The sequence below is a fragment of the uncultured Microbacterium sp. genome (genome assembly GCF_947488465.1).
Classification (GTDB): Bacteria; Actinomycetota; Actinomycetes; order Actinomycetales; family Microbacteriaceae; genus Microbacterium.
In genome coordinates, this window is record NZ_CANKZA010000001.1 from 511295 (window position 1) to 567480 (window position 56186).

At 67.4% G+C, this 56186-nt stretch carries 54 protein-coding genes and 1 tRNA gene (2 of these 55 running past the window's edge); 34 read left to right on the forward strand and 21 right to left on the reverse strand.

Going from position 1 to position 56186, the window contains the following annotated elements; translation table 11 throughout:
* From Q0653_RS02505 to Q0653_RS02520, 4 genes are all read right to left on the reverse strand, one after another.
* Positions 1-547, reverse strand: partial view of an NADP-dependent oxidoreductase gene (locus Q0653_RS02505; protein WP_298742486.1) — the 5' portion only. The gene continues 362 nt to the left of window position 1, outside the view; the window shows 547 of its 909 coding nt (coding positions 1-547); it begins with the start codon at positions 545-547; the stop codon falls past the left edge of the window.
* 64 nt (positions 548-611) lie between these two features.
* On the reverse strand, positions 612-1037 hold the full coding sequence (locus Q0653_RS02510) for a cupin domain-containing protein (RefSeq protein ID WP_298742485.1): 426 nt from the start codon (positions 1035-1037) through the stop codon (positions 612-614).
* Positions 1038-1154: 117 nt separating this feature from the next.
* Complete coding sequence (locus Q0653_RS02515; protein WP_298942342.1) at positions 1155-3155, reverse strand: cation-translocating P-type ATPase; 2001 nt, start codon at positions 3153-3155, stop codon at positions 1155-1157.
* 88 nt (positions 3156-3243) lie between these two features.
* The gene (locus Q0653_RS02520; RefSeq protein WP_298742483.1) at positions 3244-3477 is read right to left on the reverse strand and encodes a heavy metal-associated domain-containing protein; all 234 of its coding nucleotides are present in this window, start codon (positions 3475-3477) and stop codon (positions 3244-3246) included.
* Positions 3478-3638: 161 nt separating this feature from the next.
* Here Q0653_RS02520 and Q0653_RS02525 point away from each other — a divergent pair, with 161 nt between their 5' ends.
* Positions 3639-4322, forward strand: a complete 684-nt coding sequence (locus tag Q0653_RS02525; RefSeq protein ID WP_298742482.1) for a Crp/Fnr family transcriptional regulator — start codon at positions 3639-3641, stop codon at positions 4320-4322.
* Positions 4323-4470: 148 nt separating this feature from the next.
* Here Q0653_RS02525 and Q0653_RS02530 read toward each other — a convergent pair whose 3' ends face one another.
* From Q0653_RS02530 to Q0653_RS02540, 3 genes are read right to left on the reverse strand one after another with little or no spacing between them, the layout of a single operon-like run.
* Positions 4471-4716, reverse strand: coding sequence for a ferredoxin (locus tag Q0653_RS02530; protein ID WP_298942343.1), 246 nt, complete (start codon positions 4714-4716; stop codon positions 4471-4473).
* A 35-nt stretch (positions 4717-4751) separates the two neighbouring features.
* Positions 4752-5180, reverse strand: coding sequence for a pyridoxamine 5'-phosphate oxidase family protein (locus Q0653_RS02535; RefSeq protein ID WP_298942344.1), 429 nt, complete (start codon positions 5178-5180; stop codon positions 4752-4754).
* Positions 5177-5545 (reverse strand): hypothetical protein, encoded by a 369-nt coding sequence (locus tag Q0653_RS02540; RefSeq protein WP_366521950.1) that lies wholly within the window; start codon positions 5543-5545, stop codon positions 5177-5179. Before Q0653_RS02540 ends, Q0653_RS02535 begins: the two co-directional genes overlap by 4 nt.
* Between Q0653_RS02540 and Q0653_RS02545 the strand changes: the two genes are divergently transcribed.
* Positions 5516-5887 (forward strand): DUF305 domain-containing protein, encoded by a 372-nt coding sequence (locus Q0653_RS02545; protein WP_315902478.1) that lies wholly within the window; start codon positions 5516-5518, stop codon positions 5885-5887. The genes Q0653_RS02540 and Q0653_RS02545 overlap by 30 nt on opposite strands.
* An 84-nt stretch (positions 5888-5971) precedes the next feature.
* Here the strand turns inward: Q0653_RS02545 and Q0653_RS02550 are convergent, their stop codons facing one another.
* Positions 5972-7186 carry an aminotransferase class I/II-fold pyridoxal phosphate-dependent enzyme gene (locus Q0653_RS02550; protein WP_261605488.1) on the reverse strand — a complete coding sequence of 405 codons (1215 nt, stop codon included), beginning with the start codon at positions 7184-7186 and terminating at the stop codon, positions 5972-5974.
* 105 nt (positions 7187-7291) lie between these two features.
* Here Q0653_RS02550 and Q0653_RS02555 point away from each other — a divergent pair, with 105 nt between their 5' ends.
* The 4 genes from Q0653_RS02555 to nagE all read left to right on the forward strand — a co-directional run bounded on the left by Q0653_RS02555 (position 7292) and on the right by nagE (position 13513).
* Complete coding sequence (locus tag Q0653_RS02555; RefSeq protein ID WP_298942345.1) at positions 7292-7684, forward strand: metalloregulator ArsR/SmtB family transcription factor; 393 nt, start codon at positions 7292-7294, stop codon at positions 7682-7684.
* Positions 7685-7686: 2 nt separating this feature from the next.
* The gene (locus Q0653_RS02560) at positions 7687-9345 is read left to right on the forward strand and encodes a SulP family inorganic anion transporter (RefSeq protein ID WP_298943105.1); all 1659 of its coding nucleotides are present in this window, start codon (positions 7687-7689) and stop codon (positions 9343-9345) included.
* Positions 9346-9459: 114 nt separating this feature from the next.
* Positions 9460-11352, forward strand: coding sequence for a heavy metal translocating P-type ATPase (locus tag Q0653_RS02565; protein WP_298942346.1), 1893 nt, complete (start codon positions 9460-9462; stop codon positions 11350-11352).
* A 154-nt stretch (positions 11353-11506) separates the two neighbouring features.
* Positions 11507-13513, forward strand: coding sequence for an N-acetylglucosamine-specific PTS transporter subunit IIBC (nagE, locus tag Q0653_RS02570; protein ID WP_298942347.1), 2007 nt, complete (start codon positions 11507-11509; stop codon positions 13511-13513).
* 63 nt (positions 13514-13576) lie between these two features.
* On the opposite strand, the gene Q0653_RS02575 is transcribed toward nagE, so the two are convergent.
* From Q0653_RS02575 to Q0653_RS02585, 3 genes are read right to left on the reverse strand one after another with little or no spacing between them, the layout of a single operon-like run.
* Complete coding sequence (locus tag Q0653_RS02575; RefSeq protein ID WP_261605484.1) at positions 13577-14287, reverse strand: SOS response-associated peptidase; 711 nt, start codon at positions 14285-14287, stop codon at positions 13577-13579.
* A 35-nt stretch (positions 14288-14322) separates the two neighbouring features.
* A complete protein-coding gene (locus Q0653_RS02580; RefSeq protein ID WP_298942348.1) occupies positions 14323-15351 on the reverse strand; it encodes a phosphatase domain-containing protein in 1029 nt (342 codons plus the stop codon).
* Between the two features lie 4 nt (positions 15352-15355).
* The gene (locus Q0653_RS02585) at positions 15356-16039 is read right to left on the reverse strand and encodes a DedA family protein (RefSeq protein WP_298942349.1); all 684 of its coding nucleotides are present in this window, start codon (positions 16037-16039) and stop codon (positions 15356-15358) included.
* A gap of 30 nt (positions 16040-16069) precedes the next feature.
* Between Q0653_RS02585 and pabB the strand changes: the two genes are divergently transcribed.
* From pabB to holA, 5 genes are all read left to right on the forward strand, one after another.
* Complete coding sequence (pabB, locus tag Q0653_RS02590; protein ID WP_298942351.1) at positions 16070-17365, forward strand: aminodeoxychorismate synthase component I; 1296 nt, start codon at positions 16070-16072, stop codon at positions 17363-17365.
* An 86-nt stretch (positions 17366-17451) separates the two neighbouring features.
* A complete protein-coding gene (leuS, locus tag Q0653_RS02595; protein WP_298942352.1) occupies positions 17452-20046 on the forward strand; it encodes a leucine--tRNA ligase in 2595 nt (864 codons plus the stop codon).
* Positions 20047-20218: 172 nt separating this feature from the next.
* On the forward strand, positions 20219-20728 hold the full coding sequence (locus tag Q0653_RS02600) for a ComEA family DNA-binding protein (RefSeq protein ID WP_298742494.1): 510 nt from the start codon (positions 20219-20221) through the stop codon (positions 20726-20728).
* The gene (locus Q0653_RS02605) at positions 20725-23061 is read left to right on the forward strand and encodes a ComEC/Rec2 family competence protein (RefSeq protein ID WP_298942354.1); all 2337 of its coding nucleotides are present in this window, start codon (positions 20725-20727) and stop codon (positions 23059-23061) included. The genes Q0653_RS02600 and Q0653_RS02605 overlap by 4 nt, the downstream gene beginning before the upstream one ends.
* A gap of 9 nt (positions 23062-23070) precedes the next feature.
* Positions 23071-24105, forward strand: coding sequence for a DNA polymerase III subunit delta (holA, locus tag Q0653_RS02610; RefSeq protein ID WP_298742471.1), 1035 nt, complete (start codon positions 23071-23073; stop codon positions 24103-24105).
* A 234-nt stretch (positions 24106-24339) separates the two neighbouring features.
* Here holA and Q0653_RS02615 read toward each other — a convergent pair whose 3' ends face one another.
* Entirely contained in the window at positions 24340-25116 is a 777-nt protein-coding gene (locus Q0653_RS02615; protein ID WP_298742470.1) for an exonuclease domain-containing protein, read from the reverse strand.
* Positions 25117-25182: 66 nt separating this feature from the next.
* Here Q0653_RS02615 and Q0653_RS02620 point away from each other — a divergent pair, with 66 nt between their 5' ends.
* Positions 25183-26082, forward strand: coding sequence for an alpha/beta hydrolase (locus Q0653_RS02620; protein ID WP_298942356.1), 900 nt, complete (start codon positions 25183-25185; stop codon positions 26080-26082).
* On the opposite strand, the gene Q0653_RS02625 is transcribed toward Q0653_RS02620, so the two are convergent.
* Positions 26042-26602 (reverse strand): CGNR zinc finger domain-containing protein, encoded by a 561-nt coding sequence (locus Q0653_RS02625; protein ID WP_298942357.1) that lies wholly within the window; start codon positions 26600-26602, stop codon positions 26042-26044. The genes Q0653_RS02620 and Q0653_RS02625 overlap by 41 nt on opposite strands.
* A gap of 150 nt (positions 26603-26752) precedes the next feature.
* On the opposite strand from Q0653_RS02625, the gene Q0653_RS02630 reads away from it, so the two are divergent.
* Complete coding sequence (locus Q0653_RS02630; RefSeq protein WP_298942358.1) at positions 26753-27745, forward strand: DMT family transporter; 993 nt, start codon at positions 26753-26755, stop codon at positions 27743-27745.
* Here the strand turns inward: Q0653_RS02630 and Q0653_RS02635 are convergent.
* A complete protein-coding gene (locus Q0653_RS02635) occupies positions 27663-28166 on the reverse strand; it encodes an Lrp/AsnC family transcriptional regulator (RefSeq protein ID WP_298942360.1) in 504 nt (167 codons plus the stop codon). The two genes, Q0653_RS02630 and Q0653_RS02635, sit on opposite strands and share 83 nt — an antisense overlap.
* A gap of 177 nt (positions 28167-28343) precedes the next feature.
* Here Q0653_RS02635 and Q0653_RS02640 point away from each other — a divergent pair, with 177 nt between their 5' ends.
* The 3 genes from Q0653_RS02640 to Q0653_RS02650 are packed head-to-tail and all read left to right on the forward strand — an operon-like array spanning position 28344 to position 31821.
* Complete coding sequence (locus tag Q0653_RS02640; RefSeq protein WP_298942362.1) at positions 28344-29471, forward strand: thiamine pyrophosphate-dependent enzyme; 1128 nt, start codon at positions 28344-28346, stop codon at positions 29469-29471.
* The gene (locus tag Q0653_RS02645) at positions 29468-30508 is read left to right on the forward strand and encodes an alpha-ketoacid dehydrogenase subunit beta (protein WP_298942364.1); all 1041 of its coding nucleotides are present in this window, start codon (positions 29468-29470) and stop codon (positions 30506-30508) included. Before Q0653_RS02640 ends, Q0653_RS02645 begins: the two co-directional genes overlap by 4 nt.
* Complete coding sequence (locus tag Q0653_RS02650) at positions 30505-31821, forward strand: dihydrolipoamide acetyltransferase family protein (RefSeq protein WP_298942365.1); 1317 nt, start codon at positions 30505-30507, stop codon at positions 31819-31821. The genes Q0653_RS02645 and Q0653_RS02650 overlap by 4 nt, the downstream gene beginning before the upstream one ends.
* Here the strand turns inward: Q0653_RS02650 and Q0653_RS02655 are convergent.
* Positions 31818-32429 (reverse strand): TetR/AcrR family transcriptional regulator, encoded by a 612-nt coding sequence (locus tag Q0653_RS02655; RefSeq protein WP_298942366.1) that lies wholly within the window; start codon positions 32427-32429, stop codon positions 31818-31820. The two genes, Q0653_RS02650 and Q0653_RS02655, sit on opposite strands and share 4 nt — an antisense overlap.
* Positions 32430-32544: 115 nt before the next feature.
* Between Q0653_RS02655 and Q0653_RS02660 the strand changes: the two genes are divergently transcribed.
* From Q0653_RS02660 to Q0653_RS02670, 3 genes are read left to right on the forward strand one after another with little or no spacing between them, the layout of a single operon-like run.
* On the forward strand, positions 32545-33726 hold the full coding sequence (locus Q0653_RS02660) for an acyl-CoA dehydrogenase family protein (protein WP_298942367.1): 1182 nt from the start codon (positions 32545-32547) through the stop codon (positions 33724-33726).
* Positions 33723-34202: a MaoC family dehydratase gene (locus Q0653_RS02665; RefSeq protein ID WP_298942369.1), complete on the forward strand. Its 480-nt coding sequence runs from the start codon at positions 33723-33725 to the stop codon at positions 34200-34202. Before Q0653_RS02660 ends, Q0653_RS02665 begins: the two co-directional genes overlap by 4 nt.
* The gene (locus tag Q0653_RS02670; protein ID WP_298942371.1) at positions 34199-35002 is read left to right on the forward strand and encodes a CoA ester lyase; all 804 of its coding nucleotides are present in this window, start codon (positions 34199-34201) and stop codon (positions 35000-35002) included. The genes Q0653_RS02665 and Q0653_RS02670 overlap by 4 nt, the downstream gene beginning before the upstream one ends.
* Positions 35003-35074: 72 nt before the next feature.
* Here the strand turns inward: Q0653_RS02670 and Q0653_RS02675 are convergent, their stop codons facing one another.
* On the reverse strand, positions 35075-35680 hold the full coding sequence (locus Q0653_RS02675; RefSeq protein WP_298942373.1) for a histidine phosphatase family protein: 606 nt from the start codon (positions 35678-35680) through the stop codon (positions 35075-35077).
* Between the two features lie 40 nt (positions 35681-35720).
* Positions 35721-36572, reverse strand: a complete 852-nt coding sequence (locus Q0653_RS02680; RefSeq protein WP_298942375.1) for a Sir2 family NAD-dependent protein deacetylase — start codon at positions 36570-36572, stop codon at positions 35721-35723.
* Positions 36573-36646: 74 nt separating this feature from the next.
* Here Q0653_RS02680 and Q0653_RS02685 point away from each other — a divergent pair, with 74 nt between their 5' ends.
* Entirely contained in the window at positions 36647-37441 is a 795-nt protein-coding gene (locus tag Q0653_RS02685; protein ID WP_298942377.1) for an RNA methyltransferase, read from the forward strand.
* Positions 37442-37447: 6 nt separating this feature from the next.
* Here the strand turns inward: Q0653_RS02685 and Q0653_RS02690 are convergent, their stop codons facing one another.
* Positions 37448-38332 (reverse strand): SGNH/GDSL hydrolase family protein, encoded by an 885-nt coding sequence (locus Q0653_RS02690; RefSeq protein ID WP_298942379.1) that lies wholly within the window; start codon positions 38330-38332, stop codon positions 37448-37450.
* A gap of 65 nt (positions 38333-38397) precedes the next feature.
* On the opposite strand from Q0653_RS02690, the gene Q0653_RS02695 reads away from it, so the two are divergent.
* The 3 genes from Q0653_RS02695 to Q0653_RS02705 all read left to right on the forward strand — a co-directional run bounded on the left by Q0653_RS02695 (position 38398) and on the right by Q0653_RS02705 (position 41564).
* Positions 38398-40236, forward strand: a complete 1839-nt coding sequence (locus Q0653_RS02695; RefSeq protein ID WP_298942381.1) for a DEAD/DEAH box helicase — start codon at positions 38398-38400, stop codon at positions 40234-40236.
* 81 nt (positions 40237-40317) lie between these two features.
* Positions 40318-41409 (forward strand): VIT1/CCC1 family protein, encoded by a 1092-nt coding sequence (locus Q0653_RS02700; RefSeq protein WP_298942383.1) that lies wholly within the window; start codon positions 40318-40320, stop codon positions 41407-41409.
* A 70-nt stretch (positions 41410-41479) separates the two neighbouring features.
* Positions 41480-41564: transfer RNA gene (locus Q0653_RS02705), tRNA-Leu, on the forward strand.
* Positions 41565-41711: 147 nt separating this feature from the next.
* Here Q0653_RS02705 and Q0653_RS02710 read toward each other — a convergent pair.
* On the reverse strand, positions 41712-42557 hold the full coding sequence (locus Q0653_RS02710) for a DUF559 domain-containing protein (RefSeq protein ID WP_298942385.1): 846 nt from the start codon (positions 42555-42557) through the stop codon (positions 41712-41714).
* Between the two features lie 286 nt (positions 42558-42843).
* On the opposite strand from Q0653_RS02710, the gene Q0653_RS02715 reads away from it, so the two are divergent.
* Together Q0653_RS02715 and Q0653_RS02720 are read left to right on the forward strand one after the other, a co-directional pair.
* Positions 42844-44136: a M20/M25/M40 family metallo-hydrolase gene (locus Q0653_RS02715; RefSeq protein WP_298942387.1), complete on the forward strand. Its 1293-nt coding sequence runs from the start codon at positions 42844-42846 to the stop codon at positions 44134-44136.
* Positions 44137-44155: 19 nt separating this feature from the next.
* The gene (locus Q0653_RS02720) at positions 44156-44989 is read left to right on the forward strand and encodes an undecaprenyl-diphosphate phosphatase (RefSeq protein WP_298942389.1); all 834 of its coding nucleotides are present in this window, start codon (positions 44156-44158) and stop codon (positions 44987-44989) included.
* Here Q0653_RS02720 and Q0653_RS02725 read toward each other — a convergent pair.
* Positions 44983-45849 (reverse strand): PAC2 family protein, encoded by an 867-nt coding sequence (locus tag Q0653_RS02725; RefSeq protein ID WP_298942391.1) that lies wholly within the window; start codon positions 45847-45849, stop codon positions 44983-44985. The two genes, Q0653_RS02720 and Q0653_RS02725, sit on opposite strands and share 7 nt — an antisense overlap.
* Positions 45850-45952: 103 nt before the next feature.
* Between Q0653_RS02725 and Q0653_RS02730 the strand changes: the two genes are divergently transcribed.
* From Q0653_RS02730 to lnt, 9 genes are all read left to right on the forward strand, one after another.
* A complete protein-coding gene (locus Q0653_RS02730) occupies positions 45953-46639 on the forward strand; it encodes an HAD family phosphatase (protein WP_298942393.1) in 687 nt (228 codons plus the stop codon).
* Complete coding sequence (locus tag Q0653_RS02735; RefSeq protein WP_298942395.1) at positions 46636-47652, forward strand: tRNA (adenine-N1)-methyltransferase; 1017 nt, start codon at positions 46636-46638, stop codon at positions 47650-47652. Before Q0653_RS02730 ends, Q0653_RS02735 begins: the two co-directional genes overlap by 4 nt.
* A gap of 4 nt (positions 47653-47656) precedes the next feature.
* On the forward strand, positions 47657-48604 hold the full coding sequence (locus tag Q0653_RS02740) for an FKBP-type peptidyl-prolyl cis-trans isomerase (RefSeq protein WP_298942397.1): 948 nt from the start codon (positions 47657-47659) through the stop codon (positions 48602-48604).
* Positions 48605-48648: 44 nt separating this feature from the next.
* The gene (locus Q0653_RS02745) at positions 48649-49650 is read left to right on the forward strand and encodes a WYL domain-containing protein (protein ID WP_298942399.1); all 1002 of its coding nucleotides are present in this window, start codon (positions 48649-48651) and stop codon (positions 49648-49650) included.
* On the forward strand, positions 49647-50606 hold the full coding sequence (locus tag Q0653_RS02750) for a WYL domain-containing protein (RefSeq protein WP_298742444.1): 960 nt from the start codon (positions 49647-49649) through the stop codon (positions 50604-50606). The genes Q0653_RS02745 and Q0653_RS02750 overlap by 4 nt, the downstream gene beginning before the upstream one ends.
* A gap of 69 nt (positions 50607-50675) precedes the next feature.
* On the forward strand, positions 50676-50939 hold the full coding sequence (locus tag Q0653_RS02755; RefSeq protein WP_298742443.1) for a twin-arginine translocase TatA/TatE family subunit: 264 nt from the start codon (positions 50676-50678) through the stop codon (positions 50937-50939).
* A 75-nt stretch (positions 50940-51014) separates the two neighbouring features.
* Positions 51015-51776, forward strand: coding sequence for a twin-arginine translocase subunit TatC (tatC, locus tag Q0653_RS02760; RefSeq protein WP_298942402.1), 762 nt, complete (start codon positions 51015-51017; stop codon positions 51774-51776).
* A complete protein-coding gene (locus Q0653_RS02765; RefSeq protein ID WP_298942403.1) occupies positions 51773-54241 on the forward strand; it encodes a DEAD/DEAH box helicase in 2469 nt (822 codons plus the stop codon). Before tatC ends, Q0653_RS02765 begins: the two co-directional genes overlap by 4 nt.
* Positions 54242-54267: 26 nt before the next feature.
* Entirely contained in the window at positions 54268-55851 is a 1584-nt protein-coding gene (gene lnt, locus Q0653_RS02770; RefSeq protein ID WP_298742440.1) for an apolipoprotein N-acyltransferase, read from the forward strand.
* Between the two features lie 2 nt (positions 55852-55853).
* On the opposite strand, the gene Q0653_RS02775 is transcribed toward lnt, so the two are convergent.
* Positions 55854-56186, reverse strand: partial view of an RNA polymerase-binding protein RbpA gene (locus Q0653_RS02775; protein WP_298742439.1) — the 3' portion only. It continues 39 nt past the right edge of the window; 333 of the gene's 372 nt are visible here — the last part of the coding sequence; the start codon falls outside the window, past its right edge; its stop codon occupies positions 55854-55856.

The window sequence follows — 56186 nt, forward strand, 5'->3', positions numbered from 1 at the left end:
ACTCGACCAGTTCCCGCTTGGCCACGTCGGCCACGCCGAGGACCGTGAACTCGTGTACCCGGCCGATCTGCGCGGCCATCAGCCCCACCCCGCCGCCAGCGCCCAACAAGAGCAGGGTCTGGCCTGGTTCCAGTTCGATTTGGTGGGTGGCGTCATAGGCGGTGGCTGCGGCCACCGGAATGGTGGCGGCGTCGATGAAGGAGATCTCCTCGGGCTTGGCCACAGTGGTGGAGGCGCTCAAGAGCGTGTGCTCGGCCAGTCCGCCCTGCCCGGGCGCCACCAGGCCGAGCACCTCATCGCCCACCGCGAAGCCTTCGGTCCCGCCGCCCACAGCGATGACCACGCCGGCGGCTTCACGGCCCATCGGCGCCGGCAACGACCAGGCACGACCCAGCCGGCCCTCGCGCATCTTCCAGTCGGCCGGATTCACACCGGCGGCCCGGACCTCGATGGCCAGTTCCCCGGGTCCAGGCTCCGGAATAGGCCGGTCGATCAGCTGCTGGGTTTCGGGTCCGCCGTAGTCGGTGAAGACGTAGACCTTGGACATGAATGCGATCTCCTTCTGATCTGAGCGGTGTGTCTTAGTGCCCTAGATAACGTGACGATGGGGGTCAGAGCCGAGGGGGTTCGTCCTCACCGGCGGCTTCGGCGGCGTCGGCTTCCTCCCGGGTCGCGAAGGCGGCGCCGGCAGCATGCTCCGGTGGGCTGTACATGGTGTAGAGCACCAGCGGCTCGTCGCCGGTGTTGCGGAAGTTGTGCCGGGCTCCGGCCGGTACCGCGCATTGGTCACCGGCATCGATGGGGTGGGTGTGGCCGTTGAGATCGGCTTCGCCGGTGCCGGAGACGAAGGTCAGGATCTGGTCGGTGTGCTCGTGGACCTCGTCGCCGATCTGGCCGCCGGGCGGGATGGTCATCACCACGATCTGGGCGTGTTCACCGGTCCACAGCACCTTCCGGAAGTCGGGGTTGTCCCGGGCCACGTCCGCGATGGTGAAATGCTCGACGTTGTCTCCCAGGGTGAAGTTCTTTCCGTTCATGATTGCTCTCCTCCAGTTGCGTTTTTCGTTTTCGGTGTTCGGGTCGTTGTTGTGAATTTGTCGGTGTGTCCCGCGCCGGGAGCGGTAGCGGCTGGGTACGCTTACGCGGGTTCGATGTCAGGCGTTGACCTGTTGCGCCGCTGTTCCGGTGGTCCTCTCGCTCTTCGGCATCGTGGTGGAGCCGCGGGCGTTGCGCAGTAGTCGCATCGCGTTGGCGATGACCACTAGTACGGAGGCTTCGTGGACGAGCATGCCGATCGACATGGTCACTCCGCCGGCGAAGACGCCGGCCAGCAGCAGCACCACGGTGATCAGGGCGATCGCGATGTTCTGCCGCATGACGGACACGGTCCGCTTGGCCAATCCGATAGCTTCCGGCAGCTTGAGCAGGTTGTCGCCCATCAGGGCGATGTCCGCGGTCTCCACGGCTACGGCCGAGCCGGCCGCCCCCATCGCCACGCCGATGTTCGCGGTGGCCAGGGCCGGGGCGTCGTTGACGCCGTCGCCGACCATGGCGATAGTGTGGCCCTCTTGCTGCAGCTGCGCGACCACGTCCAGCTTGTCCTCGGGAAGCAGGGAGGCGTGGATCTCGTCGATCCCGGTCGCCTTCCCGATGGCCTCGGCCACCAGCCGGGTGTCACCGGTGAGCATGACCACCTTCTCCACGCCGGCCCGGTGCAGGCGGGCGACCATCTCGGCTGCATTCTGGCGGACCTGATCGGCGACGGCGACGACGCCGATCACCTTGTCATCGACCGCCACGATCATCGGCGTCTTGCCCTCGGCGGCCAGCGATTCCGCCGCCTGGGCGGCGCTGCCGTCATCGACAACGCCGTACTGGAGTAGTAGCGGCGGGTTACCGATCAGCACCCGCCGACCGTCGACATCGGACACGATGCCCTTGCCGGGGACCGGGGTGACCGTGCCGGGGATGCCGTGCGGGCCTACTCCCTCGGCCTGGGCGGTGTCCAGGATGGGACGGGCCAGCGGGTGTTCGGAGCCGGCCTCAGCGGCGGCAGCCCAGCGCAGCACCTCGCTGCGCTCCAACGCCGAGTCCAGGACGACGACGTCGGTCAGCTGCGGGCGTCCCTCGGTCAGGGTGCCGGTCTTGTCCACGGCGACCGCGGAGATCTTCGCCGAGGTCTCCAGGAATTCGCCGCCCTTGATCAGGATGCCGTTGCGGGCGGCGCGGCCGATGCCGGCCACGATCGCGACCGGGATGGAGATCACCAGGGCGCCGGGACAGCCGATGACCAGCAGAGTCAGGGCCAGCACCACGTCGCCGGAGATCAGTCCGGCCGCCAGGGCCAGCACCATCACCGCGGGGGTGTACCAGCCGGAGAAGCGGTCGATGAACGCCTGGGTGCGGGCCTTGGCGTCCTGGGCCTCCTCGACCCGGTGAATGATCCGGGCTAGGGTGGTATCGGCACCGATGCCGGTGGCCAGCACCTGCAGGAAACCGCCGCGGGAGACGGTGCCGGCGAAGACCTGTCCGCCCTTGGATTTTTCCACCGGGATCGATTCGCCGGTGATCGAGGCCTCATCGATGGCGCCGGTGCCCGAGACGACTTGACCGTCGACGGGGACCTTCGCGCCGTTCTTGACCAGCACGATCTCGCCCATTCTCACCTGCGCGGCAGGGACCTCCTGTTGCTGACCGTCGCGCACGACGGTCGCGGAATCCGGGGCGACAGCGACCAGTTCGGCCAGTGCCGAGCGCGTCTTGTTCAAGGTGGCAGCTTCCAGGGCGTGGCCGATGGCGAACAGGAACGTCACCGCCGCGGCCTCCCAGAAGTTGCCGATGATGACAGCGCCGATGGCCGCGACCGACACCAGCAGGTCGATGCCGATGACCTTGGCGATCAGCGCGCGAACCGCCTTGAGTACGATCCCGTAGCCGGCGACGGCGGCCGCGGCGATCATGAAGACATCCCCGAGGGTGAAGGCCGCGCTGGCATGCGCGGCGTGGGTGCCGGCGTCCAGCCACCACTGCGGGCTGACGGCGAGGTTGGCGACACCTCCGCCCAGCCACTGGAGGGCGAACGAGATGATGATGAGCACGCCGGACACGACGGGAACGGACCAGTTCCCATAGACCCATTTCTGGAGCCTGTTCACTTTCGGGTACGACCTTTCTGCGTCTTGAGCCGGCGTACCGGCAGGATGAAGGGGGAAATGTGAGCGGGCCCTGTGGGGCCCGCTGGCGTTAGAAGGCCGTGGGCGTGGCCTTGTAGCCGGCCTTCACGACGGCGGCAACAAGGTCATCCACCGAAACGCGCTCGGCGTCGTGGTCGATCTCGACGCGGGCGGAGGCGAAGTGGACCTTCACGTTCTCGACACCCTTGAGGCGGCCGACCTGCTTCTCGATCTTGGCCACGCAGGAGGGGCAGGAAAAACCTTCCGCGCGGAGGATGGTGTGGGTTGTGGTCGCGGTGGTCATTGTGGAATCCTTCCGTCTTGGTGTTTCTTACTGACACCTTCACCGTAGGTTCGCTGTGCCGCGAACTCCTTGACGTAGATCAAGTTCGCGGGGCTCCTCCCCGAGCGCCGCTGGCCCGTCCGTTACGGTCGCGTCGGGTCGGCGTGGGATAAAGTGGTGTCATGCCCGAGGATGACTTGTGCGTCACCCGCGTCCCGATCTTCCAAGGCCTCACCCGTCAGGAACAGTTGCGTGTTGCGGACTTCGCCCGCCCGGTACTCGCCGAAAAGGGGGAGATCGTCTATGCGCCCGGACAGCCGGTCTCGCGCCTGCTGGTGATGCACAGTGGACAGCTCAAGGTCAGCCACGCGGCCGCCAATGGTCAGGAGCAGATCCTGCGAACGGTGACCGACGGTGACGTCGTGGGTGAACGTGCCTTCCTGACGGGCCACCGTCCGAACGATCTCGCCGTCGCGCTGGAAGAGAGCAGGATGTGCGTGTTCGACCATGCCGACCTTGCAGTCCTACTTCGTGACTACCCCGACATCAGTCAGCGGATGCTGCGGACGCTCTCCGACCGCCTCTCTTCCGTCGAGCGACTGCTGGCCGCCATCACCTCCAGCGATGTCAATGCCCGTGTCGCGGCCTACCTCCTGGACCTACCTGGCACCATGCGGGACGGAGCGGCCACGGTGAGACTTCCGATGGCGAAACAGGAAATCGCGGCGTACCTCGGCACGACGCCGGAGACCCTGAGTCGACGCCTTGCCGCGCTCTCTGCCGCCGGCCTTATCGAATTGCACGGGCGCCGGGAGGTCACGATTCTCGATATCGATGCGCTTGAACACGTAGCCACACCTCGATAGTCCGGTGCCGCTGCGGCGTGGCGGCCTCCTGGGCAGTATCCGGTGCAACTCGAACCCGCCCTTGACCTTCTTGCAGTGGCGTCACCTGTGTGGGCTGCTCCCTACGAGCTTCCCCCGGCACGGGCGCAAAGCGGGCGAAGAGGCCGACCTAAAGGCCGATATCTTGGTTTTGCGGTGGCAATGCCGCAACCAGGGGGTGGTCCCGGCCGGTGTTGCCGAGCTTGACGGCACCACCCGGTGAACCGAGTTCGTCGAAGAATTCGACATTGGCCTTGTAATACTCTGCCCATTGGTCCGGGACGTCGTCCTCGTAATAGATGGCCTCAACCGGGCATTCTTCGACGCAGGCCTTGTCCTTGACGTCCACACAGGGTTGGGCGATTACGTAGGTCATGGGTCACTCTCCATGGGGTTTGCTGGAAGGACGTGCTATTCCGGCGATGCACGTCTGACGTCCGATAGCGGCGTTCGCCATATGTCAGGGTCGGCCACGGCGAAACGGCGGCCGGTGATCAGGTCGGGGTGGATGCGAATGAACCGCTTCTTCTCACCGGCCTGCCACGGAAAGAGCGGAAGGTCCACGGTGTCCATCAGGTCGTGAACCTGGCTGATTGCGCCGGCGCGGCCCTTCGCCACGACACTCCATGCTTTGGAGGTGGGTGGGTCGTATCCGTCGACTTCCAGGGCGACCGGGGCGTCGGATAGCGCGCCGAAGACTTTCGTGCCCAGCTGCTCGTTGAGCACGTCGAGCATCTCCAGGAACGACATGTCCGGGGAAATGTCCTCGACTCCGTAGGAAACCATCCGTCCCTTGTCGTCGAGGTTCTGTTGGCGCCAAATACGCAAGGTGATGTTCATTTGTAGCTCCTTTGCTGCAACTCCACATACTCGAAGTTGAGTTCCTCTTTATGCAGGCACGGTGGAGCCCCGGCGCCGGTGAATTCCCATGCGGCGACATACGTGTACTCGTTGTCCTTGCGTTGAGCCTCGCCCTCCTCGGTTTGGCTTTCGGAACGGAAATGGGCACCGCAGGATTCGTCACGGTGCAGAGCGTCAATGCACATCAGTTCGGCGAGTTCGAAAAAATCGCCGACCCTGCCGGCGCGCTCCAGCGCCTGGTTCAGCTCTTCGCCGTGCCCGGTGACTTTCACGTCGTAGAACTGTTCCCTGAGCCCGCGGATCAGCGTGATGGCATGTTCAAGGCCTGGCGCGGTGCGCTCCATCCCGCAGAGGAGATCAAGGCTGCGCAGGGTCCGGAGATCGAGCTGATGGAGTCCTGGTTGGATGACTGGGGCACCCCGATGGCCGACATGGGCGACATGGATCACAGGGGCGACGGAATGATGTCCGACACCGACATGCAAGCCCTTGAGGAAGCCTCCGTCGTTGAGGCGTCGCGGTTGTTCCTCTCGCAGATGATCGTCCACCACGAGGGCGCGATCGAGATGGCGCAGCGCGAAGTCGATAACGGTCAGAACCCCGACGTGATCACGCTTGCGGAGGACATCATCGCGTCCCAGACCGCCGAGATCACCACGATGGAGGACATTCTCGCGACGCTCTGACCGTCAGGGGCGGCCGCACCCGACGGCCGACCCCTTTCCACACTCCGCTGACCCGCACCACCTCGAGCTGCTGCTGGGAGGCGGCTATTCTCGCGATCCGACGGTCGCCGTCAATGCCGCGTCGAGGTCCTTGATGAGGTCCTCCGGGTCTTCCAGCCCGATGGAGAAGCGGAGGTGCCCCCAGGTGCGGAACTCCTCTGGGTAGTACGCGACGCGCGGTCCGCCCGTGCCGACATGGACGATGAGCGACTCATCGTGACCGAGCGACACCGCGGAGGTGATGACCCGAAGGTTCGCGACGAACGTGTTCTGGGTCTCGGGGTCGCCTTTCACCGCGAACGCCATCATCGCGCCGAACCCGCGTCCCCCGAACTGGCGCAGCGCCACCTCGTGTTGCGGATGCGAGGGAAGGCCGGGGTATGAGACGAACGCGATGCGGGGGTCTTCGTCCAGGAAGCGTGCGATCAGCGCCGCGGATTCGAGATGGCGGGCCAGCCGGAGCGGCAGGGTGACGGAGCCGCGGGTGATCAGCCAAGCATTGAACGGAGAGATTACGCCGCCCACATCCACCATCGCGTCGGACTTGATGGGCTGGATCAAGTCCCGCGACCCGACCACGACGCCGCCCATGGCGTCACCGTGGCCGTTGATGTACTTCGTGAGCGAGTGCACCACCAGGTCGGCGCCGTCAGCCAGCGGCCGGTAGAGCGGAGGCGGCGTGAAGGTGGAATCCACCGACAGCAACGCGCCGGCCGCATGCGCGATCGCGCTGACGGCGGCAATGTCTGTCACCTTCGTCGTCGGGTTCGCGATCGCCTCGACGTGGATCAGTTTCGTGTTCCGCTGGACCGCCTTCTTCACCGCGGCGATGTCGCTCGTGTCGACGAACGTCGCTTCGATCCCATACTTTTCCGGCAGCAGTTCGGCGAACAGCCGCCACGTCGCCTCGTAAGTGACATCTCCCACCACCACGTGGTCGCCGGTTCTCAGGTACGTGAAGAAGATCGCGTGCAGTGCCGCGACTCCGGAGGCGAGCACGACAGCATCTTCGCCCCCCTCGAGGGCCGCGAGCTTCGTCTGCAGCGCGAGCTGATTGGCGCCCGTATTCCTCGTGTACAGCGGAACATCGGTCCCGGACCAGCTCACTGTCGACGGGTCATCCGGCAGCGCATAGGAGTTCGCCATCACGATCGGCCGGCGAATTGCACCCGAACCGGTGTCGACGTCGTTGCCTGCATGCACAGCCTGCGTCTGGAAACCGATCGTCAACGGGTCATGTTTGTCAGGGCGTTGGGGCATGCTCTCAGCCTAGAGCCGACGTGGGATCGTGCACGAAGACATGACATGATGACATCATCAAATCATTGATTCGTGTGCCACCGGAGTGCACGGCAGGAGTTGTGGATGCGAGGCGTTGTGGAAGGTCCGCTGGGTCGGGATCGCCCGCTGTACGAGGTCAAGGCCAATCTGTTCAAGGGGTTGGCGCATCCCGTGCGTGTCCGCATCTTGGAGATCCTGATCGCGTCCGATGAGGTCGCAGTGAGTGCTCTCATCGAAGATCTGACTATCGAGGCCTCGCACCTTTCGCAGCACCTTTCGGTTTTGCGTAAGCACCACTTGGTGGTTTCTGAGCGCAGGGGAAGTCAGGTGTTCTACCGTCCCGCCTTCCCCGAGGTCGCCGATCTGCTCCACGCGGCGCGCCGCTTGCTCGTCGACATCCTGACTCAGGCGCAGCAGCAGATGCACGACTCGCAAAACCTCCCGGCGCTCCCGGAACGATCGGTGGGTTCACGGTGACTGTGAGAGGCTATTTCGCCCCGCTTCTCCCCGGCGCTGCCGACTATCGCCGGCTAGCACGGACATGGCGCAGCGATCTGGTCGCCGGGATCACGGTGGGGATCGTCGCGCTTCCTCTGGCCCTCGCGTTCGGAGTGAGCTCCGGAGTGGGCGCTGAGGTCGGGCTGATCACCGCGATTATCGCCGGGATCGTAGCCGCCGTCTTCGGAGGCTCCAACGTGCAGGTCTCTGGCCCGACCGGGGCCATGGTCGTCATTCTTGGCCCGATCGTCGCCGTACAGGGACCCCAGGTCGTGCCTCTGCTCAGTCTGATGGCGGGCATCTTCGTTCTGATAGCGGGCGTTCTGAAGATCGGTCGCGTCGTCTCATACATTCCCTGGCCGGTGATCGAAGGGTTCACCCTCGGCATCGCCGTCATCATCTTCCTCCAGCAGGTCCCCGCCGCTTTCGGAGTCTCACCCGGCCCCAGCACGAACACCTTGGTCGCAGTCGTCGAGGCGCTTCCGACGGTGGCGTGGCCGATCGCCGCCACGGCGATCGCCACCACGGTCGCCGTGGCGGCGATCATGGTCTTCCTGCCCCGGCTGAATCGCCACATCCCTGCTTCCTTGATCGCGATCATCGTCGTGACGATTGTGGTGACGGTTGCGAACCTGCCCATTGATCGGATTGGCCAGTTGCCATCCGCGCTACCTGCTCCGACGTTCCCCGCCGTCACCCTTCCGCTGGTGGCCACCCTGGCCGGCCCGGCGCTCACGATTGCGGCTCTGGCTGCGATCGAGTCCCTCTTGTCCGCGCGTGTTGCCGCATCGATCTCGGACACCGGACCCTACGACGCGGACCGGGAACTCGTCGGGCAAGGGCTCGCATCCGTCGCATCAGGATTCTTCGGTGGCATGCCCGCCACCGGCGCAATCGCGCGTACCGCTGTGAACCTTCGCTCGGGTGCGCAAAGCAGGCTCGCTGCAATCATCCACTCGCTCGTGCTGATCGCCGTCGTCTACCTTGCGACATCGGCCGTATCGCTGATTCCGCTGGCCGCGCTCGCGGGAGTGCTCATGATCACCGCCATCCGGATGATCTCCCGCTCCACCGCGCGCAGCGTCATCACCGCCAGTAGATCCGACGCAGCCGTCTTTGTGGGCACTGCCGTGGTCACCGTGTCCTTCGACCTCATCATCGCCGTGGGCATCGGAATCGCTGCCGCGGCCTTCTTTGCCCTCCGCACCCTCGCCGCATCCGGCGGCGTTCACCGCGAGGAGATCAGGGAATCTCCCCAGCCGGGAGACGAGGAGATCGCGGTGTTCCGCCTCGACGGGGCGCTGTTCTTCGGGGCCGCCGACCGGATGGTCGAGGAAATCAACCTGATCAGCAGCGTCTCCGTCGTCATCCTCCGCCTCTCCCAACTGCAGGTCCTCGATGCCACCGGCGCCCGCGTCATCACCGAACTCGTCCAGTCCCTCGAACGGCGGAACATCACCGTTCTCATCAAAGGAATCCAGGAACGCCACCTCCACGTCGCGACCCGGGTAGGGGTGATCTCCGCGCTGCGACATCAGAATCATCTCTTCGTCGACCTCCCCGCCGCCATCGAGCACGCCCGCAGCCACGTTCGCCGCACCCGTGCGCAGCAATCCGGCGCACAAGGGCACCCAAGCTGAATGAGTGAGATGGAGATCTCATCAATCACCGAACCACCGGAAGGCTTCGTCGAGGTCTCTTCGGCGTGGGTGGCATGAATCACCTGGAGTCGCGATGCTGAAGGCGTGCAGTTGATGAGGACGATCAGGCGATACCCCGTGATCACGGCCTCGACGGCAGTCCTCACCACGGTGCTTGTCCTCGCGGCGATGGGCGCGACGTCGGCGCCTCGGTGGCTGGCAACCGGCTACGTCGGAGTGTTCATCGTGTGGACGCTCGTCGGAATGGTGCGGGATGTGCTCCGAGGGCATGTCGGGCTCGACATCCTCGCGGTGGTCGCGATGATCGCCACCCTCGCCGTGGGGGAGTACCTCGCCTCCTTGATCGTCGTTCTCATGCTCTCGGGCGGGGAAGCTCTTGAAGATTTCGCTGGTCGCCGGGCTCGACGTGATCTGACGGCGCTGCTGGATCGATCACCCAGGATTGCGCATGTCGTCCGTTCGGATTCCGCCGATTCCGACGAGGTGGAGGACCGAGCAGTGGACGATGTCGCGATCGGCGATGTCCTCCTCGTGCGGCCCTCGGAGATCGTGCCTGTTGACGGGCTCCTGCTCACTTCCAGCGGGACGTTCGATGAGTCCTCGCTCACCGGCGAAAGCATGCCGGTGAGTCGGGAAGCAGGAGGCGAGGTGCTGTCGGGGGCCATCAATGGAACACGCGCTGTGCGGATCCGAGCGACCCGCCTCAGCGCGGACAGCCAGTATCAGCAGATTGTGGCCCTCGTCCAGGGCGCCCAGGACTCCCGGGCTCCCGTCGTCCGGCTCGCTGACCGTTTCGCGATACCGTTCACCGCGATCGCCCTCGTCCTGGCCTGCACTGGCTGGGCGTTGTCGGGCGACCCGACCCGCTTCGCCGAGGTGCTCGTGCTCGCGACTCCCTGTCCGCTCCTCATCGCAGCGCCGGTCGCCTTCTTGGGCGGACTCTCGCGCGCGGCCAAGACCGGGGTGATCATGAAGAGCGGCGCGGTGATCGAGCAGCTGGCGGGCGTGCGCTCGGTCGCGTTCGACAAGACCGGAACGCTCACCGAGGGCAGACCAGATCTCGTCGAGGTCCGGCCTGCAGAGGGTTTCACCGCCGACGAGGTGCTGCTCCTCGCGGCATCCGCTGAACAGTATTCCTCCCACGTTCTCGCCGAGGGCATCAGGCGGGCCGCTCTGGACAGAGGGCTCCAACTCTTGGCGACGGACGACGCCAGCGAAGTCGCCACCAATGGCGTCGAGGCCGTCCTCAACGGACGCCGTGTCGTTGTCGGCAAACCGGCCTATATCGCTGCACTCGCGCCCGAAACACACCCGGCAATACTCGGCCCCGGCGAGGCCGCCGCGTACGTCGCGATCGACGGACGGTTCGCCGGCGTCCTCGTCCTTGCCGACGACCCCAGGGCCGAATCCTCCCGCGTCGTTGCATGGCTTCGCATGAATGGCGTCGAGCGGATCACGATGCTCACCGGGGACGCCCACCCCACGGCCACCTCGATCGCCCTCCAGGTGGGGATCGAGGAAGTGCACGCCGATTTGCTGCCACCGGAGAAGGTCTATCTCGCTGCACAGCTCCATCCGCGACCCGTGATGATGGTGGGAGACGGCGTCAACGATGCTCCCGTGCTGGCAGCTGCCGACATCGGGGTCGCGATGGGCGCGAAAGGCGCCACGGCCGCCGGAGACGCAGCAGATGTCGTCATTCTTGTCGACTCTCTCGCAAAGATCGTCGACGCAGTGTCGATCGGACGACACACGCTGCGCGTGGCGCTCACCGCAATTTGGATCGGCATCGGGCTGAGCATCGGGCTCATGATCGTTGCGATGACCGGGGCGATCCCCGCCGTCGCCGGTGCCCTTACCCAGGAGCTCGTCGACCTCGCGACTATCGTCTACGCGCTCCGCGCCCTGGGAGGTCCACCCAGCGGACTACCAGCGCCCGCGCCGCCCGGCGCTCAGGCGCACGTTGCTGCCTCACAGGGTGCGTGATCCCGGGCGGTAGCCGCGTACCTGCCCGCAGAGGGTTGTTTCCTCCAGCTTCCCCGGCGACATTCCTGAGTGAATGCTGTGCGCTGGGGTACAACGGCGGTAGCCTCGGCTCGAGTCCGCCGTCGGGCGGATCACCACTCGGGTTGGAGACACGATGAAGTTCTTCCAGCGACTCGGCAGATCGCTCATGCTGCCGGTGGCCGTTCTACCGGTGGCCGCCATCCTGTCCGGCATCTCGTACTGGATCAGCTCGGCGGCCGGGGGAGCCAACGTCGTCTCGGCGTTCCTCGGTGCCGCCGGTGGCGCGCTTCTGGACAACATGCCGCTGCTGTTCGCGGTCGGTGTGTCGCTCGGCATGGCCAACAAAACCGATGGCACGTCGGCCCTCGCCGGGCTGGTGTCGTGGCTCACCATCACGACGCTGTTGTCGCCCGCGACGATCCAGAACCTGACCGGCGCCGCAGACATCGCCGACGTCGACCCCGCGTTCGGGAAAGTCCAGAACGTCTTCGTCGGCATCATCGCGGGCCTCATCGGCGCGTGGTGCTACAACAAGTTCAAAGACACCAAACTCCCCGACGCGCTGTCGTTCTTCTCGGGCAAGCGGTCTGTCGCGATCGTCACCGCGGGACTTTCGCTCGTGGTCGCACTTGTCCTGATGTTCATCTGGCCGATCGTGTTCGGGGGTCTTGTCACCTTCGGCGAGTGGATCGCCACGATGGGGCCGTTCGGTGCGGGCCTCTACGGGTTCTTCAACCGCCTGCTGATCCCGACGGGCTTGCATCACGCGCTCAACTCGGTGTTCTGGTTCGACGTGGCGGGCATTAACGATCTGGTGAACTTCCTTGCGGGCGACTCGGGTGACGGCGTCTACGGTGTGACGGGTCAGTACATGGCCGGCTTCTTCCCGGTGATGATGTTCGGTCTTCCGGGCGCTGCTCTCGCGATCTACCTGACGGCCAACAGCACGCGCAAGAAGGTCACCTACGGCATCATGCTGTCGGCGGCATTCGCGTCGTTCTTCGTCGGGGTCACCGAGCCGCTCGAGTTCTCGTTCATGTTCGTCGCGCCGTGGCTGTACCTCATCCACGCGGTGTTCACTGGAATCTCCGTCGGGCTCGCCGCCCTCCTGCCGACCAGGCTCGGTTTCGGTTTCTCGGGTGGCTTCATCGACATGGTGCTGCAGTGGGCGAACCCGCTCGCGCAGAACCCCTGGATCCTGCTCCTCATGGGCGTCGGATGGTTCTTCATCTACTTCTTCACGTTCTATTTCGTGATCAAGCGCCTGAACCTGAAGACGCCCGGCCGCGAGGACGACGAAGACACGCAGGATGCCGACAACATCGAGACGAGCCTGACCGGCTATCACGGCACGGCGGAGAAGTTCATCGCCGGGCTCGGTGGCAAGGACAACATCATCGACGTCGACAACTGTGCGACCCGCCTGCGCATGGAGATCGCCGACCCGTCCAAGATCGACGAGCACGCCCTCAAGCGCGCCGGTGCGGCCGGGACGATGAAGGCCGGTGGCCAGTCCGTGCAGGTCATCTACGGGTTGAACGTCCAGTTCGTCAAGGACGCGATGGATGACATCCTCAACGACCGCACCGAACGGATCAACGCTTTCCGCGGCGCGGATGCCGGTCAGACCGGTGCCGTCGCCGGAGCGGTCGCTCCGGGACTCGCCGGCGCGGCGATCGCCGCGGGCGCTGCCGGGGAGCACCGGGACCGCTCCGCGCGCCGGCCGGCGCAACCGGCGGTGGTGCGGCTGGTGCAGCCGGTCGCCGGAGCCGTGCTGCCGCTGTCGGAGGTCCCGGACCCGATGTTCGCACAGGGGTCGATAGGCCCGGGCGTGGCCATCGACCCGACCGGTGAAACGATCTCCGCCCCTGCGGCCGGCGTTGTGGCATCGGTCTTCCCGACCGGTCATGCGGTGGGCTTGGCGCTGCACGACGGGACGGAGCTCCTCATCCATGTCGGCATCGACACCGTGACGATGAAGGGTGACGGATTCCGCACTCTCGTCGCGGCCGGTGACTCGGTCAACGTCGGCGACCCGCTCGTCCAGTTCGACCTCGCGAAGATCCGCGCGGCGGGCCTCTCGCCCATCACGCCGGTCATCATCCTGAACAATGACCAGGCCACGATCGAGCTGACCTGATCCGCGACTGAACACAACGGGCGTCGGAGCGATCCGGCGCCCGTTGTCGCGTCGGCGGAGCGGTCACGCGGCCGGTGCGACCAGTTCCGGACCGTTGTTGCGCACGTTGCCGACGGCAGGGTCGACGGGATACATCTGAAGCGTCTCGGCCAACAACGGCGCAGCGTCGATCGTCGCGTCGAGCAGATCTCCCACGTTCTCGGTCGTGGGATCCAGCCACACATCGGCGTGATCGGCGTCGATGAACAACGGCATCCGATCATGGATCGACCCGAGCGGGCCGACCGATGCGCGCGTCATGATCGTGAAACTCAGCATCCACCTCGTGGCGTCGTCGTCGGCTTTCGACGGATCTTTCCACCACTCGTACAGACCGGCGAACAGCAACGGCTCCTCGCCCTGCGGCCGGATGTAGTACGGAGTTTTGACCCCGGCATCCGTATGCCACTCGTAGTACCCGGATGCCGGTACCACCGCACGCCGCTTGATCAATGCCTGCCGGAACATCGGCTTGTCCTCGACCTCTTCCGAGCGGGCGTTGATGGCACGGACGCCGATCGACGGGTCTTTCGCCCATGCCGGCACGAGACCCCAGCGGGCAGCCTCGAGACGGCGCGTGGGCGGCTCGGTCTTGGCAGAGTCGAGCACGATCGCCACCGGATCGGTCGGCGCGACGTTGAAGGACGGGGGTGGAAGCTCATCCGCTGCCAGATCGACGCGGAGTACCCCGACCAGCTCGGAGGCCACATTGGCTACGACGAATCGACCACACATGCCGTCAGCCTACGGTGAGCCTCCGACACGGGCGCCTACTCCGCCGAGGTGACACCCACCTCGGTGAGACGCTCCAGAAGCGCCGCCCCGTCCTCACCCGTGACCCAGGGCACATTCGCTGCCGAATGATCGTTCACGGCCGTCCGCCCACCGGCGAGCACCGCTTCGGTGGGGGAGAGGCGTCGGATGCCGACGGCCGTCACATGGTCGGGGAACTCGCTCGTGAACGCGGTGTAGAGGTCATCGTCGTGCTGGCCGTCATCGCCGAGAAGAATCCACTTGATCTGGGGGAACTCCGTGCCGAGGCGTCGGAGGTTCTCCTGCTTGTGGTCGCGCCCGCTCCGGAACCAGCGGTCGTGCGTCGGACCCCAATCGGTGAGCAGAAGCGAGCCGGACGGAAACAGGTGACGGCGCATGAAGCGTTGGAGCGTCGGAGCCACATTCCATGCACCGGTCGAGAGATAGATGACCGGAGCACCCGCGTGATCACGCGTGAGACGCTCGAGAAGGACGGCCATGCCGGGCACGGGCTGTCGTGCGTGCTCGTCGACGACGAACGAGTTCCATGCCGCGACGAACGGACGGGGGAGCGCGGTGACCATGACGGTGTCGTCGATATCGCTGATCACCCCGAAGCGGACGTCGTCGGCCACGATGAACACGCGCGTTTCGACCGGGTCGGAGTGTTCGACCGCCATCGTGAAGGTCTGCCATCCGGGCTCCAAGCGGGCGGACAGAACCGTGTCGATGACGCCACCCCGGTCAGCGACGACCTCGTGGGTCACCCCTTCGATCGTGACCGTCACCTGCGCGTAGCCGACCGGAACGGCCGCGAAGCTCCGCCATCCCCGCACGCTGGCATATTCGCCGCGCTGGCGTGTCGGCGGCACGATGAGCACGCGTCCGAGCACGCGCACCCACTCCTGGCTGCCGTAACCGGGGTAGGCGGACACCGTCGGTCGCTGCCCGCGCGAACGGGCGCGACGCTCACGCCAGGCATGGAAGCGATACTCCAGGCGCGCGAACCACAGCACCTTCGTACGGGGGGTGCGGGAGGAAGCCATCGCTCTATTCTCCCATGCGGTCTTCCGCGGCCGACCCTTCCGGAGCGGCATCGGTCGTCATGTGCCGAGCTTCGCGGGCGACGATGACCTTCTTGAGGACGTACGCCAGTACCAGAAACAGCATGAGGACGCCGACGAAGATGTAGCCCGCGAAATGCAGCTGATCGGCGAGTTCGCGGTACGTCCCCGCGGCTGCTGCGGCGACGGACACATACGCGATCGCCCAGAGCGTGCACGCCGGCGCGGTCCACGCGAGAAACCGGCGGTAGGCGAATCCGCTCATGCCGACCGTGAGCGGCACGACCGAGTGCAGCACGGGCAGAAAACGGGAGAGGAAGATCGCCGGCCCGCCGCGCCGCCGGAGGTAGCGTTCGGCGCGACTCCAATTATGTTCGCCCATCCGCGCACCCAATCGTGAGAATCGCAGGCGCGGTCCGAGCCAGCGCCCCAGCCCGAAGCCGATGCTTTCGCCGATCAATGCGCCCAGGATCACCACGAGGATCAGGACCACCGCCTCGACGACCGAGCCCACCGCGGTTGCGGCGACGATCACCACGGTGTCGCCCGGAACGACGAGTCCGATCAGGACACTGGTCTCTAGCATGATCGCCACACCCGCAAGCACAGTCCGCACGATCGGATCGACGCTCTGCACGGCATCCAGCAGCCACGTGAGGAACTCGTTCACGGATTCAGACTATGCGTCTAGCCTGAACGTGTGCCGCCGCTTTCGACCCGCCGACTGGAGGCATGGGTCGACCCCGAGATCCTCTTCCTCGGGGGCCCTGCGCGTGCACCGCACGGGTTCTGGCTGGATGCCGGGCCCACGGCGCAGGTCGGCTGGAGCTGGCTCGGCCTCGGTGCACCGGAGGACCCCGATTTCGACGGGCTCGTGTGCGGCCCTTCGGAGGCGGATGTCGGTCCCTTCCCCGGTGGATGGGTCGGCTGGCTCGGCTACGACGGCGGTGCTGCGGCAGCGGGGGCGCCCGCTGCCGCCGAGGGCCCGTCCTCACTCTGGATGCGGGTCTCGCGATTCGTCGCGATCGACCACGCCGCGCAAGAAATCTGGTTGTGCGCCCCCGAGGGGGAGCTGTCAGCGTTCGCGAGTGACGTCGCGGGATGGTCCGCCGTCGGTCGCACGTCACCCGCGATGCCTTCTCCCACTCCCACCGAGGCGACCGCCCGCGTGAGCCCGGAACGCTACGCCGCGCTGATCGAGGAGTGTCGCGAAGCGATCCGCGCCGGCGACGCTTACCAACTGTGTCTCACGACGCGGTTCGAGGTCGCCGCAACCGGGACCGCGCTCGACCCGGTCACGAGCTATCTGCACCTGCGCCGCGCGCAGCCCGCCCATCACGGTGGATTCATCCGGAACGGCGCGTGGGCGCTCGCAAGCGCCAGCCCCGAGCAGTTCCTTCAGGTGGCGGGCGGCACGGTCCGGACGCGTCCCATCAAGGGCACGCGGCCTCGAGGTGCGGATCGTGCGACGGACCGCGCACTGGCGGCCGAACTTCTCGCGAGCGAGAAGGAGCGTGCCGAGAACGTCATGATCGTCGATCTCATGCGCAACGATCTGCAGCGGGTCTGCCTTCCCGGGACCGTCGTGACCGAACGTCTGCTCGAGATCGAGTCCTATCCGGCCGTGCACCAACTCGTCTCCACCGTCGCCGGACGGCTGCGGCCGGATACGACGATCGGCGACGTCGTGAAAGCCGCCTTCCCCGCCGGAAGCATGACCGGGGCACCGAAGCTGTCGGCCATGGCGATCCTGCACCGGCTCGAGCGCGGACCGCGCGGGGTCTACTCGGGGTGCTTCGGCTGGGTGGGCACGGACGGCAGCGCGGACCTCGCCATGGTGATCCGCTCGGTCGTCTTCCACCCGGGCGGTGCGTCCGTCGGCGCCGGTGGGGGAATCACCTGGCTCTCCGATCCCGTGGCCGAAGTCGCCGAGGTCGGGGTGAAAGCGCGCGCTCCACTGGCGGCGCTCGGTGCGTCCTTGCCACCCGGCTGGTGAGTCGGCGCCTCCGGCGGGTGCGACGGCGCGTCCGGTAACCTGGGAAGACGCGTGCATGCGCCCCCGACTTCCCGATTGGTGCTCCAGTGTCCACAACGTTTCCTCCTGCCGGCGAGTCTGCCGAGGGCAGCAGCTTCGACCCCTCCGCGATCCAGGCGAAGTGGCAGCGGCTCTGGAACGAGTCCGACCCGTTCCGCGCCGGCGGTGACGACGACACGCGTCCGCGTAAGTACGTCCTCGGCATGTTCCCGTACCCCTCGGGTGACCTGCACATGGGCCACGCCGAAAACTACGCCTACGTCGATGTCGTCGCGCGCTTTTGGCGGCACCGCGGATACAACGTCCTGAACCCGATCGGTTGGGACAGCTTCGGCCTCCCCGCAGAGAACGCCGCGATCAAGGGCGGCGCCGGCTCCGACCCCCGCGAGTGGACGTACCGGAACATCGACCAGCACAAGAAGAGCTTCCGCGAGTTCGGGTCCTCGTACGACTGGAGCCGGGTCCTGCACACGAGCGACCCGGAGTACTACCGCTGGAACCAGTGGCTGTTCCAGCGTCTCTACGAGCGTGATCTGGCCTATCGCAAGGAAAGCCCGGTCAACTGGTGCCCGAACGACCAGACCGTGCTCGCGAACGAGCAGGTCGTCGACGGTCACTGCGAACGCTGCGGAGCCGAGGTCGTCAAGAAGAAGCTGACGCAGTGGTACTTCAAGATCACCGATTACGCCGACCGGCTGCTCGACGACCTCAACCAGCTCGAGGGCTTCTGGCCGTCGAAGGTGATCCGGATGCAGCGCAACTGGATCGGCCGCTCCGTCGGGGCCGACATCGATTTCGAGATCGAGGGTCGCGCAGACAGGATCAGCGTGTTCTCCACGCGCCCGGACACGCTCCACGGCGCCACGTTCATGGTGGTTGCGCCCGAGTCCGATCTGGCTGCGGAGCTTGCCGCGGGATCCACACCGGAGGTGCAGGCGGCGTTCCAGGCGTATTTGGAGAGCGTCGGCAAGTCGACCGAAATCGAACGACAGGCCACCGACCGCCCGAAGACCGGTGTCTTCCTCGACCGTTTCGCGGTGAACCCGGTCAACGGTGAGCGGCTGCCGATCTGGGCTGCCGACTATGTGCTCGCCGACTACGGGCACGGCGCAGTGATGGCGGTGCCCGCGCACGATCAGCGTGACCTCGACTTCGCGCGTGCCTTCGATCTTCCGGTGAAGGTCGTCGTCGACACCACCGCACCGGTCACCGGTGCGATCCCGGTCATCGAGCTCGACGCCGACGGCGTGCCCATCGACCCCTTCGCCGACGAGCCCCACCTGGACGATCTTGACCCTGCGGTCACGGGTGTCGCGCTCACCGATGACGGCCGCCTGATCAACTCGGGTTCGCTCAACGGGCTCAGCAAGCGGCACGCGATCGCTCGCGCGATCGAGGAGCTGTCGGCGCAGGGCACGGGCCGCGCGGCGAAGTCCTATCGGCTCCGCGACTGGCTGATCTCGCGTCAGCGGTTCTGGGGCACGCCGATCCCGATGATCCACACGGCCGACGGCCGCACGGTGCCGGTGCCCGACGACCAGCTGCCGCTCGTTCTCCCCGACGCGCAGGGCCTCGACTTGGCACCCCAGGGCACGTCGCCGCTCGGCGGCGCGACCGACTGGATGCAGACCACCGATCCCGCGACCGGCGAGCCGGCGCTACGCGACCCCGACACGATGGACACGTTCGTCGACAGCTCGTGGTACTTCCTGCGCTTCCTCGCCCCGAATTCGACCACGGAAGCCTTTCCGGCGGCACAGGCCGCGCGCTGGGCGCCGGTGGACTCGTACATCGGCGGCGTCGAGCACGCCATCCTGCACCTGTTGTACGCGCGGTTCATCACGAAGGTCCTGTTCGACATGGGCCTGATCGACTTCACCGAACCGTTCTCCAGCCTGATCAACCAGGGCATGGTGCTGCTGGACGGGTCGAAGATGTCCAAGAGCAAGGGAAACCTCGTCGAGTTCGCCTCGAGCATGCTCGACCCGGGCGCGGATGCCGTCCGCACGGCGATCGCGTTCGCCGGTCCGGTCGAGGATGACATCAACTGGGAGGACGTCTCGACGACGGGAGCACAGAAGTTCTTGGCGCGCGCGTGGCGTGTGGCTAAGGATGTCTCCAGCGCGCCGGAGGTCGTCTGGGCCGAGGGCGACCCCGCGCTCCGCCGGGTGACCCACCGTCTCTGGGCCGACGCCCCGGGGCTGGTCGAGCAGACCAAGTTCAACGTCGTGATCGCCCGTCTCATGGAATTGGTGAACGCGACCCGCAAGGCGATCGACTCGGGTGCCGGTGCGGCCGACCCCGCGGTGCGCGAGGCTGCCGAGGCAACCGCGATGATCCTCGACCTGTTCGCTCCGCACATGGCGGAGGAGATGTGGGAGATCCTGGGCTACGAGCCGTTCGTCGGTCTCGTGCCGTGGCGGCAGGCCGATCCGATGCTCCTCGTGGAGGAATCGGTCACGGCCGTCGTGCAAGTCGACGGTAAGGTCCGCGGCACGCTGACGGTGTCTGCGCGCATTTCCTCCGCTGACCTGGAGGCCCTGGCGCGTGCCGATGAGAAGGTCGTGCGGTCGCTGGCCGGTCGTGAGATCGCCCGGGCGGTCGTGCGTGCGCCGAAGGTCGTCAGCTTCACGACGGCCTGAACTGCGCGGAGCTTCCTCCACAGGGAGGGATTTCCGGCATCCCTGCACCGATCGGGTGGCGGGCCTGACTGACCGTCGTTCACGCTGACACGCTGAAGCGGTGTCCGTATCGCCACCTCCGCACGCGCGCCGACGCCTCGGCGTGGGAGCAGCGATCGTGGTCGTGGTGGTGATGGCGGCCGTCTCGGTCGCGTTCGGCGTGGTGCGGACGGCATCCACACCCGTCGAGGAGATCCCCTACGCAGAGCCGTCCGCGCAGCCCGCCGCATTGTATGTGCATGTGTTCGGTGCCGTGGCGCAGCCGGGGCTCTACCGGCTGACCGACGGCGCCCGCGTCGTGGATGTGGTTGCGGCAGCCGGGGGACTGCTGAGCGATGCTGACTCCGGCGCGGTGAACCTCGCGCGGCTCCTCACCGACGGTGAGCAACTCTACGTCCCCGTGCGGGGCGAGGTCCCTGCAGAAGCCGCCCCCGGCGCCCCGCCCGGCGACGGTCGCGTCAATCTCAATACCGCGGATGCCGCCGCCCTCGACACGCTGCCTCGGATCGGGCCGGCAATGGCCGAACGCATTCTTGCGTGGCGCGACGAGAACGGTCGGTTCACCAGTGTCGAAGATCTCCTGGCCGTGCCGGGCATCGGCGAGAAGATGCTCGAAGGGCTCCGCGACCTGGTGACGGTGTGAGCCTTCGCTCTGCTCGTCGCCGCGACCTGCGGCTCGTGCCGATCGCGCTGGCGACCTGGCTGACCTCGGCGATTCTGATCGTGCACGCGGCGGCTGCGCCTGTCGTGGCCGCGCTGCTCTGGGGGACTGCGCTCGGACTCCTCGCCGTCGCCGTCCTCGCACGTCGACGACAGGGGCTCCTGCGACTCGTCGTCATCGGGGCCGTGTGCGCGGCCGTGGCCGCGGCGGCGGCATCGACCGTCGCCGTCGCAGCCGGGCCGCGCGCGCAGGTGGCGGAGTGGCAGATCAGCGGCGGGCGAGCGCTCGAAGCGGAGGCCGTTGTCGTCGGCAAGATCGAACGCACCGCGACGGGGTGGCGCTTCGATGCCCGGCTGCGGTCGCTCGCGACCGGTCCGGTCGTGCACGTCTCCACCGTGCCGGTGATGATCCGCGTGACAGAGGTCGCGGCGGGGCTCGATCTTGGCGCGGTTGTCTCGGTCGAGGGGACCGCGTGGCCCGCGGATGCCGGTGAGCGTGCGGTGCTGGTCCTCGATGCGGCCGGCGCTCCCCGCATCCTTGAGCCGCCCGGCGGAGCGCTCGCCGCCGCGTCGGCACTCCGTCACGGACTCCTCGCGACGACGGAGGGCCTGCCGCTTCCCGCAGGGGGCCTTATCGCGGGGCTGGCGGTCGGCGACACGTCGGCTGTCACGGCCGAGCTCGATGGCGCCATGAAGACGGCATCGCTCTCGCATCTGACGGCGGTGTCGGGGGCCAACTGTGCTCTCGTCGTCGGGATCGCCTTCGCCGTGGCGGCACTGTGCGGGGCGCGCCGAGGGGTGCGCGTCGTGGTCGGTCTCATCGCGCTCGGTGGTTTCGTCGTCCTCGTCTCCCCGGAACCGAGCGTCGTCCGGGCCGCGGTGATGGCCGCCGTCGCCATGCTCGGCGTTCTCCTCGGCCGCACGGGAGCCGGCGTGTCCCTGCTGAGCACAGCGGTGGCAGCTATCCTCGTGGTGGATCCCTGGCAGGCGGGAGCGCTCGGTTTCGCTCTGTCCGCCGCGGCAACGGGCGCGTTGCTTCTCGGTGCTGGACCGCTCGCCGACGGCCTCGCGCGATGGATGCCGGCGCCTCTCGCGCTGGCGCTCTCGGTGCCGCTCGCGGCGCAATTGGCGTGTGGGCCACTCCTCGTACTCCTCACGCCGCAGGTTCCGGTGTACGGGGTCCTGGCAAACCTCCTCGCCGCGCCCGCGGCGCCCCTCGGAACGGTGCTCGGACTGCTCGCGTGCCTGTGCGCCGGCATCCCCCTCCTCGGGTCGGGTCTCGCCGCAATCGCGTGGCTGCCTGCTGCGTGGATCGCCGGCACAGCAGACCTCCTCGCCCATGCACCGGGTGCGACCGTCACATGGCTCGAGGGATGGCCGGGGCTTCTCGCGCTGGCCGTTGTCGGGGCATCGATGGCCGGGATGATCGTGCGCACAACCGGACGCGTGCGGGTCCTCTCGACGTGGGTGGCGGCAACAGGTCTCGGCGTCTTCCTCGCGCTCGGGCCGGTCGCCGGAGCATGGACGAGGATGCAGGTGCCGGAGCGGTGGGCGATCGTCGCGTGCGACGTCGGTCAGGGCGATGCCGTGCTGGTGCGCTCGGCCGGTGTGGTCGCGCTCATCGACACCGGACCGGACCCCGGATCGGTGAACGAATGTCTCGATCTGATCGGTGTGTCCAGGATCGACCTCCTCATCCTGACCCATTTCGATCTCGATCATCGCGGGGGAGTGGATGCCGTCATCGGCCGCGTGGGCACCGTTGTGCACGGGCCGCCGGGGGATCCGGAGCATCAGAGCGTGCTCGATGCCCTGGCCGCCGGCGGGGCGCGCCTGCAACGCGCGACGATCGGTCTCCACGGCGCGTTGGGCGGCGCCCAGTGGCGGGTGCTATGGCCGCAGCGCGGAACGCTTCCCGGCAACGACGCCAGCGTGGTGGTCGACATCCACGGCGGCGGCGTGCCCGACTCGTTGTTCCTCGGTGATCTGTCGGGAGCGGCTCAACGAACCGTCGCTGCGAACGCAGCACTCCGCCCGCACTACACGGTCGTCAAGGTGGCGCACCACGGCAGCGCCGATCAAGATCCGGCACTGTATGCAGGGCTGACACCTGCAGTCGCCCTGATCTCGGTGGGGGAGAACACGTACGGTCACCCGCGTGCGGAGACGCTGGCCTTCTTGAACGACGACCGCGCCCGCATCGTCCGTACGGATCAGGGCGGCACGGCGGCGGTGTGGATGCAGGAGGGCGGGCTGCGCCTCTGGCACGCCGAACAGATCGTCAGCGGGGGCTCTGGTGTCGGCGCCGGTGGCTAGGCTGGGACGATGCCGCCCGCACCTCGCCGTTCCGCCGGTCGCACCGCTTCCGCGATCCCGCAGGTGTCATGGCGTGCCCCGCAGCCCGCACCGATCGTGCTGGTCTCGGGCCCCGAAGAAGTCTGCGCCGAACGGGCGGTCGCCGGCATCCGCGACTATCTGCGTGCCGAAGACCCGAGCGTCGAGGTCTCCGACCTGCGTGCCGATGATTACACGTCCGGCAGTCTGCTCACGCTGACGTCTCCCTCGCTGTTCGGCGAGCCGCGCCTCGTGCGCGTGGCCGGCGTCGAAAAGTGCTCAGATGCGTTTCTGAGCGAAGCGCTCGCCTATCTCGAGGCACCGCAAGAAGGTGCGACAGTGACGCTGCGGCACACCGGGGCGAGTGTGCGCGGCAAAAAGCTCCTCGAGGCGATCCGCAGCGGCACCGGCGGCGGAATCGAGATCGCGGTGCCGGCGATCAAGCGTGATTCCGACAGGTTCGATTTCGCCGCGGGGGAGTTCCAGACAGCGGGCCGTCGCATCGCGCCGAACGCGCTCCGAGCCCTCGTGGGTGCCTTCGCCGATGACGTCACCGAGCTCGCGGCAGCCTGCCAGCAGCTCATTTCCGACGTGGCCGGCGACATCGATGAGGCCGTCGTGACACGGTACTACGGCGGGCGCGTCGAAACCTCCGCGTTCGCCGTCGCCGACACGGCGATCGCTGGCCGCTATGGCGAGGCCCTCATCACCCTGCGTCATGCGCTGGCCAGCGGCGCCGATCCGGTGCCGCTCGTCGCAGCGATCGCGATGAAACTGCGCACGATGGCGCGTGTGGCCGGCTCGCGCGAATCGTCGAGCGCTCTGGCAGCCCGCATCGGCATGAAGGACTGGCAGGTCGATCGCGCGCGACGCGACCTCACCGGTTGGAACGAAGCGACGCTCGGGATGGCCATCCAGGCTGCCGCACGGGCGGACGCTGAGGTCAAGGGCGCGTCGCGCGACCCGGTCTTCGCCGTCGAACGGCTCGTCACCGTCATTGCGACGCGCGCCCCCTTCGGCGCCTGACGCCTGCCCGCGGGGCAGGTGATGCCGCATCGGCGCGTGGAGGCGACCACAGCTGCCCCGTGAGCGTGAGTGGGCGAAAGCGAGGCCGTGGCTGATCGGCAGACGTGGTGCCGTTGTTCCGGACCACGTCGACGTGCCTCAGAGGCGGCGGCCGCTCATGCCGGCCCCCGCACAGCCGGACGAACGCGACGATCTCGACGACTTCAGTGACCTCATCGCGAGCGATCCTGCTGCTCAGCGGATCGGCCAGGCACCGTCAAGGTGCTCAGCAGGGTCGAGCCGGCCGACGCTGATGAAGTACTCGGTGAGGCTTTCTGCCTGGTCCCGCGCCCAGCCGATCTGCTGCGTGTGCAACTCGCGGAGATCGGCGGGCAAAGCGAAGCGCCCCGCGAGTGCCTGGGCGACGCGGCCCGCCGCGATCGCGTCGGCAGCGGCGTCATGTGCGCCGGTGAGCTCGACCGCGTAGTGCGCGGCGACGACTTCGAGTGTGCGCTTTCCCTTGCGGTAGCGGTCATGGGCTTTGTCGAGCACGAGCGGGTCGATCACGGGCGCAGGCGCGACGATCGGCTCGATGCCGTACCGGAGCGCCTCGTACTTCAACAGGGAAAAGTCGTACGGTGCGTTGTAGGCCACGACGGGGATGCCGGCATCCAGCAGGGCACGCAGTGCCGAGACGATTTCGGCCACGACCTCCCGGGCCGGTCTGCCGTGCGCGCGGGCATGCTGCGTGCTGATGCCGTGGATCGCCGATGCCCCTTCGGGGATCTCAACGCCAGGATCGGCCAGCCATGACTGTGCGCGCAGAGCGACGCCGCCGGACCCGAGAAGACCCACATGGGCGGTGACGACGCGATCGGTGGTGACGTCGACCCCCGTGGTCTCGAGGTCGAAGACCCCGACCGAGTGCGCCCAATGCGTCGATTCAACCGCCGGCTCAGCCGCGCGCTCCGGCTCCGCCGACCACAGGTCGTCGTCGAAGAGCGGGAGCGGCTCGGGGTGCCAGGACTGCATGCTTCGACGCTAGAGCCTGCCTCCGACATGACCGGGGAGGCCACGCCGCGCTCGTAGACTCGACGGATGGTCGCCCCGTCTCCCTACGCCTCCCGTCTCGCGCAGATTCCCGTGGAGCGCCACGAGGTGAACGTGCGCGGCGGGACGACGGCGTACTGGGTCTACGGTGACCCTCATGCGGAGACCACCGTGGTCGCGGTGCACGGATATCGCGGCGAGCACCATGGTCTGGATCCCGTCGTCGCCTACCTCGACGACATCCGGATCATCTCCCCGGACCTGCCCGGTTTCGGCGAGACGGCTCCTCTCCCCGCTGTCCCGCACACGCTGGAGACCTACGCCGACTGGCTCACCGACTTCGTGCGCGCCGTTGCGCCGGGTGCCGTTGTGCTCGGCCACTCGTTCGGGTCGATTGTCGTGGCCGCGGCGGTGGCGGGAGGGCTCGAGGTGCCGAAGGTCATCCTCGTCAATCCCATCGGCGCTCCCGCCCTCGAGGGCCCGCGCGGCATCCTCACGCGGCTCGCCGTCTTCTACTACTGGGCGGGCGCGAAGCTGCCGAAACCCATCGGGGACGCACTTCTGCGCAATGGCCTGATCGTCCGCGTCATGAGCGTCTCGATGGCCAAGACGAAGGATGCCGAGCTCCGCACCTTCATCCACGATCAGCACGACACGTACTTTTCCCGCTTCGCCGATCGCGACGTCCTGCACGAGGGATTCGTGGCGTCGGTGTCACACGATGTCCGCGCCTTCGCGCCCCGGATCACTCAGCCGACCCTCTTGATCGCCGCGGACCGCGACGACATCACGCCGATCGAGGCAGAGCGTCACCTTCAGACGCTCTTCCCTCAGGCCGAGCTCGTCGAAATCACCGGCGTCGGCCACCTCATCCACTACGAGAAGCCGAGCGAAGCGGCGGCGGCGATCACACGCTTTCTTCGGCCTTCCGCCGACGGTAGGCGATGACGTTCATGCGGTTGCCGCAATTGCCGGTGTCGCAGTAGCGCTTGGAGCCGTTCTTCGAGAAGTCGATGTAGACGGACTCGCAGTCATCTGCGTCGCAGATGCGCACGCGATCCCATTGGTCGGATCGGATGATGTCGACGAACGCCATGGCGGCTTCCACCAGCATGCGGGTGGAGAGCGGCGCGTCCGACTCGGTGGCATGGATATGCCAGTCGAACCCGTCGTGGATCACGAGCTGGGGGAGCGCCTGACCGTCTCGCAGCATCGCGTTCACGAGCGGCACCGCTTCCTCCCGGTCGACGTCCCACAGGGCGCGCAGGCGCTGCCGGTTCCCGCGCACCATATCCAGCTCCGCATCGTCGCGGTGGAAGGTGCCGGTGTACGCGTACTCGTCGAAATAGGTGTCGAAATCGGCCTGTGAGACCAGGCGGTCGATCCCATCGCCGTCGGTGGCGGGAAGCGTGTTCACGAGCGCGGCGGCCGCGCGCAGAGACATTTCGGTGTCATGGATGAAAACCATGTTGACTCCTGACTCTCGAGGGCCGTACCGTCACTAGTGTAAACACCTCACACCCCTGACAGGCGCCGGCGTGCACCTGTCCCCGTAGAACGCAGGCCGCTCGTGACGCACACGGCTCCTCTTCCGACTCACCTGACGCAGACCCGAAGCATGCCCGTCCATCGCACGACCGGGATCGTCTTGGCCGTCGTGTCGGCGCTCGCGTTCTCCTCGAGCGGCCCGCTCGTCAAGCCACTGCTCGAGGCAGGATGGTCGTTGTCGGCCGCCCTGATCGTCCGGATGGGTCTTGCCGGCCTCCTCCTCTCGCCTCTGCTCATCCGCACGATCGCCCGCGAGCGGTCCTTTCTTCGTCGGCATGGATGGGCGCTCCTGGCGTTCGGGCTCATCCCCGTCGCCGGATGTCAGCTCTTCTTCTTCTCAGCCATGCAGCGGATGCCGGTGGCTGTCGCGCTCCTCATCCAATACCTCGCCCCGGTCATGCTCGTGGCGTTCGTGTGGCTGCGGACGCGGCGCAGGCCCTCCCGGCTGGTACTCGCCGGCTCGGTGGTCGCCGTCGCCGGACTCGTCCTCGTCGTCGACATCGCCGGTGCACGCTTCGATCTGCTGGGAACGATCCTCGCCCTCGCCGCGGCCGTGTGCGTCTGCGTCTACTTCGTGATGTCCGAGCGGACCGGCGACGACCTGCCGCCGCTCGCTCTTGCATCCGGCGGCTTGCTCGTCGGCGCGCTCTTCATGGTGGCTCTGGCTGTCACCGGCATCATGCCGTTCACTGCTCCGGATGCGACAGTCGCTTTCCGGGGTGTCGAGATGCCCGGTCTCGTGCCGCTGCTCTGGGTCGGCGCCGTCGGTACGACGCTCGGCTACGCGCTCGGCGTGATGGCAGTGCCGCGCATCGGCTCGCGGCTGGCATCCTTCATCGGGCTCTCTGAAGTCCTCTTCGCACTGGCGTTCGCGTGGCTCTTGCTCGACGAAACGCCGGCGGTGATCCAGTTCGTCGGTGGCGCGTTGATCTTGGTCGGGGTGATCCTGGTGCGCTTGGATGCCGCCGAGGCGGACGTCGTCACGCCGAGCGCGGTGGGGACGCCGGTCGACCTGGTTCCGCGCGTAGCGCCTCCAGAAGAGGGCGTACGCGATAGCCGATGACCTCGCCCATCACCAGTGAGGTCTCGGTGCGTTCCACGCCGTCGATCGACAGGATGCGGGCATCCACCTCGAAGAGGTGCTGCGTGTCGCGCGCGGCCACGCGTGCCATCAGATCGATCTGACCGCTCAGCCCGTGCACTTGGACGACTTCGGGAAGCTCGGCCAGTTCGGAGGTGATGCGGGGGAGATCGGCCTGATGGACGGTGATGCTGATCATGGCTTCGATCGGAAGCCCCAGCGCCTTGGGCGACATCGCACGCTCGAAAGACAAGAACACCCCCGATCGTTCCAGCTTCGCCATGCGCGCCTGGACGGTGTTGCGCGAGAGGCCGAGACGGTCGGCGAGTGCGACGACCGTGGCGCGATGGTCATCGGCCAACGCGTTCAGCAGCTCCAGATCTACGTGGTCGAGAAGTCCCATAGTGCCCAACCATAACAGGCCAAGGGTTCTCGTGTTACGCAACATGCTCAACGGGGATCCGGATGCTTGAGCGAGGTGCGATGCAGACGTAGCCTCGACTCCATCGGCGATGAGGCCGACGCTCTGCGACGGCCCACGGTTCACGAGACCCACGGCCGGAAAACAGAAGGGACGACGATGACGTACACCCTGACCCCGCCCACTGCCCGTGACTCCGACCTGGACGACGTGGCGATGTTGCTGACGCCACACGGCGAGCGCCGGGCTGACCCTCAGCTGGATCGGTGGATCGCCGATCTAAATACCGAAGTTCTTCGCGGTTTGTACCGCGACATGGCTCTGGTCCGGCGGATCGATGCGGAGGGTGTCGCTCTCCAGCGTCAAGGACATCTGGGTCTCTGGGCGCCGGCCCAGGGTCAGGAGGCGGTCCAAGTCGGTACGGCACGGGCCACCCGACCCGACGACTTTCTCTTCCCCAGCTACCGCGAGGTCGGCGTACTCGCCATGCGAAATGCGCGCCCGGCAGATCTCCTCCTCGGATGGCGCGGCGAGATGCACGGGACCTTCGACCCGCACGAGCTCCACATGGCGACACCGCAAATCATCATCGGCGCGCAGACCCTGCACGCGGTCGGCTATGCGATGGGTATTCAGCGAGACGACGCCGATCAGGTCGCTGTGGCCTACTTCGGTGACGGTGCCACGAGTCAAGGGGACGTGAACGAGGCGATGGTCTTCGCCTCGTCGTTTGCCGCCCCCATGGTCTTCGTCTGCTCGAACAACCAGTGGGCGATTTCCGAGCCGGTCACGGTGCAGTCGCGATATCCGATCGCGGGCCGCTCCCCGGGGTTCGGCATTCCGAGTCTCCGCATCGACGGCAACGATGTGCTGGCCTGCACCGCCGCGATGCGCTGGGCGCTCGATCATGCACGCCGCGGGCTCGGGCCCGTCTTCCTCGAGGCAGTCACCTACCGGATGGGCCCGCACACGACCTCCGACGACCCGACCCGCTACCGGCGGGAAGCCGACGTGGCACGGTGGCGTGCACGCGACCCGCTGACCCGGCTCGAGGCCTATCTTCGGGTCGAGAATGCCTTCGACGATGCCTTCGTGGCCGATGTCGCGGCCGCGGGCGATGCGTTCGCGACCGAGATGCGTACCGTCGTGCTCACCGCGGTCAGCCGGCGGCCGCTCGACGTGCTCGATCATGTCTACGCCGAACCCCACAGCGGTCTCGACCGCGAACGCCGCCGGTTCGCTGCGTTCCTCGACGGGTTCCCCGACGACCAGGAGGCGGGGCGATGACGCAGATGACCATGGGCAAGGCACTCACCGCGGGATTACGCCGCGCTCTGACGACAGATGACCGCGTCCTCCTGATGGGGGAGGACATCGGCACGCTGGGCGGAGTGTTCCGCATCACCGATGGCCTGCTCGACGAGTTCGGCCCACGCCGCGTCATCGACACTCCCCTGGCGGAATCGGGCATTGTGGGCACAGCCGTCGGCTTGGCCTACCGTGGCTTCCGACCCGTCGTCGAGATCCAGTTCGACGGATTCGTGTACCCCGCGTTTGACCAGATCGTCTGCCAGGTCGCGAAGCTGCACTACCGCACGGCAGGGCGCGTGAAGATGCCACTGACGATCCGCATTCCTTGGGCCGGGGGCGTCGGCGCAGCCGAGCATCACTCCGAGTCTCCCGAAGCGTACTTCGTCCATACCGCGGGGCTCCGCGTGGTCACCGTCTCGAATCCGCAGGATGCCTACACGATGTTGCAGCAGGCGATCGCGTGTGACGATCCGGTGGTCTTCTTCGAACCGAAGCGGCTCTACCACGCGAAGGGTGACGTCGACCTCGACGTCGACACGGCCGACGCCGCGCCGATGGGTCTTGCCCGGGTCGTCCGAGAGGGCACCGACGCGACGATCGTGACGTACGGTGCGCAGGTCGTCACGGCAATGGATGCCGCCTTCGCCGCCGAAGACGAGGGTATCTCGCTGGAGGTCATCGACCTCCGCTCGCTCTCGCCGGTCGACTACGGCACCGTCGCGGCATCGGTTCGCAAGACCGGCCGCATGGTCGTCACCCACGAGGCGGGGGGAGAAGCGGGAGTGGGCGCCGAAATCATCGCGAGCGTGACGGAACAGTGCTTCTCCTTCCTTGAGGCGCCGCCACTGCGCGTGACGGGTCATAACATCCCGTACCCGCCCGCGAAACTCGAGCGCCATCACCTGCCCGACCTCGATCGAATCCTCGATGCGGTCGACCGCGTGTGTGACCGGCCGCACAGCCTCAGCGGAACGATCGACGACGTCGTCCACCGCGAAGAGCCTGCGCGATGACCGCCGAGTTTCGTCTCCCCGATCTCGGGGAAGGTCTTCCCGAAGCGGAGATCGTGCAGTGGATGGTCGCCGTCGGTGACACCGTCACCCTCAATCAACCGATCGCCGAGGTGGAGACGGCGAAGGCGATCGTCGAGCTCCCGTCCCCGTATGCGGGTACCGTCCACTCCGTGCACGCGGCGGCGGGCGAAGTCGTCGCCGTCGGGGAGGTGCTGATCTTTATCGACGTGCCGTCAGCTCACGGTTCTGTGGCGCCCGACACGGATTCCGATGATGTGATCCCGCCCAATCTCGTGGGGTACGGAGCTGCGCCGCGTGCGAGCGGACGCCCTCGACGGCGGGCGCGTGCGGTCATCGGGGCACCGGCCTCCGACACGGAGGTGCGAGACGCGGCACCGCACGACGCTCTGCCGCCGACGCCCGCCGACGTGCGTCACGAGCGCCCGCGGTCGACGCCTCCGGTCCGCGCGCTCGCGAAACAGCTCGGCGTCGACCTCGCACTCGTCGAAGCGAGCGGAGTCTCCGGAGTCATCTCCCGCGACGATGTCGAACGTTACGCTGCGACGCGCGTCACGCCCAGCGGGACACCGGCATCCACATCCCGACCGGAGCAGCGGGAAACGCGCACGCCCATCCGCGGGGTCCGCAAGCACACGGCCGAGGCCATGGTGCGGAGCGCCTTCACGGCCCCACACGTCACGTGCTTCCTCGACGTGGATGTGACGGAAACGACGCGCCTGCTGGACGACCTCCGCGCCGACAGGCGGCTCGAAGGACATCGCATCGGGGTCTTGACCGTCGTCGCCAAGGCCGTCTGCCTTGCCCTCCGACAGGAGCCGTCGCTGAATTCCCGCTGGGATGGGGATGCTGCGGAGATCGTTCAGCATCACTACGTGAACCTCGGGATCGCGGCGGCGACCGAGCGGGGACTCATCGTCCCGCACGTGCCGGATGCCGAGCGACTCACGCTCGTGGAACTGGCGGACGCCATCAGCGCGCTGGCGGCGACGGCACGAGCCGGCCGCACGCCCGTGTCGGCGCTCAGTGGCGGGACGTTCTCGATCACGAACTTCGGTGTCTTCGGCGTCGACGCGGGTACACCGATCCTCAACCCCGGGGAGGCCGGAATACTCGGCGTCGGCGCCGTGCGCTCCCGACCGTGGGAGCACCACGGCGAGATCGCACTGCGCGATGTCCTCACGCTCAGCCTGTCGTTCGACCACAGACTCGCCGACGGGGAGCAGGGCGCGCGGTTCCTGGTCGCGGTCGGCGACGTCCTTCGCTCGCCCGGACGGGCCATGCTCCTCGGCTAGACGTGGAGGGCGGCGAGCGCCATGGCCGCCAGCACGTCCTGGACGACCGCGTCGTGCGGCATGGTCGCCAGGGCGCGCACGCTGTACGGCGTCGAGTTGATCAGCCCGAAGCCGGCGTGCGCGCGTACCCGCAGCTCATCCGCGGAGAGATCGGGATGCAGCACCCCGAGTACGGCGATCCACAGCTCGACGTACTCGCGTTGCAAGCGGCGCACCCGATGTCGGTCGTCGTCGCTCAGGTGCGGCAGGTCGCGATCATGGACGCGGATGACATCGGCATCGGCGAGCGCGAACCGCACATGGAACCCGACGAGTGCGCGCAGATGCGCCTCGGCGTCTCCGGGCTCGTTGACGACGGCCTGTCCTCCGCGAAGCAGATCCTCGCTCGCTCGCACGAGGATCGCGCCGAGGAGTGCCCGCTTGCTCGCGAAGTGTCGATATACGGCAGGACCGGTGATGCCCACCGCCGCTCCGAGGTCTTCCAGGCTGACACCGTCGAACCCGGTCGCGGCGAACAGGCGGGCGGCCTCCCGGAGAAGCGCGTCATGACGATCGACCTTCGCCCGCTCGCGCGGGGTTGCCTCTGCGGCAGGGGATGTCGTTGCCATTCCAGTTAATCCTCGCTAACCTGGTGACGCCGGGTTAATGAACACTAACCCATTGTTGCGTCCGTGCGCCAACAGGCGTGAACGGGCGGCATCCGCGGACATCGAAGGAGATGGCATGGGCGCGCTGGATCTGTCCTCGTACGGTCTGACCGACGATCAGCGCGAACTCGCCCACCTCGTGCGCGCATTCGCCGACGAGGTCGTCGCTCCGCAGGCCTACGACGCGGACCGCACCCACACCCTGTCGATGACCGTCGTGGCACAGATGGGGGAGATGGGTCTGTTCGGACTGCCGTTTCCGGAGGATGTCGGGGGGCAGGGCGGCGACTATGTCGCACTGGGGTTGGCGATCGAGGCTCTCGCGCGGGTCGACCAGTCGATCGCGATCACCCTCGAGGCCGGGGTGAGCCTCGGCGCGATGCCCGTCTTCCGATTCGGCAGCGACGCGCAACGCGCCGACCTCCTGCCGGACCTGCTCGCCGGCCGCGCTCTCGCCGGCTTCGGGCTGACCGAGCCGGAGGCAGGGTCGGATGCCGGGGCCACCCGCACGACGGCACGTCTCGACGCGGGTGAATGGGTCATCGACGGCGCCAAGCAGTTCATCACGAACTCCGGCACACCCATCACCCGGTTCGTCACCGTCACGGCGGTCACGGGGGAGAGGAACGGGCGGAAGGAGATCTCGACGATCATCGTCCCCTCCGGCACGCCGGGTTTCACGGTGGGACCCGCCTACGACAAAGTCGGCTGGCACGCCTCCGACACGCATCCGCTCTCGTTCGTCTCGGCTCGTGTGCCGGAGGGGAACCTGCTCGGTGAACAGGGGCGCGGGTTCTCGAACTTCCTGCACATCCTCGACGAAGGACGCATCGCCATCGCCGCGCTCTCGACCGGAGCCGCGGAAGGGTGTCTGGAAGCCGCGATCGACTACGCGCACAGTCGCCGTGTGTTCGGAGAGCCGCTGGCGAGCCGGCAAGCCATCCAATTCCAGATCGCGCGGATGCACCTGCGGGTCCACACGGCACGACTAGCCTGGTTGCACGCCGCGCGGCTGCGCGATAGCGGATTGCCGTTCACCACCGAAGCAGCCATCGCCAAGCTCACCGCGAGTGACGCAGCGATGGACAACGCGCGTGATGCCACCCAGATCTTCGGCGGAAACGGCTTCATGAACGAGTACCCGGTGGCGCGTCATTTCCGCGATTCGAAGATCCTCGAGATCGGCGAAGGGACCACCGAGGTGCAGTTGCTCGTGATCGCCCGTGCTCTCGGGCTCCTGGACGGCGGGAAAAGATGACCGACATCGTTCAGCGCGGCCTGTACCTGGAGGAGTTCGTGATCGGTGCGCGCTATCGTCACGCACCGGGGCGGACGGCAACCGAAGCCGACAACGTGCTGTTTTCCTCGCTCACGATGAACACGCAGGCTCTTCATCTGGATGCCGCGTTCTCGGCGACCCAGCCGTTCGGCCAGCGTCTCATCAACTCGATGTGGACGCTCTCGACGATGGTCGGAGCTTCGGTGTCCCAGTTGACTCAGGGGACTCTCGTGGCACAAGTGGCGCTCTCGGACATCGAGTTCCCGCATCCGCTCTTCGCGGGTGACACGCTCATGACCGAGACAGAGATCCTCGCCGCGCGGCCGTCGTCGTCCCGTCCCGGTCAAGGGATCGTGACGATGCGCCACACCGGGCGAAATCAGCACGGTGACGTGGTGGCGACGGCGACGCGGGTGGCACTGATGTGGCGCCGGCCCGAGGGCGAGGCGTCATGAGCTCCGCACTCGGCCCCGCGGTGCTCTTCTGCCCTGCTGACCGTCCCGAGCGGTTCGCCACAGCGCTCGCACGCGCGGATACCGTCATCTTCGATCTCGAGGACGCCGTCTCTCCCGCGGCCAAAGTCGTCGCGCGCGGCGCGCTCATCGATGCGCACGTCGATCCCGCGCGGGTCATCGTCCGGGTCAATCCGCTGGGCACGCCCGAATTCGACGCCGACCTCGCCACGTTGTCGCAGACGGACTTCCGGGCGATCATGCTCGCGAAAGCCTCTTCACCCAAGCGGATTGCGCGCATCGACCCGCGATTCTCGGTCATCGCGCTGTGCGAAACGGCGGCCGGGGTCGTCGCTGCCGACAAGATCGCGCGGCTCGACAATGTCATCGCCCTCATGTGGGGAGCGGAGGATCTCGTCGCCTCACTCGGCGGCACCGCCAGTCGTGACGCGCGGGGGCGCTACCGCGACATCGCCCGTCATGCACGCGCACGGGTGTTGCTCGCGGCCGGGGCAGCGGGCAAGGCCTCGATCGACGCCGTGCACCTCGACCTCGCCGACGACAGCGGCCTCCGCCGCGAGGCCGAAGACGCCGCGGCGAGTGGCTTCACGGCGAGCGCGTGCATCCATCCGTCGCAGGTTCCGACCATCCGCGCCGCGTACCGTCCCGATCAGGCCACTCTCGCCTGGGCGCGCGCGGTACTCACGGCCGCCGAGGGAGAGCGCGGGGTCTTCGCGTTCGAAGGGCGGATGGTCGACGAGCCGATCCTGCGCCACGCGCGATCAGTGCTCGCGCGCGCATAACGCGTGATTCGCGGGGCAGCAGATGCCGCATCCCGCCGTGGATGCGGCAGCACCTGACCCCGCAAGGCGGCGTCAGGCGATGGGCACGGCGTCGTAGGAGCGCACGCTGAGGTGATGCCGCTGGATGACGAACTCATGCGTCGACGCGTTCGCGAGGCGTTCTCCCGGCAGGGGCAGGGCGTCGCCGCTCGCGTGCCGGATGAGCTGCGAGATGAGGGCGCCGTGGGAAACGGCGATCACCGGCACATCACGGGGCGAGTGGAGCAGCCGGGCATCGCGGACCACGCGGCGCACCGCCCCCACCGCCCGTCGGCGCAGCTGCGGTGACGTCTCGGCATCCGGAACGTTCTCACGATCCCAGGCGCCGAACTTCTCGTGGTACTCCTCGATCGACAGTCCCTCGGCCACCCCGTAAGCGCGCTCGCGCAGCTGTGGGTACGCGTGCGCGAGGGCGGCGCCGAGCGTAGCCGCGATGATCTCGGCGGTCTCACGTGCCCGCGACAGGTCGCTCGAAACGACGAGTGGATCCAGCCCCGCGAAGCGCTCCGCAAGCACCTCGGCGGTCTCGCGCGCTTGTGCACGGCCCGTGTCGTTGAGGGGGATGTCGGTCGAGCCTTGGATGCGGCGCGCGGCGTTCCAATCGGTCTCACCATGGCGCACGAGCAGAAGCGTTGTCACCGTTCGAGCCTACGCCGCCCGGCCACACATCCCGCCCGCTTCAGCGCAGAGCCGGAAGCGCCTGGGCCAGCGTACGGAGGACCTCTGTGGTGCCGGCATCCACCTTCACCGTGGCGCGGGTGTCTGCGCGCGTCTGCCCGCGGTTGACGATCACGACCGGGAGTTTGCGGCGTCGTGCGCGTTCGAGCAGCCGGATGCCGGAGTTCACGACCAGGGAAGAGCCGGCGATCACGAGCGCGTCGCTCGTGCGCACGAGTTGCTCCGCTTCCTGGAACTTCTCGATCGGGATGTACTCGCCGAAGAAGACCACATCGGGCTTCAGCATGCCGTTGCAGACCGAGCACTCCGGCACCCTGAACGCATCACTCGAGGACGGCAGAACGTCCCCGTCGGGCCCGAGCTCGACGTTCTCCGGCACCGTGATCCAGGGATTGTCGGCCTCAACCCGCACCGCGAGGTCGCGACGGTCGAACACCTGCCCGCAGTGCGTGCAGAGCACCCGACGCATGGTTCCGTGCAGCTCGACGACGCGGCGACTGCCGGCGCGCAGATGCAGGCCGTCCACGTTCTGGGTGATGATGCCGCTGACGACACCCTGGTGCTCAAGGTCGGCCAGTGCCGCGTGACCGCCGTTGGGGGCGGAGGCGGCGAACGCGCGCCACCCGAGGTGGCTCCCCACCCAGTAGCGACGACGGGCGGACTCACTCGCCAAGAACTGCTGCGCCGTCATGGGCGTCCGTGTCGGCGCACCCTTCCCGCGATAGTCGGGGATTCCCGAGTCGGTCGAGACGCCGGCACCGGTGAGGACCGCGATACGGCGCCCGGCGAGCGCGTCAATCGCGCGACCGACAGCGGCCGTGGCCTGCGCATCCAACTCGAGCACGGTGGACATCCGATCCTCTCCGTGGTCGAGCCTACGCGTCCTGCTTTTCCGGGATGTTACGGATGCCGTGGCACCATGGAGCCATGCCCGTCCTCCGCGTCGATGACCCCACCGATGACCAGTTGGCGGACTACCGCGACCTGACCGATGTGGCCCTCCGCCGTGTGCTCGAACCCGCCGGCGGTCTGTACATCGCTGAATCGACCAAAGTCATCACGCGCGCCTTGGCCGCCGGTCACCGTCCTCGATCGGTCCTCGTGCAGGAGAAGTGGCTCGACGACGTGCGCGATCTCGCGGGTGATGCGCCCATCTTCGTCGTCGACGACGCCGTCGCAGAAGAACTCACCGGGTACGCCGTCCACCGGGGTGCGCTGGCAGCCATGCATCGCCCGGACCCCCTGCCGATGGCAGAGGTGCTCGCCGATGCGCGCCTCGTGTTGATCCTCGAAGACATCGTCGACCACACGAACGTGGGAGCGGCCTTCCGGGCGGCGGCCGGGCTCGGCGCCGACGCGGTGCTGATCAGTCCGCGGTGCGCAGACCCGCTCTATCGCCGGAGTGTCCGCGTCAGCATGGGGACGGTCTTCCAAGTTCCCTGGACCCGGATGCCGGCCTGGCGCGACGCCCGCGGCATCCTCACCGACGCCGGAGTGCATGTCGCGGCACTCGCGTTGACCGATGACGCCGTGAGCCTCGACGATTTCGCCGCCCACCGACCCGACCGTGTCGCCCTCCTGATGGGCGCAGAGGGTGACGGGCTCACCCGTCGCGCACTCGAGTCCGCAGACAGTGTCGTCACGATTCCCATGGCCGGGGGAGTGGACTCCCTGAACGTGGCCGCGGCGGCCGCCGTCGCGCTGTGGGCGTTGCGCCCCTGAGAAGCGTCAGATCCGCGAGCCGGGATCCCCCGAACCGTCGCGCGCCGGCGCCTCGGTCATCACCGGGAGGCCGACGGGGCCGGCATCCGGCCGCTTCGCCGTGATGTTGTCGCCCGACGACTGGTGGCGCAAGCGGCGCAGGACCCACGGAACGAGGTGAGTGCGCGCCCAAACGAGATCACCGGCGCGAGCAGAACGCCAGGTCATGCGGGGAACGGGATCGGGCTGCATCGGCGCGAGGTCGTTCGGCACGTTGAGCGCCCGCAGCACCATACGGGCGACCTCGTGATGGCCGAGCGCGTTCATGTGCAGGCGATCATCGTCGAAAAACCGCCTGTCCTGAATCGCTTTGAGTGCCCATTGGTCGGCCACGATGCAGTCGTAGCGGTCGGCAATGGCGCGGATGTTCTCGTTGTAGATCGCGACCCGGCCGCGGATGCCGCGAAACACCGGCGTGAAGGCCGTATCGATGCCCGTGAACACGACCACCGTCGCTCCCTGAGAGCACAACCGCGCGACGGCATCCTCGAACCGCTGCGCGACAGCATCCGGATCACTGCCCGGACGAAGCACGTCGTTCCCGCCTGCCGAGAAGGTGATGAGGTCCGGGCTGAGGGCCAGCGCCGCCTCAACCTGGTCCGCGACGATCTGGCGGATGAGCTTTCCGCGGACAGCAAGGTTCGCGTAGGCGAAGTCGTCGACCTGCTCGGCGAGGACCTCCGCCACCCGGTCCGCCCAGCCGCGATGCTCGTCGACAGTGTCGGGAATCGGGTCACCGATGCCCTCGGTGAACGAGTCGCCGATCGCGACCATCCGCCGCCAGGGATGCGCCGTCTCGTTGGGCACGTAGGGGGTCCGGTGCTGATCCGGCGTGGGCTCGTTCTTCGCCATGACTCTCCTGACTTGTGGTCACTTCGAGGCTATCGTGTCGGTGCCAGCGCTTAGGGTGGTCACTCGTGGACGGCGACCAGCAGGAGCATTTCGGCAGCTTTGCCGCTGAGCACCTCTCGCCTGCCTTCCCGCAGCGCGCCCCGTGGGGAACCGCGCAGAACCTTCGTGCCTGGCAGGCCGAAGCGCTCGAGGCCTATTTCGATGCGGACGGTCCGGATGGCGTCGGAAAGGGACCACGGGACTTCCTCGCCGCGGCGACGCCTGGCGCCGGAAAGACGACGTTCGCCCTGCGTCTGGCCAGTGAGCTGCTGCGCCGCGGCGTGATCGATCGGATCATCGTGGTGGCTCCGACCGAGCACCTCAAGACGCAGTGGGCCGATGCCGCGGCGCGGGTCGGTATCCGCCTGGATCCCCGGTTCAGCAACCGACAGCACGCTCCGGCTCGGCACTACCACGGCGCCGCCGTGACGTATGCGCAGGTCGCGGTGAAGTCTTCCGTCCACCAGAGGTTGACGATCGAGGCACGCACGCTCGTCGTGCTCGACGAAGTCCATCACGGCGGCGACGCCCTCAGTTGGGGCGAGGCGCTGCGGGACGCGTACGGTCGCGCGACGCGCCGACTTCTGCTCTCCGGCACCCCGTTCCGCAGCGATACTGCGCCCATTCCGTTCGTGGAATATCACCCGAACGACAAAGGCATTCGCCTGTCGCGCACCGACTACAACTACGGCTACGGCCGCGCCCTCGCTGACGGCGTCGTGCGCCCCGTTCTGTTCCTCGTCTACGCCGGCAAGATGCGGTGGCGCACGAAGGCGGGCGACGAGCTCGAGGCGCATCTCGGTCAGGACAACACCAAGGATGTGACAGCGCAGGCGTGGCGGACCGCGCTCGATCCCGAGGGTGACTGGATTCCCGCCGTCTTACGCAGCGCAGACCGCCGGCTGTCCGAAGTGCGCGAAGACATTCCGGATGCCGGCGGCCTCGTCATCGCGACCGATCAGACAGCCGCGCGCGCCTACGCCGCCATCCTCCGCGACATCACGGGGGAGCAGCCCACGGTCGTCCTCTCCGACGACAAGGCTGCGTCCGGTCGGATCGAGACGTTCGCCGAGTCGACCTCGCGCTGGATGGTGGCTGTCCGCATGGTGTCGGAAGGCGTGGACGTCCCGCGTTTGGCGGTCGGAGTGTACGCGACGAGCGCATCGACCCCGCTGTTCTTCGCGCAGGCGATCGGGCGTTTCGTGCGTGCGCGCCGCCGCGGTGAGACCGCCTCGATCTTCCTCCCCAACGTGCCTCAGCTGCTCGCGCTTGCGGGCGAGATGGAACGAGAACGCGACCATGCACTCGACCGCGAGAAGGACGACGACGGGCTCCTCGACGACGATCTGATCAGCGAGGCGGAACGCGAGGAGAAGGCCTCCGACGAACTCGAACAGGAGTTCTCGTATCAGGCGCTCGGTTCGGTCGCGCACTTCGACCGTGTCCTGTTCGACGGGCGTGAGTTCGGCCAGCTCGCTGTTCCGGGAACCCCCGAAGAGGAGGAATTCCTCGGCATCCCCGGGTTGCTCGAGCCCGAACACGTCCACGAACTCCTCATGCAGCGGCAGTCCCGGCAGTCCCGTCACCGCCGTGTCCGGGAGGCGGGGGAATCGAGCGCGACCGCGACGGAAGCCTCACCTGACGCGGTGGATCCCGGCCTTCCGCCCGCACTGCATCGCAGTCTCAAGGAGCAGCGACAGCTCCTCAACAGTCTGGTCGGGCTGTACGCGCGCCAGAGCGGCGAGCCGCACGGGGCCGTGCATGCCGAGCTTCGTCGGGTCTGCGGCGGACCGGAGGTCGCGCGTGCGACGGTTGCGCAACTCCAGGCCCGTATCGAGGTGCTCCGGCGGCGCGTCCACGCCTGACCCCGCGCTTCGGAGCGCCGAAATGCTGGCAATCGCGGCATCGGTACCGTACGCGAAACACGCGCCGCCTAGCGTGGAATCGTGAGTGTTTCCCACCCCGTAGAGCCCACCGCACGCGATCGCCGCCGATGGGCGCAATACCTCGTCGACGAGCGCGCCGAGGGGCAGGTCTACCGAGATCTGGCCCTGCGCCGCGATGGCGAGGAGCGAGAGATCCTGTTGGCCCTCGCCGAGGCGGAACGGCGTCACGAGCACCACTGGCTCGAGTTGCTCGGCGGCGAGCCGGCGAAGCTGCCGCGCGCGAGTGCCGGGTCGCGGATGCTGGGCCTGCTGGCCCGCCGCTTCGGCTCCATCTTCGTCCTGGCTCTCGCGCAGAATGCGGAAGGGCGTTCGCCCTACGAAAGCGAGCCGTTCGCGACGGCGCGCATGGTCGCTGACGAGAGGATCCACGGAGAGGTCGTCCGTGGCCTCGCCGCTCGCGGGCGACGACGCCTGTCGGGGACTTTTCGCGCCGCCGTCTTCGGAGCGAACGACGGGCTCGTCTCCAATCTGGCTTTGGTGCTCGGCATCGGTGCCACCGGTGTCGCCCCGCAGTTCGTGCTGTTCAGCGGAATCGCGGGCCTGCTCGCCGGCGCGCTGTCGATGGGCGCCGGGGAGTTCGTCTCGGTGCGTTCGCAACGCGAACTCCTCGATGCAACGGAGCCCAGCAATGACGCCGACAACGTACTGCCGGACCTCGACCTCGATGCGAACGAGCTGGCGTTGGTCTACCGCACCCGCGGCATGAGCGCCGCAGACTCGCTCGCTGCCGCCCAGCACGTCATCGAGGTCGCACAGGCCGCGGACCGGTCCGTCCCCTACACGCGAGCTCCCGAACGGGCCGTCGACCACGAAACCGTCGGTAGCGCGCTGGGGGCTGCGGGCTCGAGCTTCCTGTTCTTTGCGTCGGGTGCGATCATCCCCATCGTGCCGTGGCTGTTTGGGTGGAGCGGCACCCCGGCGGTCGCGCTCGCCTTGGCGCTTGTCGGCCTTGCGCTGCTGGCGACCGGCGCGATGGTCGGCCTTCTCTCCGGCGCACCGCCCTTGCGCCGGGGGCTTCGTCAGCTGGCGATCGGGTTCGGCGCGGCGGCTGTCACCTACGCGCTCGGACTCGCGTTCGAGGTGTCGGTGTAGCCGCGATTTCTGAGCGAGCCGCCGGTCATGCTAATGTCGTTCTTCGGTTGCGAAACCGAAAACAACATCTGCGCGGGTGGCGGAATAGGTAGACGCGCTAGCTTGAGGTGCTAGTGCCCGGATAGGGCGTGGGGGTTCAAGTCCCCCCTCGCGCACAGATGGAAAAGGGTCCCGAAAGGGGCCCTTTTTCGTGTGCCGGCGCGCCCTCCAGAATCGGAGATTGTCGCTGGATTCGGTCGCCGGTGCGCGATTTCGTCCGAATCCGACGCATCCATCCGAATCCGCTCCGCGCGCGACGCGCATCAGGCGGCCAGGTGGCAACCTTGGGCGACGGCGCGGGCGATCGCACGCTCGACCTGCTCCCAGCGGTAGAGCACCTCGACGTACGAGAACCGCAGCACGGTATAGCCGCGCGCGATGAGCTCGCGGTCGTGCGCGAGATCCCGCGTCCGGTCAGTGGAGGACGAGTGGTGGGCGAAACCGTCCAGTTGCACCACCAGCCGATCTCCGATCAGGGCATCGACCGGATGTCCGGCGAGGAGAACCTGCGCACGAATCGAAAGACCCCACGGCGCGAGCCGGGTGGCGAAGATCGTCTCGAGCCCCGAGTCCATCAGGCCCGTGACGATCGCAGCGAGCTCGCGCGCGGCCGGCGTGCGCCAGGCGACACGTCGTATCTCCGCTGCCGACAGTCGGAGGGACCGAATGCCGGATTCCCAGATGACGAGGGCGTGCTCGCGGGGGAGGCACCCCGCGACATGTTCGAATGCGTCGTAGACGGATGCGACCAGTGTGGTCCCGCTGGACGGGACGAGGGCGTGCGACCAATGCGTGACGATGTCGTGCCCCTCCGCGCGGGGAGCGCGCGCGTGTGGCGGTACGCGCAGGTGCATGCGGGGGTCCGCGTCGGGCGGGATCCACCAGCCGAAGTGGCGCGCCGCGGTGATGCAGGTGAGCTGCGAGGTGCACTCGGCAGCCAGCACGAGCGGGGGCGGAGCCCCGGGCGTCGCGACCCAGTATCGTCGGACCCTCCTGGCGGCGCCGCCCGCGATCTGTGCGCGGAGTGTGTGCGGGGAGACACCGGCATCCAGCAGCGTCTGGCGGTGCACGATGCCGCCCCGGTCGTCGATCCACGCGGTGAGGTCCATCGCCCTACCCTCCCGGTCTCGGACACGCTCTGAGGGGCGCGAAGCCCCATCGGTGGACAGATGCGCCAGGCGGGCCGCGGGGGAGGAGACGATGCGCCTTCCGCGGCCGGCACCGGATTCGGAGAATGTCACCAGAATCGGATGCCGGAGCGTGCTCCGCGCCGAATCTGCGGCATCCATCCGAATCCGGTGCACGCGCGGATCCGAATCCGGTGCACGCGCGGATCCGAATCCGGTGCACGCGCGGAGCCGAATCCGCTGCGCCACGGCCGGTAGCGTGGAGAGCATGTCTGAGGAGCTTCCCGAGGTCGCGCGCATCGCGCAAGACCTGATCCGTTTCGACACCACCAACTACGGCGAGGGGCGCGCGAACGGTGAACGGGAGGCGGCCGAGTACGTCGGCGCCTACCTCGAAGCGCTCGACCTTGAGCCGGTGTATTACGAGCCGATACTCCGGCGCACGAATGTGATGGCACGGATCCCCGGGCGCGATCCGAGCAAACCCGCACTCGTGCTGCACGGGCACCTCGACGTGGTTCCCGCGGTCGCCGACGACTGGAGTGTCGACCCGTTCGCCGGGGTCGTCCGCGATGGGATGCTGTGGGGCCGCGGTGCGGTCGACATGAAGGACATGAACGCGATGATCCTCACCTCCCTCGCGGAGATCCTTCGTGCCGACGAGCAACCGGCCCGCGACATCATCGTCGTCTTCTTCGCGGATGAGGAAAACGGTGGTGTCGAAGGGTCCCAACTCGTGGTGCGCGACCGGCCCGAGTGGTTCGCGGGCGCCACGGAGGCCATCAGTGAAGTCGGCGGTTATTCGATTCCGGTCGGTGATCAGCGCGCGTACTTACTGCAAGTCGGGGAGAAGGCTCTCGTCTGGCTACGGCTCCGAGCACAGGGGATCGCCGGGCACGGGAGCCGCTTCCATCCCGACAACGCCGTCACTCGACTCGCCGAAGCCGTGGCCACGCTCGGGCGTACCGCATGGCCGATCGAGCTGACCGAGACCACCCGGCAGACGATCGACGGCCTCGCTGCCCTCTGCGGAGGGGACCCCGCGCACCCGGACGACGTCGCGGACCGCACCGGACCGGCATCCGGGTTCCTCCGATCGACGCTCCGCACGACGACCAACCCGACCGGCCTCGAGGCCGGCTACAAGCACAACGTGATCCCGGATGCCGCCGTCGCCGCGATCGATGTGCGCACGCTCCCGGGCCAGGAGGACGCTGTCCTCGCTGAGATCCAGCGGATCGTCGGGGACGACATCGAGATCGACATCGCGCACCGCGATATCGGGCTGGAAGTACCGTTCTCCGGCGCGCTCGTCGAGGCGATGGTGGCCGCGCTGGATCGACACGATCCCGGCATTCCCGTCGTGCCCTACCTGATGGGCGGCGGAACGGACAACAAGGCCCTGGCTGAGCTCGGCATCGCCGGATACGGGTTCGCGCCGTTGCGCCTTCCCGCGGAGCTCGATTTCACCGGTATGTTCCACGGTGTGGATGAGCGCGTCCCGATCGATGCGCTCGTATTCGGGCAGCGCGTGCTCACCGATCTGCTCCGCACGTACTGATCCCCAGCGAAAGGCCGTCATGCACCTCATCGAGGCGATCATCCTGGGACTTCTGCAGGGGCTGACCGAGTTCCTGCCGATCTCATCGAGCGCGCATCTGCGCATCGCCGGCGAGTTGCTGCCGTCGGCGCAAGACCCGGGCGCGACCTTCACCGCGATCACCCAGATCGGCACCGAGCTTGCGGTGCTGGTGTATTTCTGGGGGCGGATCATGCGGATCATCGCGCAATGGGCGCGGTCGCTGACCGGTTCGGTCCCGCGCAACGATCCGGATGCGCGCATGGGCTGGATCGTCATCCTCGGCACGATCCCGATCGGTGTGCTCGGTTTCCTCTTCCAAGACGTGATCCGCGACACCTTCCGTAACCTGTGGCTCGTCGCGATCGTGCTGATCGTGTTCGGTCTGCTCCTCGGAGCGGCCGATGCACTCGGCCGTCGCACGCGCAACGAGCAAGACCTGACGTATCCGCACGGTGTGGCGCTCGGCTTCGCGCAGGCACTCGCTCTGATCCCGGGGGTCTCCCGCTCCGGGGCGACCACGACGATGGGCTTGGCGCTCGGCTACACGCGTCCGGCGGCCGCGGAGGTGGCGTTCCTTCTCGCGGTTCCCGCGGTGTTCGGAAGTGGCTTGTACGAACTGCTGCAGGCGTTCCAGGAGCCTGGCGCACAGGTGTTCAGTCTGTTCGAGACCGCCGTGGCCACGGTCGTCGCGTTCGGTGTCGGCCTCGCGGTGATCGCGTTCCTGATGCAGTACCTCAAGCGCGGCAGCTTCTTGCCGTTCGTGATCTACCGACTCGTGCTCGGCGTTGTGCTCATCATCCTGCTGAGCGTCGGCGCGCTCCAGGCCTACTGACGCGGCGGGAAATCCCGGCCGGGTTTGCCCGGTCCGTCGCCGTCACGGCGGAGGTACCGCTCGAACTCTTGTGCAATGGCATCCCCTGACGCTTCGGGGGAGTCCCAGGCGTCACGGGTCTGCTCGAGTTGGTGGATGTACTCGGTCATCTCTTCGTCGTCGGCGGCAGCAGCGTCGATCGAGGCTTCCCACGCGACGGCCGCGGCCGGCAGATCATCACGCGGGAACTCCGCGCCGGTGATCTCGGCCAGGCGATCCAGAAGCGCGAGCGTGGCCTTGGGCGACGGGCTATGCCCCGCGACATAGTGCGGAATCGACGCCCACAGTGCTGCCGACGGGATGCCGGCCTGCTCGGCAGCCAGCGTCAACACGCTCAGGATCCCGACCGGACCCTCATACGTGGGTCGTTCGAGATGGAGTGCGCTCCGGAGCTGCTCGTTCTCGCTGCCGGAGAAAATCGAGATCGGGCGAGTGTGCGGGACATCGGACATCATCGACCCGAGGGCGACGATCCCGGTGATGTCTTCAGCCAAAGCTGCGTCGATGAACTCAGCGGCGAAGGCCTGCCAGGCGCGCGCGGGCTCGACACCGGTGAGCACCCACAGACGCGTCCCATCGGATTCGCCCGTCGGACGCCAGAGGGTCGCTTCAGGCCACGAGAGGGTGCGCGACCCGTCGGTCTCGAGAGCGATCTGCGGCCGGGTGTACTGGTAGTCGAAGTAGAGCTCGGGATCGACCGACAGCACCGCGGTGTAGTCGGCACCCTCGCGCAGACGCGCGACCGCCGACGAGGCCGCTTCGCCGGCATCGTTCCACCCGTCGAACGCGATCACGAGAACCCGCTGCCCCAGTCTGTCCACCGTGCTCCTCACCCTCTGCGAATCGATCCCCCCACGATACGCCGAGTGCCTCACACCAGCTCGGAACACACGGGCGTGCAGCGGTCATCGGTAGCATAGACCGATGACTTCTTCGCTCCCCGCTGCCGTTCTCTGGGACATGGACGGGACGCTGGTCGACACCGAGGTGTACTGGATGAGCGCGGAAACCGCGCTGGTCGAGAGCTTCGGCGGCACGTGGACGCACGAGCAGGCCCTGACCCTCGTGGGCAAGGGATTGGAGTCCTCTGGCGCCATCCTTCAAGGTGCCGGGGTCCGGATGAGCGTCCCCGAGATCGTCCAGCATCTGACCGACCAGGTCATGCGCCAGCTCGCTGAGCGTGGCAACCCGCTCCGGCCCGGCGCCGCGGAGTTGCTGGCCGAGCTCCGTGCGGCCGGAGTCCGAACCGCGCTCGTGACGATGTCGCTGCGGCCGATGGCGGAACTCGTCGTCTCGCGCCTTGCGCCCGACTCGTTCGAGGTCATCATCTCCGGCGACGACGCCACGCGCCCGAAGCCGTACCCGGATCCCTATCTGCAAGCGTGCGCGTCGCTCGGTGTCGCCCCGGCGGACACCGTCGCGATCGAAGATTCGCCGACCGGGGTGACCGCTGCCGTCGCTGCCGGCATCCCGACGATCGGCGTGCCTCTCATGGTGTCGCTCGTCGGCACCGGCGCGACGATCTGGCCGACGCTCGAGGGGCGCACCGTGCACGATATCGCCGGCATCCACGCTGGCTCGACCACTCACCTCGACGGAGATCGCTCATGAACATCGACCTACGCCCCAGTGGCCCGTTCCGGCTGGGAGATCGCGTGCAGCTCACCGGCCCCAAGGGCCGTCTCAACACGATCACGCTCCGCGAAGGCGGCGAACTGCACACGCACCACGGAGTGCTGAAGCATGAAGCACTGCTCGGGCAGCCCGATGGTTCGGTGCACACGAACAGTGGTGGCCATGAATACCTCGCATTGCGGCCTCTCCTGCGGGACTTCGTCATGTCGATGCCGCGCGGCGCGGCGATCGTCTACCCGAAGGATGCCGCGCAGATCCTCGCGTCGGCCGATATTTTCCCGGGCGCGACCGTTGTGGAGGCGGGGGTCGGATCGGGCGCGCTGTCGCTCTGGTTGCTTCGCGCCATCGGTGGGTCGGGTCGTCTGATCTCGTTCGAGCGGCGTGCGGAATTCGCCTCGGTCGCGCAAGCGAACGTCGAGACCTTCCTCGGGCACGAGCCGGAGACCTGGCGGATCGCGGTCGGTGACCTTGCCGAGGCCCTCCCCACCGAGGTCGAACCGGGATCTGTGGATCGGGTGGTCCTCGACATGCTGGCACCGTGGGAGTGCATCGATGTCGTCGCCGACGCCCTCACACCGGGCGGAGTTGTGTTGTGCTACATCGCGACGGCGACACAGCTCAGCCGCGTCGCCGAGTATGTGCGCGGCACCGGCTTGTTCACCGAGCCGGAAGCCACCGAGACGATGATCCGTGGCTGGCACGTCGAAGGTCTGGCCGTGCGCCCGGACCATCGGATGGTCGGGCACACCGGGTTCCTCCTGACCGCCCGTCGCCTGGCGCCCGGCGCGATCCCTCCGGATGTCCGCAAGCGTGCGCTCAAGAAGCCGACCTACTCGGACGTCGACGTCGAGGCCTGGACTCCGGGAGCGGTCGGCGATCGTCAGATCACGGACAAGAACCTCCGCAAGCGGGTGCGCGACGCGAAACGCGCGGTGGACGGTGCGCGTATCGCCGCGGCCGGGGACGGCCCGAGCGACGACGTAGACTGATCCGGTGCTCCGGATCCCTGCTGCCCTGGCCGTCGTCGGCTTGACCGCTCTGACCCTCGTCGGCTGCTCTGCCGCATCGCCCGCGGCGTCGTGCGAGCGCCCGATGAACGATTCGTCGGTCCTCGGTTTGCTCGACGTGTCCGGTGAGACCGGCAGCCCCGCCGTGCAGGTGAACTCGCCCGTCTACGTCGACCAGACCGTCTTCACCGATGCGACCGTGGGCGAGGGCACCACCGTCACGTCCGAGTTGCAGGACGTCGTCTTCACCGTCGCGATCGCCAACGGCGCAACCGGCGAATCGATCTTGACGTCGGGCACCCAGGTCATGCCGCTGTCGCAGTGGAAGGCCGACTACGCGGGTTTCGCGACCATGATGATGTGCGCCACCGAAGGCTCACGCATTGTCGGGGCGATCCCGGCATCCGACCTTTCGGAGGCGGCCGCGTCGAACCTCGGTATCGCCGAAGACGCCACTGCCGTCGTCGTGATGGACCTGCAGAAGGTGTACCTGGCGGCTGCCGACGGCGCGCCCCAGTACAACGACCGCCGAGGGATGCCCTCGGTCGTCCTCGCGCCGAACGGCGCCCCCGGGATTATCGTTCCCGACACCGCACCTCCCGCCGATCTCGCCGTAGAGGTGCTCAAGAAGGGCGACGGGCCCGCGGTCACGGGCGATGACGCGATCCGCATCCACTACACGGGCGTCACGTGGGCCGGCCGTGAGGTCTTCGATTCGACGTGGGACAAGGGCGCATCGACCGCAGTCACGCTGGACGGCGTCGTCGAGGGATTCGCCGAGGCGCTGGAAGGGCAGACCGTCGGCTCCCAGATTCTCGCCGTGATTCCGCCCGAGCTCGGCTACGGCGATCAGGCGTCGGGCGCGATCCCGGCCGGGTCGACTCTCGTGTTCGTCATCGACATTCTCGGCATCGACGCGCCTGCGACGCGCTGATGCCCCGGGGAGCCGGCTCGGCGCCCGCCGCCTAGGATGGTCGGGTGGCCAAGGAATCGACGCGCACCGCTCCTGAAGAGCGCTTGGTCAACCTGGTGGTAGCTCTGATGGCCACCGAGCAGGGATTGACGAAGGACACCATTCTCTCGTCGGTGGCGGGCTACCGGGAGCAGCACGAGACGGGCGCCTCCAAGGACGCGCTCGAGAAGATGTTCGAGCGGGACAAGGAGAACATCCGGGGGCTGGGCATTCCCGTCGAGACCATCGGCGACTACGCCGACCCCGATGATCTCCGTGAGGCGCGGTACCGGATCCCTACGGCCGAGTACGAACTCCCCGCCGACATCGAGTTCACCTCCGCCGAGATCGCGGTGTTGAACCTCGCTGGCGGCGTGTGGAGCGAAAGCTCGATGTCAGCCGATGCCCGCGCCGGACTCCGCAAGATCCGAGCGCTCGGCAACGACGTCGACGCCCCGATCATCGGTTACTCGCCGCGCATCAACCTGCGTGCACCGTCGTTCGCCCCGCTCCAGCGCGCGATCGAACAGGGGCGTGTCGTCGAGTTCTCGTATCTGAAGGCGGGGGAGGATGCCGCGACCCTCCGCAGGATTCAGCCGCTCGCCCTGCTCGAATACGAGGCACGGTGGCACGTGTATGGGATCGATCTCGCGCACGACCAGCCGCGCACGTTCCTCCTCTCGCGGATCGTCTCGGACGTGCAGATCACCCGGACGCCTTTCGACATCGCATTGCGCGAGAACGCGGGGGAGCGCGCACTGGCGGGCTTGGTGGACCTCGCCGGCCGCCAGCTCGCCCTGGTGGAGGTCGAACCTGGAACGGAAGCGGCACTGCGGCTGAGCCGTCGTGCCCAACCGGCTGAGCAGGGCATTCGCGTGCCCTATGTCGACATCCACATCTTCGCCGACGAGCTCGCCTCCTACGGTCCGGAAGTTCGTGTCGTCGAGCCCCCCGCGCTTCGCGAAGAAGTGATCCACCGGCTTGAACGGGCGCTCGCGCTCCACACCGATGCGGGGGAGAACGCATGACGACGCGACCGTTGGTGGCCACCGATCGCGCCGCCCTGATCCTGCAGCTCGTGCCGTATTTGATCGGGAAGGGTGAGGTATCCCTCGTCGAAGCGGCCGATGCCTTCGACGTCACGCCCGACCAGATGCGCGCGATGGTCGAGAAGCTCACCGTGATCGGGCTGCCCGGCGAGAGTGGCTTCTGGCAGATGGCCAACGATCTCTTCGACATCGATTGGGATCTGCTGGACGAAAGAGACCTCATCGTCATCACGAACTCGGTCGGGCTCGAGCGCACACCGCGGCTCACGGCGCGCGAGGCGGCGGCGCTGCTGGCCGGGCTGCACCTCGCTGCCACACTCCCCGGCGTCGGGGACAGCGGGATCGTCCAGGGTTTGCTCGCCAAGCTCGCGCGCGGCGCCTCCAGCGCACCGGCCGAGCTCATCGTGGCGCCGGATGCCGTCGACGACCTGCGCATTGCCGTCGCAGCCGCCCTGCGTGATCGAGTCGCGCTCTCGTTCACGTACAAGGCGCCCGATGCCCCGGCGACCATACGCACGGTGGACCCCGTGAAGGTGCACATCGCGAGCGGCCAGTGGTATCTGCAGGGATGGTGCCATCTGCGCGGCGCGATGCGTACTTTCCATCTCGACCGGGTCAGCGAGGTCCGGCCGACGAACATCCCGATCACGCACGACGGAGAGGCTGTGCCCGACCTCTTCGAACCCGGTGACGCGGACGTCGCGGTCGACGTGCGGTATCGCAGGTCGGTTGCCCCCCTCTTGGCCGACTACGTCGCCATCGATCCGATCACGATCGAGGGTGACCTCGCGACGGCGCGCGTGCGTGTGGGCGACGCCCGCAGTCTCAAGCGCACGGCGACACGGCTCGGCGGTGATCTGGAGATCACCGCTCCCGAGTCGGCACGGCAGTCCGCGGCTGCCTGGGCTGACGCAGGGCTCGCCCAGTACCGCTGATCCCGGTCACAAGCGCGACAGGTAGAGTGGTCATCAGCTTCGACCGCTCACTTTCGAAAAGAGGATGCCATGGGCAACCTGTTCGCCGGTCCGCACCTGTGGATTCTGCTGATCGTCATCCTGCTGTTGTTCGGGGCGGCCAAACTCCCCGCACTCGCCAAGAGCATGGGCCAGTCGGCCCGGATCTTCAAGGGCGAGATCAAGGCGATGAAGGACGATGACGCCCCGGCCGATGCTCCCGTCGCCGGCACCGCGCCGTCGGTCTCCGCGGAGGCGGTGCCTCCGGTGATCCCGCCGGTCGGAACGGGCACGACGCCCGAAACCAAGCCCTAGCGGCTCGTGGCTACGGCCGAACATCCTCGCACGACCACGGACGCGCGAGGAGATAGCCCGCGCAATGACAAGCGGATGTCCCTCGGTGGGCATCTGGTGGAGCTGCGTCGTCGATTCGTGATCGGTGCGCTCGCACTGGTCGTGGCGATGGTCGTTGCCTTCTTTTTGACCGACTGGATCATCTGGGCGATGACGGAGCCGATCCGGATCGTCGCGGTGCAACGCGGCGAAGACCCCGATGCGATCGTCCGCTTGATGTATTCGACGATCACCGGGCCGTTCGACATGCGTCTGCGAATTGCGTTCGTCGTCGGCATCATCCTCTCTGCCCCCGTGTGGCTCTGGCAGATCTGGGCATTTCTCATGCCCGGGCTCACCCGCAAAGAGATCACATACACGATCGGATTCGTCGCCGCGGCGGTCCCGCTGTTCTTCGCGGGTTGCTTCACAGGCTGGTGGGTCATGCCCCACATCGTCGAGATCATGGCGACGTTCTCCGCCGAGGGCGCAGCCAACCTCTACGAGGCGAAGTACTACTACGACTTCGTCTTCAAACTCGTGATCGTCGTCGGTATCTCGTTTGTTCTCCCCGTGTTCCTGGTCGCACTCAACCTCGCCGGAGTGATGAGCGGCAGAGCGATTCTGAAGGGCTGGCGCGTGGCGATTCTCGTCACCGTCGTCTTCTCCGGCCTCGCAACTCCCGCCGCCGACATCGTGAGCATGCTGTTGCTCGCCGGCATCCTGACACTTCTCTTCTTCGCCGCCGCCGGGCTGTCGATGCTGTTCGACCGGCGCAAAGCCAAGCGCACCGCGGCCGAACTCGGAAACGCCCCGTGAGCGACCCCGCCGCCCGCTTCGCGCGGGCCGAGGCGAATCGCGCACATCCCCTCACGACGGCGTTCGCCGACGCTCAGCGGTTCGACCTCGATCCGTTTCAGATCGCGGGCTGTCATGCCCTCGAAGACGATCGCAGCGTTCTCGTGGCAGCGCCAACCGGCGCGGGCAAGACGATCGTCGGAGAGTTCGCCATCCACCTGGCAATGCTCCAGCCCGGAGACAAGGCGTTCTACACGACGCCGATGAAGGCCCTGTCGAACCAGAAGTTCCGCGAGTTGCAGGCTGTCTACGGCGAAACCGAGGTGGGCCTACTCACCGGCGACACGAACATCAACGGCAATGCGCGCGTGGTCGTGATGACCACCGAGGTCCTCCGCAACATGCTCTATGCCGACTCACCGGCCCTGCGCGGTTTGCGCTTCGTCGTGATGGATGAAGTGCACTATCTCGCCGACCGCTTTCGCGGGGCGGTGTGGGAAGAGGTCATCATCCATCTGCCCCCGCACGTGCGCCTCGTGTCGCTGTCGGCGACCGTGTCGAACGCGGAGGAGTTCGGGGATTGGCTCGACACGGTGCGCGGCGACACCGACGTCATCGTGTCGGAGACTCGCCCCGTGCCGCTCGAGCAGCACGTGCTCGTGCGTGGCGACTTGCTGCCCTTGTTCGATGACCGCTCCGGAATCGCCACCGCGCAGGTCAACCAGGAACTCATGCGCATCCGCTCGCCGCACGGGGCCAACCAGGACAACAACCGCCGCGGGCAGCAGTTCCGGTCTGCGGGCGGGTACCAGTCGACGCAGCGGCGTCCGCACAAGGGCGGCAGCCGACCGGTGCGGCCCTCGAATATTCAGCGGATCGAACGCATCGATCGGCCGCAGGTGGTCGAGCTGCTCGGTCGCGCGAGTCTGCTACCGGCGATCTTCTTCGTCTTCAGCCGTGTGGGCTGCGACGCCGCCGTCCAGCAGGTGCGCCGTTCGGGTGTGCGACTGACCAGCCGCGAGGAGCGCGACGAGATTCGCCAGATCGTCGACGCGCGCACCCGCGCCCTCCCGGAGGAGGATCTTGCCGTCCTCGGGTACTGGGAGTGGCGCGAAAACCTCGAGCGGGGGGTCGCGGCCCACCATGCGGGCCTGTTGCCGGCGTTCAAGGAAATCGTGGAGGAGCTCTTCCAGCGGAAGCTCGTCAAGGCGGTCTTCGCGACCGAGACGCTCGCGCTCGGCATCAACATGCCGGCGCGCACCGTCGTGCTCGAAAAGCTCGAAAAGTTCAACGGCGAAGCGCGCGTGGCCATCACGTCGGGGGAGTACACCCAGCTGACCGGGCGCGCCGGTCGCCGCGGCATCGACGTGGAGGGGCACGCCGTCATCCAATGGACGGAGGCACTCGACCCGCAGGCGGTCGCCGCCCTCGCGTCGCGGCGCACGTATCCGCTGAACTCCAGCTTCCGGCCGACATACAACATGGCCGTGAACCTCATCGACCAGTTCGGCAGGCCGCGCGCTCGCGAGATCCTCGAGTCGTCCTTCGCGCAGTTCCAGGCCGACCGCGCGGTCGTGGGTCTGGCACGCCAGGTGAAGGATGCCGAGGATTCGCTCGCCGGATATCAGAAGGCGATGACGTGCGACCGCGGCGACTACGCCGAGTACGCGCGCATGCGACGGGAGCTCACCGATCTCGAGCGCAAGGGCGACAGATCCGCGCCACCCGCGGCCCGCAAGCAGCGGCAAGAGCAGATCGAATCGCTCCGGCGCCGCCTCCAGCGGCATCCCTGTCAGACGTGCCCCGACCGGGAGAAGCACGCGCGGTGGGCCGAGCGTTTCTGGAAGCTGCGGCGACAGACCGACAAGCTGCGCCAGCAGATCGATACCCGCACCGGCACCGTCGCGCGGATCTTCGATCGTGTTGTCGACGTTCTGACCGCGCTGGATTATGTCGCCGTAGACTCCGCCGGTGCGACCAGTCTGACCCCGGCCGGCGCGACGATGAAGCGCATCTACGGTGAGCGCGACCTTCTCGTCGCCGAGGCGTTGCGGACAGGTATCTGGGCCGAGCTCGACACGGCGGGTATGGCCGCACTCGCGTGCTGCCTCGTGTACGAACCGCGGCGCGATGAAGCCGGTCCTGGGGAGCATGGACTTCCGCGCGGACCGTTCCGGGCGGCGCTGAACGCGACGCAGGAGCTGTGGGCGCGCCTGGACGACCTCGAACAGGATCATCACTTGCCCGGATCGAATCCGGTGGCCACAGGCCTTGCCACCGCCATGCATTCGTGGGCGCGCGGCGGCACCCTCGATCGGGTGCTCGACGAGGCAGATCTCGCCGCCGGAGACTTCGTCCGTTGGACGAAGCAGACGATCGATCTGCTCGATCAGCTCTCGATCGTCGCCGAACCTCCGGTGGCGACGACGGCGCGCAAGGCCCTCGACGCCGTGCGTCGCGGGATCGTCGCCTACGCGTCGGTCTGACCTCCGCGCGCGATTAGGCTCAGAGGGTGCCCGATCGCCCACGACCACTGCTGCCGCTGTGGGCGGCATCGCTCGTTGCCGTCGCCGCTGGCCTGATCTTCACCCTCGCATTCCCGGCGCTCGCCTGGTGGCCGGTGGTGTTCGTTGCCGTGCCCCTTGCGCTCCTGAGCCTCATCGGGCGTCGAGCGTGGAGTGCGGCGCTCGTCGGCTTCCTGTTCGGCGCCGCGCTCTTCTTCGTAAACCTCTCGTTCACGGCTCGGTTCCTCGGACCGATCCCCTGGATCGCACTGTCTGTCTTGCAAGCCGTGTTGACCGCCGCGGCCGCGGTTCCGCTCGCCCTCGCCTACCGATGGATGCCGCGCCTCGCCCCCGGCGCGTGGGGACGCTTGGTCGCGCTTCCTGCCCTCGTCGCGGGACTCTGGGTCGCGCGGGAGGAGCTTCTCGGCACCTTTCCCTACGGCGGGTTTCCCTGGGCCCGTGTGGCGGTGACGCAGGCGAGCTCGCCGCTGGCCGACGTCACCTCGTGGGTGGGCATGAGCGGGCTGTCGTTCCTGATCGTGTTCGTCTGCGCGGCACTCATCGAATACGTCCGACGCGGTGCGTTCACCGACATCCGCACAGCGCTCTCGTACGCGCTCCCCGCGATCCTGCTGTTCTCGCTCCCGCAGTTCCCCACGACAGATGCGGGAACGATCCGAGTCGGTGCGGTGCAGGGCAACGGCCCGGCCGGGTACTTCGACGAACGTGAAGCCTACGACGTCTTCCGCGCCCAGCTGGCCGCCACCGAGCCGATCGAGGATGAGGATGTCGACGTCCTCCTCTGGCCCGAGGGAGGCGTCGATGCCGATCCGACGAACAACGAGTCGGTCGCGCGCACGCTCGACGCTCTTTCGGAACGGATCGACGCGCCGCTGCTGATCGGCGCCGTGACCGCGCGCGATGAGAAGTACTTCAACTCGTCGATGCTGTGGGAGGCAGGAGCCGACAATCCCGTCAGCACGTATGACAAGCGGCATCCGGTCCCGTTCGGCGAGTATGTGCCGAACCGCGACTTCTTCATGTTGCTGGCTCCCGATTTGATCGGATTGATCCAGCGCGAGTTCACGCCGGGAACCACCGCGCCTTTCGTCGATGTCGACGGCGTCGGAGTGGGGCTCGCCATCTGCTTCGACGTCATCTACGACGACGTCATCCGGGAAGGCGCGCACGCCGGCGCCGAGGTCTTCATGTTCCAGACCAACAATGCCGACTTCCGCGGCACCGATGAGAACCTGCAGCAACTCGCGTTCGCGCGGATACGCGCGATCGAGACCGGGCGTGCGGTTGTGAACCTCTCGACCGTGGGGACGAGTCAGGTGATCGCTCCCGACGGCTCGACGATGGATGCTCTTGCCGCCGATACGCCCGGCGCAATGGTCACCGACGTGCCCTTGCGAACCGGCCTCACCCCCGCGGTCCTCGCGGGGGAGGCGATCCAGAGCTTCCTCGGCTGGGGGAGTGCCGGTGTGCTCGCGGCGGTCGGGGCTCTCCTGTGGCATCGCACGCGCACGCCGAAGACGCCGGTGTCCCGCCCCGGAAGGCGGGAAACCGGCGTCGACTCAGTGGAGTGATCTCAGGCGCTCAGGCGCGACGTGTCAGCGCCGCGGCGCTCACGCAGAAGGGCGAGACGCTCTTCCAGGAGTTCTTCCAACTCGGGGATGCTGCGTCGCTCCAGCAGCATGTCCCAGTGGGTACGTGCGACCTTGTCGCCGGAGTGGTCGATCTCGACCACGCTGTCGCCGACGCGGCGCACAGCCTCGGCGCCACAGGTGCGGCACTCCCACGCTTCGGGGAGTTCGGCGTCGGCCGCGAAGGTCATGACGGTTTCGCGCTTGCACTGCGTGCAAACGTAGGTGTGATTGGCGCGCTCATGAAACACGACGCCTTCCTCGCTCTGTAGGCTGGA

Bases quoted from the DNA above. Each gene is read 5' to 3' on its own strand.
- Q0653_RS02510 (WP_298742485.1), bottom strand. From the start codon at position 1,037: ATGAACGGAAAGAACTTCACCCTGGGAGACAACGTCGAGCATTTCACC.
- Q0653_RS02520 (WP_298742483.1), bottom strand. From the start codon at position 3,477: ATGACCACCGCGACCACAACCCACACCATCCTCCGCGCGGAAGGTTTT.
- Q0653_RS02525 (WP_298742482.1), top strand. From the start codon at position 3,639: ATGCCCGAGGATGACTTGTGCGTCACCCGCGTCCCGATCTTCCAAGGC.
- Q0653_RS02530 (WP_298942343.1), bottom strand. From the start codon at position 4,716: ATGACCTACGTAATCGCCCAACCCTGTGTGGACGTCAAGGACAAGGCC.
- Q0653_RS02535 (WP_298942344.1), bottom strand. From the start codon at position 5,180: ATGAACATCACCTTGCGTATTTGGCGCCAACAGAACCTCGACGACAAG.
- Q0653_RS02545 (WP_315902478.1), top strand. From the start codon at position 5,516: ATGTTCAAGGCCTGGCGCGGTGCGCTCCATCCCGCAGAGGAGATCAAG.
- Q0653_RS02540 (WP_366521950.1), bottom strand. From the start codon at position 5,545: ATGGAGCGCACCGCGCCAGGCCTTGAACATGCCATCACGCTGATCCGC.
- Q0653_RS02550 (WP_261605488.1), bottom strand. From the start codon at position 7,186: ATGCCCCAACGCCCTGACAAACATGACCCGTTGACGATCGGTTTCCAG.
- Q0653_RS02555 (WP_298942345.1), top strand. From the start codon at position 7,292: ATGCGAGGCGTTGTGGAAGGTCCGCTGGGTCGGGATCGCCCGCTGTAC.
- Q0653_RS02565 (WP_298942346.1), top strand. From the start codon at position 9,460: ATGAGGACGATCAGGCGATACCCCGTGATCACGGCCTCGACGGCAGTC.
- nagE (WP_298942347.1), top strand. From the start codon at position 11,507: ATGAAGTTCTTCCAGCGACTCGGCAGATCGCTCATGCTGCCGGTGGCC.
- Q0653_RS02575 (WP_261605484.1), bottom strand. From the start codon at position 14,287: ATGTGTGGTCGATTCGTCGTAGCCAATGTGGCCTCCGAGCTGGTCGGG.
- Q0653_RS02580 (WP_298942348.1), bottom strand. From the start codon at position 15,351: ATGGCTTCCTCCCGCACCCCCCGTACGAAGGTGCTGTGGTTCGCGCGC.
- Q0653_RS02600 (WP_298742494.1), top strand. From the start codon at position 20,219: ATGGCGGCCGTCTCGGTCGCGTTCGGCGTGGTGCGGACGGCATCCACA.
- holA (WP_298742471.1), top strand. From the start codon at position 23,071: ATGCCGCCCGCACCTCGCCGTTCCGCCGGTCGCACCGCTTCCGCGATC.
- Q0653_RS02615 (WP_298742470.1), bottom strand. From the start codon at position 25,116: ATGCAGTCCTGGCACCCCGAGCCGCTCCCGCTCTTCGACGACGACCTG.
- Q0653_RS02620 (WP_298942356.1), top strand. From the start codon at position 25,183: ATGGTCGCCCCGTCTCCCTACGCCTCCCGTCTCGCGCAGATTCCCGTG.
- Q0653_RS02625 (WP_298942357.1), bottom strand. From the start codon at position 26,602: ATGGTTTTCATCCATGACACCGAAATGTCTCTGCGCGCGGCCGCCGCG.
- Q0653_RS02630 (WP_298942358.1), top strand. From the start codon at position 26,753: ATGCCCGTCCATCGCACGACCGGGATCGTCTTGGCCGTCGTGTCGGCG.
- Q0653_RS02635 (WP_298942360.1), bottom strand. From the start codon at position 28,166: ATGGGACTTCTCGACCACGTAGATCTGGAGCTGCTGAACGCGTTGGCC.
- Q0653_RS02640 (WP_298942362.1), top strand. From the start codon at position 28,344: ATGACGTACACCCTGACCCCGCCCACTGCCCGTGACTCCGACCTGGAC.
- Q0653_RS02645 (WP_298942364.1), top strand. From the start codon at position 29,468: ATGACGCAGATGACCATGGGCAAGGCACTCACCGCGGGATTACGCCGC.
- Q0653_RS02650 (WP_298942365.1), top strand. From the start codon at position 30,505: ATGACCGCCGAGTTTCGTCTCCCCGATCTCGGGGAAGGTCTTCCCGAA.
- Q0653_RS02655 (WP_298942366.1), bottom strand. From the start codon at position 32,429: ATGGCAACGACATCCCCTGCCGCAGAGGCAACCCCGCGCGAGCGGGCG.
- Q0653_RS02660 (WP_298942367.1), top strand. From the start codon at position 32,545: ATGGGCGCGCTGGATCTGTCCTCGTACGGTCTGACCGACGATCAGCGC.
- Q0653_RS02665 (WP_298942369.1), top strand. From the start codon at position 33,723: ATGACCGACATCGTTCAGCGCGGCCTGTACCTGGAGGAGTTCGTGATC.
- Q0653_RS02670 (WP_298942371.1), top strand. From the start codon at position 34,199: ATGAGCTCCGCACTCGGCCCCGCGGTGCTCTTCTGCCCTGCTGACCGT.
- Q0653_RS02680 (WP_298942375.1), bottom strand. From the start codon at position 36,572: ATGTCCACCGTGCTCGAGTTGGATGCGCAGGCCACGGCCGCTGTCGGT.
- Q0653_RS02685 (WP_298942377.1), top strand. From the start codon at position 36,647: ATGCCCGTCCTCCGCGTCGATGACCCCACCGATGACCAGTTGGCGGAC.
- Q0653_RS02690 (WP_298942379.1), bottom strand. From the start codon at position 38,332: ATGGCGAAGAACGAGCCCACGCCGGATCAGCACCGGACCCCCTACGTG.
- Q0653_RS02710 (WP_298942385.1), bottom strand. From the start codon at position 42,557: ATGGACCTCACCGCGTGGATCGACGACCGGGGCGGCATCGTGCACCGC.
- Q0653_RS02715 (WP_298942387.1), top strand. From the start codon at position 42,844: ATGTCTGAGGAGCTTCCCGAGGTCGCGCGCATCGCGCAAGACCTGATC.
- Q0653_RS02720 (WP_298942389.1), top strand. From the start codon at position 44,156: ATGCACCTCATCGAGGCGATCATCCTGGGACTTCTGCAGGGGCTGACC.
- Q0653_RS02730 (WP_298942393.1), top strand. From the start codon at position 45,953: ATGACTTCTTCGCTCCCCGCTGCCGTTCTCTGGGACATGGACGGGACG.
- Q0653_RS02735 (WP_298942395.1), top strand. From the start codon at position 46,636: ATGAACATCGACCTACGCCCCAGTGGCCCGTTCCGGCTGGGAGATCGC.
- Q0653_RS02750 (WP_298742444.1), top strand. From the start codon at position 49,647: ATGACGACGCGACCGTTGGTGGCCACCGATCGCGCCGCCCTGATCCTG.
- Q0653_RS02755 (WP_298742443.1), top strand. From the start codon at position 50,676: ATGGGCAACCTGTTCGCCGGTCCGCACCTGTGGATTCTGCTGATCGTC.
- tatC (WP_298942402.1), top strand. From the start codon at position 51,015: ATGTCCCTCGGTGGGCATCTGGTGGAGCTGCGTCGTCGATTCGTGATC.